Consider the following 57,446-nt stretch of genomic DNA (forward strand, 5'->3'; position numbering starts at 1 on the left):
ACGCGCACACCGCCGGCTTCGCCGACCCCGCCACGCACACCCCCGCGCAGGCCGCGGCGTTCGCCGCGCGCGTGCGGCTGATCGAGGAGCTGGAAGGGGCGGACGCCGTGCTGATCGGCGCCCCGATGTACAACTACGCGATCCCCTCGACCCTCAAGGCCTGGCTGGACAACGTGATCCTCATGGGCCGCACCGCGATGAACGAGGGCTCGAAGGTGGCGGGCACCCCGGTCACCGTCGTCGCCAGCCGCGGCGGCGCCTACGGCCCCGGCACCCCGCGCGAGGGCTACGAGCACGTGCAGAACTACCTGGCGGCGGTCCTCGGCGACGCGCTCGCCCTGGACGTCGACTTCATCGTCCCGGAGCTGACCATGGCCCCGCACAACCCGGCGATGACCGAGCTGGTCCCCCTCTACGAGGCCTCCCGCGACCGCTCCCTCGAGCAGGCCGAGAACAAGGCCAAGCAGATCGCCCAACGCCTGGCCGCCTAGGGCCGGTTCACGGTCCGAGCCACCGCGTCCGCGGAGCGCCACGAAGGTCGTGAGATACCTCACGCATCCGGACCCCGGCACTCCGCGCCGCGCGTGCGGACCGGAACGCGGACCGGAACGACGAAGAAGCCCCTCAGGTCTGGGACCTGAGGGGCTTCCTGTGGTGCGCGAGGGGGGAGTTGAACCCCCACGCCCTTGCGGGCACTGGAACCTGAATCCAGCGCGTCTGCCTATTCCGCCACCCGCGCATTGGGTGTGTCATCTGGCTTCGTTCCCTTGGGCCCGGCGCCTTCCGACATGCAGAACATTAGCACGGGGCAAGGGGTGGGTTCACATCCCTTTCCCCAGGGCAGCAGCCGACCAGGGCCCCTGTCCGCGGGGCCGCGCACGACCGTCCGTCCGGCCGCGTATCAACGTCGACCGGTTCACGTATCAACCTCGTACCGGTCCCGCCCGTCTCCCCACAAGGCGGTCAGGGTCCACAGTCAGGTGCGGGACACTGGTCTGCGACCGCCTCTACGATCCTTGGCAGGAGGAGTTCGAAGACGGGCTCCTGCGGGAACTTCGTACGGCGTCGACATCCGTCGGCCGGGCCGACAGGGGGAACCAGCCGATTTCCCGGCGCGTGGATACGATCAGTAAGCAGTACCAGGCAGGGCAGTACCCGCTCTGCGGGGTGCAGGACGGCAGCAGCTACGAAGGAGGTGCCCCATGGGAGTCCTGAAGAAGTTCGAGCAGCGCCTCGAAGGTCTGGTCAACGGCACCTTCGCCAAGGTGTTCAAGTCCGAGGTCCAGCCCGTGGAGATCGCCGGCGCGCTCCAGCGCGAGTGCGACAACAACGCGACGATCTGGAACCGCGACCGGACGGTCGTCCCCAACGACTTCATCGTGGAACTGAGCACGCCGGACTTCGAGCGGCTCAGCCCCTACTCCGGCCAGCTCGGCGACGAGCTCGCCGGAATGGTCCGCGACTACGCCAAGCAGCAGCGCTACACCTTCATGGGCCCCATCAAGGTCCACCTGGAGAAGGCCGACGACCTCGACACCGGTCTGTACCGGGTCCGCAGCCGTACGCTCGCCTCCTCCAGCAGCCAGCAGGCCCCCGGGCCCGCCGCCCCCACCGGGCGCCCCACCGCGCCGAGCGGCTACGGACACCCGCAGCCCGCCGCGCCCTCGGGTGCCCCGCCCATGCCGGCCGCACCGCCCCCCGGCGGACGTCCCGGCGGCGGCTACGGCTACCCGCAGCCCGACCGCGCCCAGCGCCCCGGCGGCCCCGTCGGCGCCCCGGCTCCGGGCGCGCGGACGCGGCACTGGATCGAGATCAACGGTGCCCGCCACCAGATCTCCGGCGCGACGCTCGTGATGGGCCGCAGCACCGAGGCCGACGTACGGATCGACGACCCCGGCGTCTCGCGTCGGCACTGCGAGATCCGGACCGGTTCGCCCTCGACTGTCCAGGATCTCGGCTCCACCAACGGCATCGTGGTGGACGGGCAGCACACCACCCGCGCTACGCTCCGCGACGGCTCGCGGATCGTCGTGGGCAGCACCACCGTTATCTATAGGCAAGCCGAAGGGTGAAGCGGGGGCAATGTCAGAGCTGACCCTCACGGTCATGCGGCTGGGTTTCCTGGCCGTACTGTGGCTGTTCGTGATCGTGGCCGTGCAGGTCATCCGCAGCGACCTGTTCGGTACGCGCGTCACCCAGCGCGGCTCGCGGCGGGAGGCCAACCGCCCGCAGCAGGCCCAGCGGCAGCAGGCGCCTCCGCAGCAGCGCCAGCAGCCGGCCGCCGGCGGGCGCCAGCGCCGTAACGCCCCCAGCAAGCTGGTCGTCAGCGAGGGCACGCTGACCGGCACCACCGTCGCGCTCCAGGGCCAGACCATCACCCTGGGCCGGGCGCACGACAGCACCATCGTGCTGGACGACGACTACGCCTCCAGCCGGCACGCCAGGATCTACCCGGACCGCGACGGACAGTGGATCGTCGAGGACCTGGGATCCACCAACGGCACGTATCTCGACCGGAACCGGCTGACGACCCCCACACCGATTCCGCTGGGCGCGCCGATCCGCATCGGCAAGACCGTCATCGAGCTGCGGAAGTAGTGCTACATCATGAATAGGCGCGAGCGGAGCGAGCACGCACAGGCCCCCATCCCGGGCCCCGGCGCGCTCCCGACCGGAGGGTGGGCACCGTGCGGATGTACCCGGAGCCGACGGGCGAGGTGCGCATGAGTCTGTCACTGCGCTTCGCCGCCGGATCGCACAAAGGCATGATCCGGGAGGGCAACGAGGACTCCGGATACGCCGGCCCTCGGCTGCTCGCGATCGCCGACGGCATGGGCGGCGCCGCCGCCGGTGAGGTCGCCTCCTCCGAGGCCATCTCCACCATCGTCGCGCTCGACGACGACGTCCCCGGATCGGACGTCCTGACCTCGCTCGGCGTCGCCGTCCAGCGGGCCAACGACCAACTGCGCTCCATGGTCGAGGAGGACCCGCAGCTGGAGGGCATGGGCACCACGCTCACCGCCCTGCTGTGGACCGGTCAGCGCCTGGGCCTGGTGCACGTCGGCGACTCGCGCGCCTATCTGCTGCGCGACGGCGTGCTGACCCAGATCACCCAGGACCACACCTGGGTGCAGCGGCTGGTCGACGAGGGCCGGATCACCGAGGAAGAGGCCACCACCCACCCGCAGCGCTCCCTGCTGATGCGCGCGCTGGGCAGCGGCGAGTACGTCGAACCCGACCTCTCCATCCGTGAGGTCCGGGCCGGCGACCGCTATCTGATCTGCTCCGACGGTCTGTCCGGTGTCGTCTCCCACCAGACGCTGGAGGACACCCTCGCCAGCTACCAGGGCCCCCAGGAGACCGTGCAGGAGCTGATCCAGCTCGCGCTGCGCGGCGGCGGCCCCGACAACATCACGGTGATCGTCGCCGACGTCCTCGACCTGGACACCGGGGACACCCTCGCCGGGCAGCTCTCCGACACCCCGGTCGTGGTCGGCGCGGTCGCCGAGAACCAGCTCCAGCTCCACGACAACGGCATCATGCAGACCCCGGCGGGACGCGCCTCGGGGCTCGGCCGTCAGGTGCCCGGCCAGGGCGGCGGCGAGTTCGGGCCGCCCGGTTCCGGCGACGACGTGACCGGCTTCATCCCCACCGACGGCTTCGGCGACTACACCGACGAGGACTTCGTCAAGCCGCGCCGCGGTCGCAGGTGGCTGAAGAGATCCTTCTACATCGTGCTCACCCTGGGCGTCATCGGCGGCGGCCTCTACGGCGGCTGGCGCTGGACCCAGACCCAGTACTACGTGGGCGCCAACGGCAAGCACGTCGCCCTGTACCGGGGCATCAGCCAGGACCTGGCCTGGGTGTCGCTGTCGAAGATCTCCAAGGACCATCCCGAGATCGAACTCAAGTACCTGCCGCCGTACCAGCAGGAACTCGTCGAGAAGACCATCGCCGAGGGCGATCTGAAGACCGCTCAGACGAAAATCGACGAACTCGCCGTGCAGGCCTCCGCGTGCAAGAAGGAGACCCAGCGGCAGCAGGCCGAGAGCGAGCAGAACTCGAAGACCGGTCAGGGCGAGGCCGGAGGCACCACGGGAACCACCCGCACCTCCCTCACGTCCAAGGCGTCACCGAGTCCGTCCACCTCGACGTCACCGTCCCCGACCGCGTCCGCAACCCCGACCGCGCCCACTCCCACCCCCGGCCCCACGCTCTCCGAGGAAGAGCAGAAGGTCGTCGGGAAGTGCGGTACGTGAGAGGCCCCGTCACACGATGAGCAGTACCACCAACTCGCCGACGCACCACACGTCCACGATCGGCTCGATCGGCACGCCGAGCCGGCGCAACACCGAGCTCGCGCTGCTCGTGTTCGCCGTGGTGATCCCGGTCTTCGCCTACGCCAACGTGGGCCTCGCCATCAACGACGAGGTGCCCTCCGGGCTGCTCGGCTACGGTCTGGGCCTCGGCCTGCTGGCCGGCGTGGGCCATGTCGTCGTACGCAAGTTCGCCCCGTACGCGGACCCGCTGCTGCTGCCGCTGGCCACGCTTCTCAACGGACTCGGACTCGTCGTCATCTGGCGACTGGACCAGTCCGAACTGCTCCAGTCCATCAAGCAGGCGGGTACGGCGGCACCCCGCCAGCTGCTGTACACGGCGATGGGCATCGCGCTCTTCATCGTCGTGCTGATCTTCCTCAAGGACCACCGCGTCCTGCAGCGCTACACCTACATCTCCATGGTCGGCGCGCTCTTCCTGCTGCTGCTGCCGCTGGTTCCCGGGCTCGGGCAGAACATCTACGGCGCGAAGATCTGGATCTCCGTCGCCGGCTTCTCCATCCAGCCCGGTGAGTTCGCCAAGATCGTCCTCGCGATCTTCTTCGCCGGCTACCTGATGGTGAAGCGGGACGCGCTCGCGCTCGCCAGCCGCCGCTTCATCGGCCTGTACCTGCCGCGCGGACGCGACCTCGGCCCGATCGTCGTCGTCTGGATGATCTCGATCCTCATCCTGGTCTTCGAGACCGACCTCGGCACCTCGCTGCTGTTCTTCGGAATGTTCGTCATCATGCTGTACGTCGCCACCGAGCGGACCAGCTGGATCGTCTTCGGTCTGCTGATGTCCGCGGCCGGCGCCGTCGGTGTGGCGAGCTTCGAACCCCACGTCCAGCAGCGTGTGCAGGCCTGGCTCGACCCGATGAAGGAGTACACGCTCTCCCGCGAGGGCGTCGTCGGCCACTCCGAGCAGGCCATGCAGGCCCTGTGGGCGTTCGGCTCCGGCGGCACGCTCGGCACCGGCCTCGGCCAGGGCCACTCCGACCTCATCCGGTTCGCCGCCAACTCCGACTTCATCCTCGCCACCTTCGGCGAGGAGCTCGGCCTCGCCGGCATCATGGCGCTGCTGCTGATCTACGCGCTGATCGTGGAGCGCGGCGTGCGCACCGCCCTCGCCGCCCGCGACCCCTTCGGCAAGCTCCTCGCCATCGGCCTCTCGGGCGCCTTCGCGCTCCAGGTCTTCGTCGTGGCGGGCGGCGTCATGGGACTCATCCCGCTGACCGGTATGACGATGCCGTTCCTGGCGTACGGCGGTTCGTCCGTCATCGCCAACTGGGCGCTGATCGGCATCCTGCTGAGAATCAGCGACACCGCGCGCAGGCCCGCGCCCGCCCCCGCCCCGAACCCCGACGCCGAGATGACCCAGGTGGTCCGCCCGACATGAACAAGCCGCTGCGCCGGATCGCACTCTTCTGCGGGCTCCTCGTCCTCACCCTGCTGCTGCGCGACAACTGGCTCCAGTACCTGAAGGCCGACGAGCTGCGCAGCGACGGCAACAACCGCCGGGTCTCCATCGAGCGGTACGCCACCCCGCGCGGCGACATAATCGTCGACGGCAAGGCCATCACCGGGCACACCACCACCTCCGGCGACTTCAAGTACAAGCGCACCTACAAGGACGGCGCCATGTGGGCGCCCGTCACCGGCTTCGTCTCCCAGGCCTACGGCGCCAACCAGCTCGAGTCCCTGGAAGACGGCATCCTCACCGGTAACGACGACCGGCTCTTCTTCCGCAACACCCTGGACATGATCACGGGCAAGGCGAAGGAGGGCGGCAACGTCGTCACCACCCTCAACTCCGCCGCCCAGAAGGCCGCCTACGAAGGTCTGGCCAAGCGCGGCAAGGGTGCCGTCGTCGCCCTGGAGCCCTCCACGGGCAAGATCCTCGCCCTCGCCTCGTACCCGTCGTACGACCCCGGCACCATCGCCGGCGGCAGCGACTCGGACGCCGAGGCCTGGAAGAAGCTCCAGAAGAAGGAGAACCCGAACGACCCGATGCTGAACCGGGCGCTGCGCGAGGTCTACCCGCCGGGTTCGACGTTCAAGGTCGTCACGGCCGCCGCCGCGCTGGAGAACGGCCTGTACGACAGCGCCGACGAAGCGACGGACACCCCGCTGCCCTGGGTGATGCCGGGCACCACGACCGAGCTGAAGAACGAGGGCAACATCCCCTGCAAGAACGCCACCTTGCGGGTCGCCCTCCAGTACTCCTGCAACACCGTCTTCGGCAAGGCCGGCTACAACGTCGGCAACGACAAGATGCTGGAGGAGGCCAAGAAGTTCGGCTTCGACGAGGAGCAGTTCACTCCCGTCCGCTCCAGCGCCTCCGTCTTCTCCGAGGACATGAACGACTCCCAGGTCGCCCTGTCCTCCATCGGCCAGTACAACACCGCCGCCACCCCGCTCCAGATGGCGATGGTCGCCTCCGCGGTCGCCAACGACGGCAAGCTGATGAAGCCGTACATGGTGGACGAGCTCCAGGCGCCGAACCTCGACGTCATCGCGCAGAACAACCCGGAGGAATACAGCCAGCCGCTGTCGGCGAAGAACGCCCAGATCCTCCAGTCGATGATGGAGACGGTCGTCGAGAAGGGCACCGGCACCACGGCGCAGATCGGCGGCGGGGTCACCGTCGGCGGCAAGACCGGCACCGCCCAGCACGGTGAGAACAACAGCAAGAACCCGTACGCCTGGTTCATCTCGTACGCCAAGCTCGGCGACGGCAGCAAGCCGGTCGCCGTGGCCGTGGTCGTCGAGGACGAGAGCGCCGTCCGCGAGAACATCTCCGGCAGCGGCCTCGCGGCACCGATCGCCAAGAGCGTCATGGAGGCGGTCATCAACTCCAAGAAGTGACCCCCATCACGTCCCCCTCACATCGGTGCACGTTGCGATACCGGTCCTGTATCGGGTGACGCCTTTGGACAGGTCACACAAAGCCAGCCGGGTACGGTAGGCCCGGACGGCAGCCTCCGACCACACATCCGTGCCGGTCGGGACCGAAGGAGAGGGCTGGTAGGAGCTATGGAAGAGCCGCGTCGCCTCGGCGGCCGGTACGAACTGGGCCAGGTGCTCGGCCGCGGTGGCATGGCGGAGGTTTACCTCGCGCACGACACCCGCCTCGGCCGCACCGTCGCTGTGAAGACGCTGCGCGCGGACCTCGCGCGCGACCCGTCCTTCCAGGCCCGGTTCCGCCGGGAGGCCCAGTCGGCCGCCTCGCTCAACCATCCCGCGATCGTCGCGGTCTACGACACGGGCGAGGACTACATCGACGGGGTCTCGATCCCGTACATCGTCATGGAGTACGTCGACGGCTCGACGCTCCGTGAGCTCCTCCACAGCGGGCGCAAGCTCCTCCCGGAGCGGACGCTGGAGATGACCATCGGCATCCTCCAGGCCCTGGAGTACTCCCACCGCAACCAGATCGTCCACCGTGACATCAAGCCGGCCAACGTCATGCTGACGCGCAACGGCCAGGTCAAGGTCATGGACTTCGGCATCGCCCGCGCGATGGGCGACTCCGGCATGACGATGACCCAGACCTCCGCGGTCATCGGCACGGCGCAGTACCTCTCGCCGGAGCAGGCCAAGGGCGAGCAGGTCGACGCGCGCTCGGACCTCTACTCCACGGGCTGTCTGCTGTACGAACTCCTCACGGTACGGCCGCCCTTCGTGGGCGACTCCCCCGTGGCGGTGGCGTACCAGCACGTCCGTGAGGAGGCGCAGCCGCCGTCGGTCTTCGACCCCGAGATCACGCCCGAGATGGACGCGATCGTCCTCAAGGCCCTGGTCAAGGACCCCAACTACCGCTACCAGTCCGCCGACGAGATGCGCATGGACATCGAGGCGTGCCTCGACGGCCAGCCCGTCGCGGCGACGGCGGCGATGGGTTCCGTGGGCTACGGCGGCTACCCGGACGACCAGCCGACGACGGCCCTGCGCTCCGCGGACGGCGGCGCCACGACGATGCTGCCGCCGATGAACCCGGACGACGGCGGCTACGGCTACGACGACCGGCCCGACCGGCGGCGCCAGAAGAAGAACAACACCTCGACGATCCTGCTGGTCGTCGCCGCGGTGCTGGTCCTCATCGGCGCGATCCTGATCGGCAAGTGGGCGTTCAGCGGGAACAACGCCGCGGACGACCAGGTGACGGTCCCCACCTTCATCGGTGAGACGAAGGCCAACGCCGAGAGCATGGCCACCAACAGCGATCTGAAGCTGGCGTTCACCGAGAAGGAGTGCGAGGACCAGGCCAAGGGCAACATCTGCACCCAGGACCCGGACGCGAACACCAAGGTGGACAAGCAGTCCACCATCAACCTGGTGGTCTCCACGGGTGCGCCGAAGGTGACCGTGCCCAGTGTCATCGGCGACCAGTTCGACGACGCCAAGTCCAAGCTGGAGGGCGACGACTACGGCCTCGTCGTCAAGCAGAAGACGAAGGAGTCCGCCGAGGAAGAGGGCTCCGTCCTCGACCAGGACCCGGTCTTCGGCAAGGAAGTCGAGAAGGGTTCGACGATCACCCTCACCGTCGCCAAGGCGGTCCAGAAGTCCACGGTCCCGGATGTCAACGGCAAGTCCTGTGACGAGGCCAAGGCGCTGATGTCGCAGAACGACCTCACCGGCAACTGCGTCACCGACACGGAGACCGACGACGACAACCTCGTCGACAAGGTCATCAGCACCGACCCGCAGATCGGCTCCTCGGTCGACAAGGGCTCCACGGTGACGATCCACATCGGCAAGGCCGCCGAGGAGGAGCAGGCCACGGTCCCGACCGTGACCCAGCAGCGCCTGAAGGACGCCAAGAAGGCCCTCCAGGACGCCGGCCTCACCGTCGGCAACATCACCGGTTCGCAGGACGACAACGCCGTCGTCCTCACCCAGGACCAGCAGGCCGGCTCCCAGGTCCCGAAGGGCACCACGGTCAACCTGACCGCCTTCGACCAGAACAACAACAACGGCGGCAACAACGGCGGCACCACGTTCTTCGGCGGCACGACAGGAACGTCGTCCCGCACGGAGGACTGACCCCGCAGCACGACCACGAGTGAGCCCCGGTCCCCCTGACATCAGGGGGACCGGGGCTCACTCGTACACCCATCCGCAGGGGTACCCGCCAACCGACCCAATGGCACCACGAGGCCTCGTTCTGTCCGTGTGGCGGGGCGCTGATCTGCACATTTTCGAGAGTGACAACATGTCACTCTCGAAAGGAAGTTTCCACAGGCCCGATCGAGCCTCGCTCTTCAACGCGCTGATCGAGTCGGCGGGCGAGCACCGCAGGGAGCTGGTCGAGCTGCGTACCGGGGTCCAGGGCATCGAACAGCGGCTGCGGCAGCATCGGGCGCGGTTGCAGCGGCTCGAATCGCGCAGGCGGGCCGTCGGCTAGCGGAGTTCCGCCGGGAGGGTCCGGGCGCTGTCGACCTTTTCCACCCGGTCCAGTTCGCCCCAGACGACGTACCGGTAGCGGGAGGTGTAGACGGGGGTGCAGGTGGTGAGGGTGATGTACTTGCCGGCCTTCTTCTTGCCGGACTCCTCGGGGACGGCGCCCAGGACCTTGACGTTGTACTTCGAGGTCTCCGCGAGGACGGCGTACGTCTTGTAGATGTACCAGTTGTCCTTGGTCTCGAAGACGATCGGGTCGCCCTTCTTGATCTTGTCGATGTTGTGGAACTTCGCGCCGTGTCCGTCGCGGTGGGCGGCGAGGGAGAAGTTGCCGTTCTTGTCGGACGTGGGGAGCGTGGCCTTGACGGGGTCGGTGTAGTAGCCGGCCACACCGTCGTTGAGGATCTTCGTCGACGTGCCCTTCTCCACCAGGACCTCGCCGGCGCTCATCGCGGGGACGTGCAGGAAGCCGATGCCGCTCTTGGTGTCGAGGGCGCCCGGCCCGGTGTCCTGGGCCCAGTTGTCACGGACCTTGTCACCCTGTTTGCCGGCCTCGCGGTCGGCGACGACGTTCGTCCACCACAGCGAGTAGACGACGAACAGGCCGAGGACGAGACCCGCCGTGATGAGGAGTTCACCGAAGAAGCTGACCGCCGTCGCGACGGGGCCCATACGGCGACGCGGTACGGGGGCGAGGTCGGAGACGTCTCGCCGGCGGTCGGTGGTGGCTGCCACTGTTCATCTGCCCTTACTGGACGAGCGCATCCGGCTTCCCCTTGCTGCGCGGCCGTTCCTCGACCATCTTGCCCCAGACGATCAACCGGTACTTGCTGGTGAACTCCGGCGTGCACGTCGTCAGGGTGATGTACCGGCCCGGAGCGGTGAACCCGGACTGCGGCGGCACCGCCTCCAGCACGCTCGTGTTGCTCGGCGAGGTCACCGGCAGCGAGGACGTCATCTTGTAGACGAAGTACTCGTCCTGCGTCTCGACGACGATCTCATCGCCCTTGCTGAGCTTGTTGATGTACCGGAACGGCTCCCCGTGCGTGTTGCGGTGCCCGGCGAGACCGAAGTTCCCCGTCTTCGCGCTCGGCATCGCCGTCTTGAGCGCGCCCTCGGCGTAGTGCCCGACCATGCCCCGGTCCAGCACCTTCTTGTTGCTGATGCCCTCGGCGATCGGCACGACCACGTCCAGCTTGGGGATGTGCAGCAGCGCGAACCCCTGCCCCGGCGCGAACTCACCCGGCGCGCCCTTGCCGCTCGCCCAGTCGTCCTGGAGGCTGCTCGCCTCCTTGCCGGCCTGCGCGTGCGCCCGGACGTTCGTCCACCACAGCTGGTAGCTCACGAACAGCAGCATCAGCACACCGGTGGTGATGAACACCTCGCCGATCGCCCGGCTCGCCACCACCGCGGGACTGGCCTTGCGCGCCTTGGCCCGCCGGCGCGCCTCCATGCGCGACAGCGGCGCGGACGGCGACGCGTCGTCACTCGGGCCGCCGGTGTCGCCGTCGTCGACGCCCTCGTCGGCCGCCGCACCGCCCGCGTGCCGCCCCGCACGCCCACCACGGCGCTTGGCGGCCTTCCTGCGGGCCGCGCGGCCCCCGGTGGAGGCTCGGGAGGCTCCTGTGACGGATGAGGCGTCAGACGCCGATACGGACGCGCCCTCGTACCCCGGGATGTCGGCTATTCGCAGCGCCACCGTCTCCTCGTCCGGAGGCGGCAGCCACGGCTCCTGCTCCCCGAACGCGCCGGCACCCTCGTACGCCTGCTCCCCGTACGAGGTCCCGGACTCGCGCTCGGGGCGCAGCGCGGTCACGCCGAGGCCCTGCCCACCACCGGGGCGAGCCCCGCGGATCGCGCCACCGCACCCTGGTCCCCGCACTCCACCAGCCAGTTGGCCAGCATCCGGTGACCGTGCTCGGTCAGGACGGACTCCGGGTGGAACTGCACACCCTCGACCGGGAGTTCACGGTGCCTGAGCCCCATGATGATCCCGTCGTGCGTCCGGGCCGTCACCTCCAGCTCGGCCGGCACCGTCCCCGGTTCGGCCGCGAGCGAGTGGTAGCGGGTGGCGGTGAAGGGGGTCGGCAGACCGGCGAACACGCCCCTGCCCTCGTGCTCGACCAGCGAGGTCTTGCCGTGCAGCAGCTCGGGGGCACGGTCCACGACACCGCCGTAGGCCACCTGCATCGACTGCATGCCCAGGCACACCCCGAAGACCGGCACCCCGGTCGCCGCGCAGTGGCGGACCATCTCGATGCAGACGCCCGCCTCCTCCGGCGTGCCCGGACCCGGTGACAGCAGCACACCGTCGAAGCCGTCCTGGGCGTGGGCCGTGGAGACCTCGTCGTTGCGCAGCACCTCGCACTCGGCGCCGAGCTGGTACAGGTACTGCACCAGGTTGAAGACGAAGCTGTCGTAGTTGTCGACGACGAGAATCCGCGCACTCACTGGTTGTCCACCGTCACATCGTTGAAGGGCAGCAGCGGTTCGGCCCACGGGAAGACGTACTGGAACAGGACGTAGACCACGGCGAGGATCAGCACGAGCGAGATCAGCGCCCTCACCCACGCGTTCCCCGGCAGATGCCGCCAGATCCAGCCGTACATGCCGTCCCTTCCCTCGTACCACGGCACCGGACTTGAGGCCGTACCGCACCAGACTAACGGCGCAGCGCCTCTGGTCTGCCTGCCTCCACAGGCTGTGTGGAGTCCAGATGCGCCCACACGATGAGCCGGTGGCTGTGTCCCCATTCGGGATCGCACGTGGTCAGCGTGAGATAACGGCCCGAACGCGTATACCCCGACTTACGTGGCACAGGATCGATCACCTCAACATCCGAGGGAACGGTTTTGTAGGGCCCTTTGTCGATCCGATACGTGAACCAGGTCGTGCCGTCCGTCAGCACCACCGCGTCCCCGCGCCGCAGCTCGGGAAAGTCCTTGAACGGGTCCCCGTACGTGCGCCGGTGCCCCGCCACCGAGAAGTTGCCCTCCTCTCCGAGCTGCGAGGTCCGCGCGTAGTGCCCGAGCCCCTTCTTCAGGGTCGCGACGTCCGTCCCCTCCAGCACGGGCTTGTTCCACGTGAAACCGAGCCGCGGGATGTACATGATCGCGAAGGGCTTCCCCTTCTTGTACGGCGCGTAGGACGGGGACGGGGACACGGACGGCGACGGCTCGGCGACCGGGCCGGCGGACGTGCTCGGCGCCGGGGCGGGGGCCGGAGTGGGGGGCGACTCGGCCCACTGGCGCTGGAGGGTGTCGATCTGGTCGTCCATGACGTGATCGGCCTTCACACCGGTCCAGAACATCACATAGACGACGAAGAGCACGATCAGGGCGCCGACCGTGACGCACAGTTCACTGACGGTCCTGACGACAACGCGCACCGGCAGCTCCTGCGGTTCACTCCACGGGCTTCGCGTACTGCAGATCCACTGTGCCCGAGTAGCCGGGCAGAGTCATCGCCCCTTCGTCGTCGACTTTCCAGCCGAGTCCGTAGACGTTGACGTAGACCATGTAGTTCTGGATCGCCTTGCTGTCGGCGAGCGACTGCTTCAGCGTCTCCGGGTCCCCGATCGCGGTGATCTTGTAGGGCGGGGAGTAGACGCGGCCCTGGAGGATCAGGGTGTTGCCGACGCAGCGCACCGCGCTGGTGGAGATCAGCCGCTGGTCCATGACCTCGATGCCCTTGGCGCCGCCCTGCCACAGCGCGTTCACCACGGCCTGGAGGTCCTGCTGGTGGATGACCAGGTAGTCCGGCTGCGGCTCGGGGTAGCCGGGGAGCTTGGCGGTGGCGTTCGGCGGGGCGTCGTTCAGGGTGACCGAGATCGCCCGGCCGGTCAGTTTCTGGGTGCCCGCGCTCTTCTCCAGCGCCGCCAGCTTGTCGTCCTCGGCCTGGGTACTGCCGTCGTCGCGTTCGGCCAGGGCCTCGACGTCGTCGCGCAGGGCGCCGTTGGTCTCGTCGAGCTGGCCGTTCTTGTGGCTGCGCTCCAGGATCAGGTCGGAGAGCCTGAGCAGCGAGGCGTCCGTCCGGATGTTGGTGCCCTTGGCCGTGTCGAAACTCATGAAGAAGATGAGCCCCGCGAGGGCGAAGACGGCCACCGTGAGCAGGCGCACAGGACGAAAGCGCCGCTTGCGGCCAAGATCGGGCCCGGCAGGGCTGGATTCGGCCTGGGGGGAGTCGGCAGAATTGCTCAACGTACCCTTATCTCCTTCGGCGCCACGGAAGCACTACGCTAACGGACGCCCGGGGGAGCACTCAGTGTCCCCAGTTACGCTGCCCCGAGGCAGACCCCGAGTACCCTGCGCGGCCACGCAGCGCATCGACAGGAGAGACCCTCGTGCCGAAGTCACGTATCCGCAAGAAGGCCGACTACACGCCGCCGCCCGCGAAGCAGGCGACCAGCATCAAGCTGAATAGCCGCGCCTGGGTCGCGCCCGTCATGCTGGCGCTGTTCGTCATCGGCCTGGCCTGGATCGTCGTCTTCTACGTGACCGACGGTTCGCTGCCGATCGACGCCCTCGACAACTGGAACATCGTGGTCGGCTTCGGCTTCATCGCCGCCGGCTTCGGCGTCTCCACGCAGTGGAAGTAGCTCTGCCCCGAGCTGTTCGCTGAGTTATCCACAGATCTCGAAAATATCCACAGGCTGCCTGGGGACAATAGAACGACGATCTGTGGATAACTCACACAGGGTTGACGCCGGTACGACTGCCACACCGGTCACCGGAAGCTTGTTCGCCCCCTGCCTGACCTGCGAAAACACGGGTCAGCGACAGGGGGCACAGTTGTTCGCGCACACTGTGCACAAGATTCGCCACCCACTGTGGACAACTGCTGCTCAGGTGAGCTGCGCCGTCCTCAACAGGGTCATCACGACCACCGCGACCAGCACCAGTGCACAGGTGCCGTACTGCACCAGGGCACGGCGCTCGCGGGGCGCGTGGACCATCGCGACGCCGATGAGCGCGCCGCCGACCAGGCCGCCGACATGCGCGGTCCAGGAGACGTTGCTCCACCCGAACGTCACGATCAGCATGATCACCAGCATGGCGATCACGGGGCGCATGTCGTAGCGCTGGCGCCTGATCAGGACGGCGAGGGCGCCGAAGACGCCGAGGATCGCGCCGGACGCGCCGAGCGAGGGCTGGTTCGGCGCGTCGACCATGTAGGACAGCGCGCTGCCGGCCAGACCGGACAGGACGAAGAGTGCCGTGTAGCGGATCCGCCCGAAGGCTTCCTCCACATAGCGGCCGACGAACCACAGGCTGAGCATGTTGGACAGGATGTGGAAGTAGTCGAGGTGCAGGAACACCGAGGTCAGCAGCCGGTACCACTGCCCCTCGGCGACACCTTCCACCGAGCCGAGGGCGGGTACGTACGCCTGGCCGATGAGGTCGAGCCGGTCGGTGAACGCGTCCCCGATGGCCTGCTGCGCGAGGAACATCGCGAAACAGATCCCGATGATCACCTTGGTGACCAGATGCGGGTCGCCCGCGATGGTGCCGCCGGCGAGGGTCCGGGGCTGGTTCGCCGTCGGGGCGTGGCCCGTGCCGGAGCCGCCGCGGACACAGTCGGGACACTGGAACCCGACCGAGGCGCTGATCATGCACTCGGGGCAGATCGGGCGTTCGCAGCGTGTGCAGCGGATGCCGGTCTCCCGCTCGGGGTGGCGGTAGCAGCCGGGCAGACCCTGTTGCTGCTGCGGGCTGCCTGGTGCCTGTTCCATGAGGTCCCCTCGGTCGTGGTGCGGCCATGAAACCGCCCTGTCCAACCGTACGGATGGACAGGGCGTTTGGTTCCCCGCGGAAGCCCGGAGGGACGGATTCCCCCTGGGCCGGTTCACCCCGGGCCGGTTGAGCCCAGGCGGGTTCGGCCCTGGCGGGTTCGGCCTGGGCCGGTTCAGCCCTGGCGGGTCTCGACGACGACCGACTCGATGACGACGTCGCTCACCGGACGGTGGGTGCGCGGGTTCGTCTGGGTCGTCGCGATGGCGTCGATGACCTTCTGGCTGCCCGCGTCGGTGACCTCGCCGAAGATGCTGTGCTTGCGGTTCAACCACGTCGTGGGACCGACGGTGAGGAAGAACTGCGAGCCGTTGGTGCCCGGACCGGCGTTGGCCATGGCCAGCAGGTAGGGACGGTCGAAGGCGAGGTCGGGGTGGAACTCGTCCTCGAACTGGTAGCCGGGGCCGCCGGTGCCGTTGCCCAGCGGGTCACCGCCCTGGATCATGAAGCCGCTGATCACCCGGTGGAAGACCGTGCCGTCGTAGAGCTTGTTCATGGACTTCTCGCCGGTGGAGGGGTTGACCCACTCCCGCTCGCCCGTGGCGAGTTCCACGAAGTTCCGGACCGTTTTGGGCGCGTGGTTCGGCAGCAGCCGGACTTCGATGTCGCCGTGGTTGGTCTTCAGGGTGGCGTAGAGCTGCTCGGCCACGGTCTGCCTTCCGTTGTCCTGCTGTGACGCCCCGATCCTCGCACGGGCCACGCCGCGCGTCGTCCGACACCTCTTCCCCCGCGGTGGCCCCGGGACGGCGCCGTCGAAAAGCCGTCGGGTGGCCACGGCCGGGAGCGCCGGGAGGCGATCCGTGGCATTGTCGACGACAAGCTCCTGTTGCCCGTATTCATTCGGATGCCCGCCCTCGCATGCTGGCCTCTGCATTGACAGGCATGATCCGTAATTGGGTGGAAAGTCGAAATAACGTACGCCACCGAGGAGGAGGATCCCGTGACCCGCAAAGACAGCGTGCGCGCCGCGACCGACACCGCGAAGGACAGCGTGCGCCACGCCGCGGAGGTGGTGGCGCCCTACGCCGGTACGGCCAGGGACTCGGCAGTGCACTACGCGCACGAGGCACGCGTAAGGCTCGCGCCGAGGGTGTCCCAGGCAGCCGAGCAGGCTCGTGTCCAGTACGACGCTCATCTCGCGCCGCGGCTGGAACAGGCCCGCACCCATGTGCCGCCGAAGGTCGACCAAGCCGCCCATGAGGCCGCCGTCCGCACCCGTAAGGCTGCCCGTCAGGCCGCCGATTATTCGAAGCCGAGGCTGGAGCAGGCGGTGGCCGCGGCAGGACCGATGAAGGACGAGGCGGCCTCCCGCAGCGTGGCCGCGCTGGCCGCGCTGCGCGGTCAGGTCTCGCCGAAGGAGATCGAGAAGCTGGTGCGCAAGCACGAGCGCCGGGCGAGGGTCGGCAAGCTCGCCAAGGGCCTGGCCGTGCTGGGCATCCTGGCGGGAGGCGCGTTCGCCGCGTGGAAGTGGTGGGACAAGCAGGCCAACCCCGACTGGCTGGTCGAGCCGCCCGCCGCGACGGAGGTGCCGGAGTCGAACGGCCGGCTGACCTCCGTGGACGGCAGCGGCGAGTCCGTCCTCGACCCTGAGGTTCAGGTGAAGGAGGCGGAGGAGGAAGCCGCGCGCCGCGACGAGGGCCGGTGACCTCGGACTGACCGGACACGGTCCGGATCGGCCGGGCTGACCGGACCGGCCGGGCTGACCGGACACACGGTTCGGTCCGATCGGAGACGGTTCGGATCGGCCGGAGACGGTTCGGATCGGCCGGACGCACGGTGGGGCGGGAGACCGTTGGGTCTTCCGCCCCACGGTCATGTTTCACGTGAAACGCGGTGCACGGGCCCGGGCCCCACCGGAGGCGGGGAGGCCCGTGGACAGGGAGCTCGCGAGGCCCACCGGCATGGACTCGGGGAAGCCTCCGGCAGGGAGGCGGGTGAGGCCCGTGAGCAGGGCAGCAGTCGACCTCCGGACACCCGCGACGACCCGCCCGCGTCGCCGCCTCGCCCGCCGGGCCCTGCCTCTCCCCCTCGTGGCCCTCGTGACGGTTCTCGTGCTCACGGCGCCGCCGGGACCGGAGGGCGCCCCGCGGACGGACGGCACCCCTCCGAAGCGGCCCGTCGCGTTCGGCGCCTACGTCGGCAACGAGGCCGCGGACCTGCGCCGGCTCACCGCGCTGGGCACCTGGCTCGGCGGGGCAACGCCCCGGGTCGGGCGCGTGTATCTGCCCGGCGACCGGTGGAGCAACATCGAGGGCGCCCCGAACTACCTCTCCGCCTGGGCGAGATGGCGTTCCGCCCGCCGGGACCGGCTCCTCGTGCTCAACGTGCCGATGCTGACGCGCAACGAGGCCCATCTGCCGGACAGGACGGTCCGCGCGGAACTGCGGCGCGGGGCCGCCGGACGCTACGACGCCCACTTCCGGACGCTGGCCCGCCGGCTGGTCCGGCTCGGGGCGCGGGACACGATCCTCGTGCCGGGCTGGGAGATGAACGGCATCACCTACACACACCGGTGCGGACCCGACCCACGGGCGTGGAAGCGCTACTGGCGCCGTCTGGTGCGGGCGATGCGCTCGGTGCGCGGACAGCGGTTCCGGTTCGAGTTCACGCCCAACCGGGGCCGCGACGCCATCCCCTGGACGCGCTGCTACCCGGGCGACCGGGTCGTCGACATCATCGGCATGGACGCCTACGACGCGCCCCGGCGGCTGCCGTTCGCCGGCCAGCTGAACGAGCCGTACGGGCTGCGCGCGCACGTACGGTTCGCCCGGGCGCACCGCAAGCCGTTCTCGTACCCGGAGTGGGGCCTGTACGCGAACGGTGACGACGCTGCCTACGTGCGCGGCATGCTCGGCTGGATCGCCCGGACCCGGCCGCTGTACCACTCGATCACCGACTACTGCCCGCACGGTGTGTGGCGGTGCCGGAAGAACCCGAGGGCGACGGCCGCGTACCGCGCGGGCATGCGCCGAGGCCGCTGAGCCGCCCGTCGGCCGCGGGGCGTGCGTGACGCAGCAGGGGCACCGGGCGGCGTTCGGTCGACCGGAGGAACGCACGGCGTGTAAGGCCGCCGCTGCCTCCCGGCCGGGCTCGATCATCGGATGATCCGAGCATGCGACAGAGGCAGAGCATCCGGATTCCATGGCGGTTCGGCACCGCGACATCGGCGGCCTTGCTGGTCGCCCTCCTGGTCGCGGTGGCGGCGGCCCCCGCGAGCGCCGACCGTATCGACGGCACGGCGCGTACGGCACACACGGTCCACGCCTACGAGAAGGCGCGAGCCCGCGTCGACCGGCTCAAGGACGAGCGGGCACCGGCCGAGCGGGTGCGCTCCGCCGAGGACCGACGGAAAACGCTCCGCGACCGTCTCTGGGACGAGCTACGGCGGTCCCAGCGCGCGCTCTACGATCCGGTGGCCGTCGACCGCTCGGGCCGCGCGGGACGCTGTCCACGGGGCAAGAGCCCGAAGAAGAAGGGTAGTTGGCAGACTCCCGTCGCGAACTACTGGCTGACGGCCGGTTTCGCCGCGGGCGGCGACCGCTGGCGGCACCGGCACACCGGCCAGGACTTCGCCGTGAACTCCGGCACCCCCGTGCGGTCCGTGGGCCCCGGCACCGTCTGGGCCACGACCTGTGGCGACGGCTTCGGCAACCAGGTCCTCGTCCGGCACCGGGACGGGTACTTCACGCAATACGCGCATCTGTCCCGCATCGACGTCCGCAAGGGCCAGCGCGTCACGGCCGGTCGCCGCCTGGGCCTGTCCGGCGCCACCGGCAACGTCACCGGCCCGCACCTCCACTTCGAGGTGCGGATCACCCCGTATCTGGGTTCGGCGGTGCCCCCTCTGCCCTGGCTGGCCCGGCACGGGGTGCGGGTGCGCTAGCGGCGGCCGGAACGCCGGCTCACAAAAAAATGCCCTCCGAATCTGCGTTTCCGCAGTTCGGAGGGCATTCATTCTTGTCACCTGCTGTGGAGCCTAGGGGAGTCGAACCCCTGACATCTGCCATGCAAAGACAGCGCTCTACCAACTGAGCTAAGGCCCCGGGAGGGAACGTCCGACCGAAGGGAACTCACTCCGGCGGGCGCCGCTGACCAGAGTACCCGGTCGTCCCCCCTATCTCGCAAAAAGATTGGGGGTCCCCGTGAACGACCACTCTCCGTAAGATGCTCGGCGTGGTTCGCGATGGCGAACCGGGTTTTTGGGGAAGCGATGGGGAGACGCAATGGACGCCGCACAGCAGGAAGCGACCGCGAGAGCGCGGGAACTGCAGCGGAACTGGTATGGAGAGCCGCTGGGGGCGCTCTTCCGTAAGCTCATAGACGACCTCGGCCTCAACCAGGCTCGTCTCGCGGGGGTGCTCGGCCTGTCCGCGCCGATGCTGTCGCAGCTCATGAGCGGCCAGCGGGCGAAGATCGGCAACCCGGCCGTCGTGCAGCGCGTGCAGCTGCTGCAGGACCTGGCCGGTCAGGTGGCGGACGGCAGCGTGAGCGCGGCCGAGGCCACCGAGCGCATGGACGAGATCAAGAAGTCGCAAGGGGGCTCGGTGCTCAGCAACACCACGACCACGACCACCAGTTCGGGAGCGCCGACGGTCAAGCGGGTCGTCCGCGAGATCCAGTCGCTGCTGCGCTCGGTCGCGGCCGCCGGGGACATCATCGACGCGGCGGACACCCTCGCCCCGACCCACCCGGAACTGGCAGAGTTCCTCCGGGTCTACGGCGCGGGCCGTACCTCCGACGCGGTCGCGCACTACCAGTCACACCAGAGCTGACCCCACGGGCCCGGTCACCGAAGGGGGTTCGGCCGCCGGGCGACGGCCACGGAGCGACACGCGGGGGCGTGACCGCACCACAGGCCGTGCGCAGGACGCACGAGGGTGTCACTCATCGCGAAGGGATCGGGGGATCCCGAACGGGACGACGGGGGAAGTCCACGGGGGACGTGGGTCGACGGGGGACGGAAATCCACGGGGGTGGAGGTCCGCGGGGTGAAAGTCCCCGAGGAAGAGCAACGGGGGAAAGCCACGGGGGATCGGAGGGGTACGGCGGGAGTCGTACCCCTCGCAGAGGGGGAAGCAAGGGGGGAGACCGAAGGGGGAGGAGCGACGCACTGCCATGGGTGAGGTCTTCGCCGGCCGGTACGAACTCGTCGACCCGATCGGACGCGGAGGTGTCGGCGCCGTCTGGCGCGCCTGGGACCACCGCCGCCGTCGCTATGTCGCCGCCAAGGTGCTCCAACAGAGCGACGCGCACTCGTTGTTGCGCTTCGTCCGTGAACAGGCGCTGCGGATCGACCATCCCCATGTGCTCGCGCCCGCCAGCTGGGCCGCCGACGACGACAAGGTCCTCTTCACGATGGACCTGGTCGCGGGCGGTTCGCTGGTCCACCTGATCGGGGACTACGGCCCCCTGCCGCCCGGGTTCGTCTGCACCCTCCTGGACCAACTGCTGTCGGGCCTCGCCGCGGTGCACGCGGAGGACGTGGTCCACCGTGACGTCAAGCCCGCCAACCTGCTGCTGGAGGCCACCGGTACGGGGCGCCCCCGGCTGCGTCTGTCCGACTTCGGCATCGCGATGCGCCTGGGCGAGCCACGGCTGACGGAGACCAACCTCGTCGTCGGCACACCCGGTTACATCTCGCCCGAGCAGATGATGGGCGCCGAACCGGAGTTCTCCGGCGACCTGTTCTCGGCCGGCCTGGTCGCGCTGTACCTCCTGGAAGGCGCCAAGCCCGACACCAAGGCCCTGGTCCAGTACTTCGCCGCCCATGGCACGCCGGGCGCCCCCAAGGGCATCCCCGAGCCGCTCTGGCAGGTCGTGGCCACCTTGCTCCAGCCCGACCCGCAGGCCCGCTTCCGCACGGCCACGGGGGCCCGCAAGGCGCTCGCCGCGGCACGGGAGCTGCTGCCCGACCCCGGGCCCGACGACGAGACCATCGAGATCTTCGACCAACTGGGGCCCTTGCCCACGGGGTTCGCCTTCGAGGGCCCGCTCAGCCTGTCTCCCGGCGTGAACGTGAACACGGGCACGGGGACCGGGACGGGCACGGGGGCGGGTACCGGAACCGGAGCGGGCCCCGGTGGCCGCGGAACCGGCCGTAGCGGCCCTCATGGTGACGCTGGCGCCACCGGCAGCGGCACCGGCGGCGGCACCGGCTCCACGCCGACCGACCCCCGCCGGGGCCCCTCCGAGGCCGCCGCGGCGCCGACGACGCACACGCCCGATCCACGCCGCCCCGGGCCGACGACGGGTCCCCTGTCCGGCGCGGGGAGGCCCGTGCCGCAACACGGCCCGGCTCACGGCTCCGTCCCCTCCATGTCGGACACGGGCAGCTTCCTTCTCCCCCCGCCCCCGCAGGCGGCCACGCCCTCCCCCCGGATGCCCTCGGCTCCCCCGCCGCACCCCCCGCAACAACAGCCGCTGTCCCCGCCACCACCACGGCCGCACCCCGTGCCCCAGTCCCTGCTCCATCCTTCGCCCCCGCTCCAGCCCCCCGACGCTTCTACTCTTTCGTACACCGCTCAGGCCCCTCAGGTTCCGCCTCCGGCCCGGCCGGTTTCCCGCCGTCGCGGTTCCCGGGCACGCCGACGCCCCGGCCCCCCGGCCAAGGTGACGATCCCTCTGCTCCTGCTGGCCCTGTCCTGCTACGCCATCGGGTTCTGGGCGCTGGCCCACGTCATCTGACCCCCGCACGGCTCCCGACGCCCACGCGGTCCCCGGACGTCGCGGCCCGGCGCCCTGCCGTCAGGTCGCCGCCGGAACGCCGCCGGAACGCCGCCGGATCGCCGCCGGATCGCCGCAAAGACCCTGCCAGGACGCTGCCAGGCGGTCGTCAGACCCCAGCCCGGCCCCGTCGCCGAGCCGCCACCGTCCAGGCCGCGAGCCCCGCCAGCAGCACGGTTCCACCGCCGATGCCCGCCACCGCGACGACCTTCATCGCGGTGTCGTCCGCGCCGCCGCCTTGTCCGCCGCCTCCCCCGGCGGCCACCGCCTCGTCATGTCCCGCGACCTCGAACAGCCCTCGCGGCCGGGACGGGCCCACGTACTCCGGCGCGGCCTCCACCGCCCCGTCGACCCGGACCCGCAGCGTCACCCCGAGCGCCCCGTCGCCGTACTCCTCGGCGACCCGGTCGCTGAGATGGACGGCGAGGTAGTACGAGCCCGCGACCCGCATGCCGTTGATCTGCTGGGCGGAGGCGTTGCGGTTGGCGTACTCGACCGGCGGCAGGGAGGCGAGGGCCCGGGACTGCGGGCGTCCGTCGTAGCCGAGACCGAGGTCCTCGACGGGCACGCGGGCGGGGTTGTGGAGGGACAGGGTCAGGGCGCCGGTGACATAACGGCCGCGGGTCGCTCCGCCGCCCAGTTCGGCCGTGACGTGGATCCGCTGACCCCAGTCGACCGGCACCGAGTAGAAGAGGGTGCCGCCCGGCGTGATGCCGGTGCTCCAGACGCCTTGGGCCAGCGCCTCGGCGTCGGAGAATCCGGCCCCTCCGGCGCGCCGCACGGCCTGCCCGGTGAGCGGGTCGGGTGAGGAGGAGTCCTGGTCACGCGGTGCCTCGGTCGGGCCGGGTTCCCTCAGCCCCGGTTCCAGCACCGGCGTCAGCTCCAGGTCCCAGTCGCCGGGTGCCGCGCCCGTGACGGTGGTCCGTCCGACGACCACGTAGTACGGGCCCTCGCCCGCGCAGGCGGTGCGCCGGGAGGTGGACTCGCGCGCCACGGAGGCGACGAAGGGGTGCGGGTCGCGGCTGGGGCCCACGAGGGTGCTGTCGGTGTCGCAGATGCCGCCGTCGGCGTCCTCCAGGCTCACGCGGATGCCGTCCGTCGAGGACAGCGTCGTCCCCGCGCGCGGGAGGGCCGTCACGGCGACGTACGCGTCGGAGGAGGCGTCGTCGAGGGTGAGCCGGTAGGAGCGCTCGCCGTCGGCCGGGAGGATGCTCCGGTAGGTCTCGCCGGGGTCGAGGGGCTCGGCGTCCGTGGTGCTCTCGGCGCCGGTGACCGTCCGGACGTCGGGGGCGTAGCCGTACGGGCTCGGGGTGCCGGCCGCGAGTGCGGGAGGCCCGGGCAGGACCGCGGTCAGCACGGCCGCCACGGCCACCGCGGCTGCCGTGGGCACGACCCGGCGCACGGTAGTCCACGGCCGACCGCGCCGCCACCGCACCGTAAGCCGCCCCATCACGCGCCACCCCTCGTCGTAGCCGGACCGTGGCCCATCCTGCCCCGCGAGGCCGCGGCTCATCCGGGCAACACAAAACCCCGACCGCTGGGCGGCCGGGGTCTGGTCTGAACCGTAAGTCGGAACTCACGAACCCGTGGGCACGGAGTCAGTCGCCTCCGTCCACAGATCCTGCTCGGCGCGATCCGCCTGGATCTGGCGGTACACGAGGAGCCCGCCGATGGCGGCCAGTGCGACCAGGAGAAGCTTCTTCACCGCGTGACCTCGTCTTTCCTTGACGTAGGGGACCTCTGGCGCCCGACTATACACACCGACCGATACCGATCGGTGACCTGCGTCAGCCCCTCAACTTCCGTCCGGCGCAGCGCAGTAGAAGTGGATGACACCGCTCCGATCGGAGGGTGATCACACCCCCACGGACGGTGTTTTCACACCCGCTCCTCCCTTGTCCTCCGCTTTTCGGGCTTCTTGCGCCCATCCGGGTGGTGTTCATCTGAAGATCGACGCGCCAGGGGCGTCGGTCCGTGATTTCGCCGCGTCCATACACATCATGAGGAAAGTACGCAAATCGCCCAACCTGAAAGTGAGGGGACCATGTTCCGGAACCAGGTCACGAAGCTGTGGACCGCACTCGTCACCGCCCTGCTGGCGCTGTGCACGACGCTCGGCCTCATCACCACCACCGCCGCCGCGGCGGTACCGCGGAGCGAGCAGTCCCGCAACACCAGCGCTTCGGCCGAACCTCCGGCACAACCCCTCTGGTCCTGGGCCGTCGTCCGGGCCCTGCCGCCCACGATGAAGCAACGGATCCGCGCCGAGGCCCACGGCAAGACCCCCAGCTGCCGGCACCGGCCGCCCTCGGACACCGAGGCGGAGCCGGACGCGGCCTGCGACGACACGGCGGCCGACGCCGCCCCCGCGGCCGAGCCGGCCGCTCCCCTCCAGCGCTGACCGCGCGCGCCGCGCACCTCGCGATGCACCTCCCGGCGCACACCTCTCCCTGACGTAACGGCGAACTTGCGTACACGCCCTCTTACACGACTCGACAACAGTCGCGAGACCCTCCTACAACGGCGTAGGAGCAAGCGAAGGACCCCCGGCCGGGAACGGTCGGGGGTCTTCGTGCTGTGCGGTCACAAGCCACAGGTGCCGGGGGGAGGGACGGGGGTCTTCCGGTGACGGTCGATGTGGCTCCACCCGTCCTGGCGGTCGGAGTCCCACCACCGACACCAGAAGACCCCCGGTCCACTGGACCGGGGGTCTTTACCTCTGGTGGGGCTAACAGGATTTGAACCTGTGGCCTCATCCTTATCAGGGATGCGCTCTAACCAACTGAGCTATAGCCCCGCCGCGCTCTGCGGTGTGTGTCCCGCGCGCTGACTCCTGAAGATTAGCGCACGACATGGGCAGTCCCAAAATCGGTTGTCGGGACACCGGCACCGCAGGTTTGAAGCGACGATCGCGGTTAAGTCACTCGTCCTCGGCGAGCGTCAGCTCGACACCGCCGACGAAGCCCGCGGAGAGGTTGTAGATGAACGCGCCGAGGGTCGCGAGAGCCGTCGCGAGGACGACGTCGATGACCGCGATGATCGTCGTGAACATCAGGACGTTCGGCAGCGACAGGAAGGACTGCAGGTCGAAGCCGTTGGACTCGTTCGAGCCCGTCGCCTCCGAGATCGTGCCGCCGACCGTCGAGAAGACGCCCATCGCGTCCATGACCATCCACAGCACGGCGGCGGCCACGATCGTGCAGATGCCGAGCGCGATGGAGAGCAGGAAGCTGACCTTCATCACCGACCACGGGTCGGCCTTGGCCACCCGCAGCCGCGCCTTGCGGGTGCGCGGCGTGGTGCGCGCGCCCGTGCGCGGACGGCGCACGGCACCAGCCGGGGCGGGCGCCTGCGCCGGGTAGGCCTGCGGCGGGTGGTACGGCCCGGCGGCCTGCTGCGGCTGGCGCTCACCGGGCAGCGGCGAGGCCGGGGCCTGAGCCGGCGTCTGCACCGGCGTCGGGCCCTGCGGGCCTCGGGTGTCCGTCACGGTTCCCCCCTGGGATCCAGACATGTCGGGCGAGGGAGAGTCCTTCGCGGGCGACTTGATCGCTTTCAACTGGGTCGTGTGCGAATCAGCCGGACGGCCGTCGGTCACACGGCCGTCCGTCGCACGCGCGGCGGAGCCACGGCCGCCGCCGTTCGGGTCCGTACCTGAAGAGGTACCGGACGACCCGGCGCCCGTGGCTCCGCTCACGTGACTCACTCCTCGTGCTACTCGGGCGAGGGCGCCTCACCCTCGTCCGTGCCGGTCGTCGCGGTACCCTCGGCGGTCTCGTCGTCGGCGTCCACGCCGTCGACCTCTTCCGCCTCACGTCCCGCCTCGGCGTTACGGGCGATACCGACGACGGCATCGCGCTTGCCCAGGTTGATCAGTTGGACGCCCATGGTGTCACGGCCCGTCTCCCTGACCTCGTTGACTCGCGTACGAATCACACCGCCGCCGAGGGTGATGGCGAGGATCTCGTCGGTCTCCTCGACCACCAGCGCGCCGACGAGCGAACCGCGGTCCTCGACGATCTTGGCGGCCTTGATACCGAGGCCGCCGCGACCCTGGACGCGGTACTCGTCGACGGCGGTCCGCTTCGCGTACCCACCGTCGGTGGCAGTGAACACGAACGTACCGGGTCGAACAACATTCATCGAGAGCAGCTGGTCCCCCTCGCGGAAACTCATGCCCTTGACACCCGAGGTCGCACGGCCCATGGGCCGCAACGCGTCGTCCGTGGCGGTGAACCTGATCGACTGGGCCTTCTTGCTGATCAGCAGCAGATCGTCCTCGGCCGAGACGAGTTCGGCTCCGATCAGTTCGTCGTCCGAACCGTCCTCCGTCTCCCGGAGGTTGATCGCGATGACACCGCCGGAGCGGGGCGAATCGTAATCCTTCAGAGGCGTCTTCTTCACCAGACCGCCCTTGGTGGCCAGGATCAGATAGGGCGCGACCTCGTAGTTGCGGATCGCGAGGATCTCGGCGATCGCCTCGTCCGGCTGGAAGGCCAGCAGGTTCGCGACGTGCTGCCCGCGCGCGTCCCGGCCGGCGTCCGGGAGCTCGTAGGCCTTCGCCCGGTACACGCGCCCCTTGTTGGTGAAGAACAGCAGCCAGTGGTGCGTGGTGGAGACGAAGAAGTGGTCGACGATGTCGTCTTCCTTCAGCTTCGTGCCGCGCACGCCCTTGCCGCCGCGCTTCTGGGCGCGGTAGTCGTCCGTCTTGGTGCGCTTGACGTAGCCGCCGCGCGAGACGGTGACGACGATGTCCTCCTCGGCGATCAGGTCCTCGATGGACATGTCACCGTCGTAGGGCACCAGCATGGTCTTGCGGTCGTCGCCGAACTTCTCGACGATCGCGGCGAGTTCCTCGCTGACGATGCCGCGCTGGCGGACCGGCGAGGCCAGGATCGCGTTGTACTCGGCGATCTTCGCCTGGAGCTCGTCGTGCTCCTGGATGATCTTCTGGCGCTCCAGGGCGGCGAGCCGGCGGAGCTGCATCTCCAGGATGGCGTTGGCCTGGATCTCGTCGATCTCCAGGAGGCCCATCAGGCCCGCGCGCGCGATGTCGACGGTGTCGCTGCGCCGGATGAGCGCGATGACCTCGTCGATGGCGTCCAGGGCCTTGAGCAGGCCGCGCAGGATGTGCGCCCGCTCCTCGGCCTTGCGCAGCCGGAACTTCGTGCGGCGGACGATGACCTCGATCTGGTGCTTCACCCAGTGGCGGATGAAGGCGTCCAGGGACAGGGTGCGCGGCACGCCGTCGACGAGCGCCAGCATGTTGGCGCCGAAGTTCGTCTGGAGGTCGGTGTGCTTGTAGAGGTTGTTCAGGACGACCTTGGCGACCGCGTCCCGCTTCAGGACGATCACCAGACGCTGGCCGGTACGGCTGGACGTCTCGTCGCGGACGTCGGCGATGCCGCCGATCTTGCCGTCCTTGACGAGGTCGGCGATCTTCTGCGCGAGGTTGTCGGGGTTCGTCTGGTACGGCAGTTCCGTGACCACCAGGCACTGGCGGTTCTGGATCTCCTCGACCTCGACGACCGCGCGCATGGTGATCGAGCCGCGCCCGGTGCGGTACGCCTCCTCGATGCCCTTGCGGCCCACGACGAGGGCGCCGGTCGGGAAGTCCGGGCCCTTGATCCGCTCGATGAGGGCGTCCAGCAGCTCCTCGTGCGAGGCGTCCGGGTTCTCCAGACACCACTGGGCGCCGGCCGCGACCTCGCGCAGGTTGTGCGGCGGGATGTTGGTCGCCATGCCGACCGCGATACCGGCCGAACCGTTGATCAGCAGGTTCGGGAAGCGGGCGGGCAGGACGGTCGGCTCCTGGGAGCGGCCGTCGTAGTTGTCCGTGAAGTCGACGGTCTCCTCGTCGATGTCGCGGACCATCTCCATCGACAGCGGCGCCAACTTGCACTCGGTGTAGCGCATGGCGGCGGCCGGGTCGTTGCCCGGGGAGCCGAAGTTGCCGTTGGAGTCGACGAGCGGCATGCGCATCGACCACGGCTGGGCGAGACGGACCAAGGCGTCGTAGATGGAGCTGTCGCCGTGGGGGTGGTAGTTGCCCATGACGTCGCCGACGACGCGGGCGCACTTGTAGAAGCCCTTCTCGGGCCGGTAGCCGCCGTCGTACATGGCGTACAGGACGCGGCGGTGGACGGGCTTGAGACCGTCACGGACGTCGGGGAGCGCTCGCGCCACGATGACGGACATCGCGTAGTCGAGGTACGAGCGCTGCATCTCCGTCTCGAGCCCGACGGGCTCGATCCGTACCGTGGTCTCGCCCTCTTCAGGCGTCACGGGAGTGTTCTCGTCGGCCATTGCTGGTGAAGATCCTTCCTGGTGCGGTCAGCTGAGACCGACTCAGATGTCGAGGAACCGGACGTCCTTGGCGTTGCGCTGGATGAACTGGCGCCGGGCCTCGACGTCCTCGCCCATCAGGACCGAGAACAGCTCGTCCGCCTGGGCGGCGTCGTCGAGGGTGACCTGGCCGAGGACGCGGTGCTCGATGTCCATGGTGGTCACGCGCAGCTCCTCGGCGTTCATCTCGCCGAGGCCCTTGAAGCGCTGGACCGAGTCGTCCTTGATCCGCTTGCCCTGCTGCTTGCCCAGCTCGATCAGGGCGTCGCGCTCGCGGTCCGAGTACGCGTACTCGAAGTCGTCGCGGCCCCACTTGATCTTGTAGAGCGGAGGGCGCGACAGGAACACGTGCCCGGCCTCGACCAGGGGCCGCATGAAGCGGAACAGGAAGGTCAGCAGCAGGGTGTTGATGTGCTGGCCGTCGACGTCGGCGTCCGCCATCAGGATGATCTTGTGATAGCGGAGCTTCTCGATGTCGAAGTCCTCGTGCACGCCGGTGCCGAAGGCGGAGATCAGTGCCTGGATCTCCTGGTTCTGCAGGATCTTGTCGATCCGCGCCTTCTCGACGTTGAGGATCTTGCCCCGGATCGGGAGGATCGCCTGGTACTGCGGGTTGCGGCCGGACTTGGCCGAGCCGCCGGCGGAGTCACCCTCGACGATGAAGATCTCGCACTTGGTGGGGTCGTTGGACTGGCAGTCGCTCAGCTTGCCCGGCAGCGACGCCGACTCCAGCAGGCCCTTGCGACGGGTGAGGTCGCGCGCCTTGCGGGCGGCCACGCGCGCGGTGGCGGCCTGGATGCCCTTGCGGACGATGTCGGCGGCCTCGACCGGGTTGCGGTCCAGCCAGTCGTTCAGGTGCTCGTAGACGGCCTTCTGGACGAAGGTCTTGGCCTCCGTGTTGCCCAGCTTGGTCTTCGTCTGGCCCTCGAACTGCGGCTCGCTCAGCTTCACCGAGATGATCGCCGTCAGACCCTCGCGGATGTCGTCACCCGTGAGGTTGTCGTCCTTCTCGCGCAGCAGCTTCTTGTCGCGCGCGTACTTGTTGACCAGGTTGGTCAGCGCCGCGCGGAAGCCCTCTTCGTGGGTGCCGCCCTCGTGCGTGTGGATGATGTTGGCGAAGGAGTAGACGCCCTCGCTGTAGCCGCTGTTCCACTGCATCGCGACTTCGAGGGAGAGGCTCTTCTCCTTGTCCTCCGCCTCCAGGTCGATGACCGTGGGGTGCACCGCCTCGCCCTTGCGGGCGTTGAGGTACTTCACGAAGTCGACGATGCCGCCCTCGTAGTGGTACGTGACGTGCTTGACCTCGGCGGTCTCGTCCGCGCCCGCCTCGTCCGCCCCGGACGTGGCCTTCGCCGACTCGCGCTCGTCAGTGAGTTTGATCGTCAAACCCTTGTTGAGGAACGCCATCTCCTGGAAGCGCCGCGACAGCGTCTCGAAGGAGTAGTCCGTGGTCTCGAAGATGTCGCCGTCGGCCCAGAAGGTGACCGACGTACCGGTCTCCTGGGTCGCCTCGTGCTGGGAGAGCGGCGCCGTGGGGGCACCCATCTTGTAGTCCTGCGTCCAGCGGTGGCCGTCGGTCCGCACCTCGACGGAGACCTTCGACGACAGGGCGTTCACGACGGAGACACCCACGCCGTGCAGACCGCCGGAGACCGCGTAGCCGCCGCCGCCGAACTTGCCGCCCGCGTGCAGCACCGTCAGCACGACCTCCAGGGCCGGCTTGCCCTCGGAGGGCACGATGCCGACCGGGATGCCTCGGCCGTTGTCGACGACGCGCACGCCGCCGTCGGCGAGGATCGTCACGTCGATCGTGTCCGCGTGACCGGCCAGGGCCTCGTCGACGGAGTTGTCGACGACCTCGTACACAAGGTGGTGCAGACCGCGCTCGCCGGTGGAGCCGATGTACATGCCGGGGCGCTTGCGGACCGCGTCCAGGCCTTCGAGGACGGTGATGGCGCTGGCGTCGTACGAGGCGGTGACCTCGTGGCTCGACGAAGTCGCCGGGGCGTTCTCGCCGGCGTCGGTGGACGGGATGTTCTCGTTGGGGTTGCCGGAATCGGCCACGAAGCGCCCTTTCTGGCACAGCACAAGCCAGGCTCGTCGGCTGGTTGCCGGAGCGGCTGCGGCATGTTGCGTTGGTAAGCCTTGATCAGCGTTGCTCAGCGTGTCCCGCACGGTCCCCACGAATGGGGCGGGATTAGCTTCCAGTCTACCGGTAGCGCCGACAGTGATGGGGGTTTGCCGGTACCTGAGTCCTCATGTGCCGCCCTCAATCCGCCTCTTCCGGGTCCCCATATACGGAATGGGGCTCCAAGAGGCTCACAGCGGCACTCAGCGCTTCGGGCTGTCAACCCTTGGCTACTTGGGAGTCACGTCGCAGTTCGCAACCGCGTGCGGTCGTACGAGACGACGGCCGCCGGCGCTCCCGAGGAGCCGCCGACGGCCGTTCGTGTGATGTCTGTCACCCAGGGTTTGGAGGGTCACCCGTAGGTGTCACCAGGGCCTGTGCTGCCCGGGGCGCGCAGCGGACCGTAGCGCCGGTTGGGGCCGTTCGGGCCCTGCACCTTGATGATCCGCACCGCCCCGTGGCCCAGGTCCTCGTTGAGCCGGGCGACCAGCGTGGGGGCCAGCAGCCGCAGGTTGGTCGCCCACGCCGTGGAGTCGCAGCGCACCAGGAGCACCCGCTCGTCCTCGTCGTAGCGCTCCGGCACGCAGTGCTTGGCCACGTCCTCGCCGACGATCTCCGGCCAGCGCCCCATGACCCCGCCGACCGCCGCCGGCGCCTCCCAGCCGCGCTCGCCGATCAGCCGGTTGATCGCCGCGCCCAGCGCCATCGGGTCCCGCCCGTCGGCGCGCGCGCCGGAGCGCAGACCGCCGCGCCGGGCCTGCTTCTTCTGCTGCGCCGCGTCCCCGCGCGCGCGGGCCGCCTCCTTGGCCGCGCGCAGGGCCACGCGCGCGAGGTCGACGCCCGAGGGCTCAGGGGTGGTCGCGGGCTCGTCCTTGCCGCTCACGCGCGCTCCACCACCCCGTCGGACACCGAGTAGCGCGCCCCCGCCAGCAGATGCGGCACGTCGTCGTCGACCGCGGCCGTCACCAGCACCTGCTCGCCCGGCGCCACCATCTCCGCCAGCCGCTCACGGCGCCGGGTGTCCAGCTCGGCGAACACGTCGTCGAGGACGAGCACCGGCTCGTTGCCCTCCGCGCGCAGCAGGTCGTACGACGCGAGCCGCAGCGCCAGGGCGTACGACCAGGACTCTCCGTGCGAGGCGTACCCCTTGGCGGGGAGCTGGCCGAGCTTGAGCGTCACGTCGTCCCGGTGCGGGCCCACGAGGGTCACGCCCCGCTCGATCTCCTGCTTGCGGGCCTCCGCGAGCGCCGCCGTCAGCTGCTCGTACAGGTCGTCCCGGGTGTGGGCCTCGCCGGGCGCGGACGGCTTGTACTCCAGGGCGATCGGCCCGCCGCCGGGGGCGAGCTGCTCGTACGCCTTGTCGGCCAGCGGCTGGAGCGCGGCGATCAGGTCGAGCCGCTGGGCGAGCAGCTCGGCGCCCACGCGCGCGAGGTGCTGGTCCCAGACGTCGAGGGTGGAGAGGTCCATCGAGCGGCCGCCGTGCCTGCGGGCGAGGGCGGCCGACTTCAGGAGGGTGTTGCGCTGCTTGAGGACGCGGTCGTAGTCGGAGCGCACGCCCGCCATCCGCGGGGAGCGCGCGGTGACCAGCTCGTCGAGGAACCGGCGCCGCTCGCCGGGGTCGCCCTTCACCAGGGCCAGGTCCTCCGGCGCGAACAGCACCGTGCGTACGATGCCGAGCACGTCACGTGGTCTGACCTGCGACGACCTGTTGATCCTCGCGCGGTTCGCCCGGCCCGGGTTCAGCTCGAGCTCGACCAGCTGCTGCCGCTCGCCCTGGCGGACCTGGGCCCGGATCACCGCCCGCTCGGCGCCCATGCGGACCAGGGGCGCGTCCGAGGAGACGCGGTGGCTGCCGAGGGTGGCGAGATAGCCGACGGCCTCGACCAGGTTCGTCTTGCCCTGTCCGTTGGGGCCCACGAACGCGGTGACGCCCGGGTCGAGCGGAACCTCGACCCGGGCGTACGAGCGGAAGTCGGCCAGCGACAGATGCGTGACGTGCATGGTCGGGCGTGACCTCCCCCGGTGCGCGGGCTGTGCTGCACAGCCCTGTGGATTACTTCTTCTCGACCGCGTGGCCGCCGAACTGGTTGCGCAGCGCGGCGATCATCTTCATCTGCGGGGAGTCGTCCTGGCGGGACGCGAACCGCGCGAACAGCGACGCGGTGATCGCCGGGAGCGGCACCGCGTTGTCGATGGCGGCCTCGACCGTCCAGCGGCCCTCGCCGGAGTCCTGGGCGTAGCCGCGGAGCTTGTCCAGGTGCTCGTCGTCGTCCAAGGCGTTCACGGCCAGGTCGAGGAGCCAGGAGCGGATGACCGTCCCCTCCTGCCAGGAGCGGAAGACCTCGCGGACGTCGGTGACGGAGTCGACCTTCTCCAGGAGCTCCCAGCCCTCGGCGTAGGCCTGCATCATGGCGTACTCGATGCCGTTGTGGACCATCTTCGCGAAGTGGCCGGCACCGACCTTGCCCGCGTGCACCGAGCCGAAGTCGCCCTCAGGCTTCAGCGCGTCGAAGACCGGCTGCACCTTCGCGACGTTCTCCGCGTCGCCGCCGTACATGAGCGCGTAGCCGTTCTCCAGGCCCCAGACGCCGCCGGAGACACCGCAGTCGACGAAGCCGATGCCCTTGGCGGCGAGCTCCTCGGCGTGCTTCTCGTCGTCCGTCCAGCGGGAGTTGCCGCCGTCCACGACGACGTCGCCGGGCTCCAGCAGTTCGGCCAGCTCGTCGACGGTCGACTGGGTCGCGGCGCCGGCCGGGACCATCACCCACACCACGCGCGGGCCCTTGAGCCTGCCCACCAGCTCTTCGAGGCTGTGGACGTCGGCGAGGTCCGGGTTGCGGTCGTATCCGACGACGGTGTGGCCCGCGCGGCGGATCCGCTCGCGCATGTTGCCGCCCATCTTGCCGAGGCCGACGAGACCGAGCTCCATCAGTTGTTCCTTAGGTTGCTGTGGCGTGAGTGGGACCTTCGTACCCATGTCCGAGCCTAAACCCGGACGCTCACGCACACCTGTGGGCATACGCGCTCATACGTACGTCCCCACCTGCGGACTTTCCCCAGACCGGGCTCACCGTTTCCACGGCCTGGGGATAACTCCTGGTGCCCGGACGGGGCTCAGCCGCTGAGGCGCACCGGCATGATCAGGTACTTGTAGGCGTCGTCCGCCTCCGCGTCCAGCGCGGGCTTGCCGCTGAGCAGCGCGGGCTTGGTGGACGTCGTGAAGGAGAGCTGGGCGACCGGGGAGTCGATCGCGCTGAGGCCGTCCAGCAGGAAGGTCGGGTTGAAGGCGATCGAGATGTCGTCGCCCTCCAGGTTGGCGTCGACGCGCTCCACAGCCTGTGCGTCGTCGCTGGAACCGGCCTCCAGGATCAGCACGCCCTGCTCGAAGCTCAGCCGCACCGGGGTGTTGCGCTCGGCGACCAGGGCCACACGCTTGACGGCCTCCACGAAGGGGGCGGTCTCGATGACGGCGACGGAGTTGAACTCCGTCGGGAACAGCGTGCGGTACTTCGGGAGGTCGCCCTCCAGGAGGCGGGTCGTCGTACGGCGGCCGGCGCCCTCGAAGCCGATCAGGCCCTCGCCCGCGCCGGAGCCGGAGAGCGCCAGGGTGACGCTGTCGCCGCTCGTGAGCGCCTTGGCGGTGTCCAGGAGCGTCTTGGCGGGCACCAGGGCCACCGCGGACGCCTCGGGGTTCTCCGGCTTCCACAGGAACTCGCGGACCGCGAAGCGGTAGCGGTCGGTGGAGGCGAGGGTGACGGTGTCGCCCTCGATCTCGATGCGCACACCGGTGAGGACCGGCAGCGTGTCGTCACGGCCGGCCGCGATGGCGACCTGGGAGGCGGCGGAGGCGAAGACCTCACCGGGGACCGTGCCGGTCGCGGTGGGCATCTGCGGCAGGGCCGGGTACTCCTCCACGGGCAGGGTGTGGAGCGTGAAGCGCGAGGAGCCGCAGACCACGGTCGCCCGTACACCGTCTGTGGAGATCTCCACCGGCCGGTTGGGCAGGGCGCGGCAGATGTCGGCGAGCAGCCGGCCGGACACCAGCACGGTGCCCTCTTCCTCGACCTCGGCCTCGACGCCCACCTTGGCGGAGACCTCGTAGTCGAAGCTGGAGAGGCTGAGCTGACCGTCCTCGGCCTTCAGCAGGAGGCCGGCGAGGACAGGCGCCGGCGGACGGGCCGGGAGGCTGCGTGCCGCCCAGGCCACGGCCTCCGCGAGTACGTCGCGTTCCACCCGGATCTTCACTGTTGCCGCCTCCTGCTGTTGCCGGCGCTGCTCGGCCTGCCTGGCTTCGTCGTCTGTCTCGGTGTCGTCAGGCCCTGTGAGGGGAAGGACACCGGGGAACAGTCTGACGCACCCCACTGACAGTAGGTGCCTCTCGGGGTCAAGTCGTGACGAGGGGCAGTCGGGAGCCGGACAGCGAGTTGTGCACAGGACCCCCTTCTAAACGGATTCCCAGCTCTCTCTAGTTGGGAGTAGTAGTAGGGGCTGTGGATACAGTGTATAAACGCGTTTCCGCAGGTCAGGCTAGGAATTTTGTCCACTGGTCCTGTGGGCGGAGGCGGTGGACAACTCGCCTCTTCTGTGGAGAACAGAAAGTTCTGCACACTCCATGCACAGGACGGGGCGACTTGTCCCCAGCGGCGTCCCCAGGTTTACCCACCTTTCCCACAGGCCAACCCGGCACCTTCGTGTGACGCCTTTCACTCGACGCGGTGAGCGGCCGCGTCGCGTTGCCGAACAGTGGACAGCGGTGTGGAGAAACTGTCCCTCACTGGGGACAACCCGCCTCAGCCTGTGGGTTGTCGGTGGACAACTTCATGCACAGGGTGTGGACCAGTTCTCTGTCCACAGTCTGTGGATACTCTTCGTCCACGAATCCACAGGCACCTGACCTGGCCTGACGCTCTCTCACCAGCGGCCCTGTGGACGGCGATCTGGACAACTTCCCAGTCCCCAGGATGTGGACGCAAGAAAGTCTCCCAATCTGTGGAGGGAGGCCGTAACCCGGCGGCTAATCGAACAGCCGAGGACGCGGGTACGACGAGGGACGACCCCGGGAACGACGAAGAGCGCCCCCGGGTACGACGAAGGGCGCCTCCGGGAACTGGTCCCGGAGGCGCCCTCAGCGCTCTGCGACGGCGGGTGAGCGGCTCTCTCAGCCGTTCTTGATGCGGTTCGTCAGCTCGGTCACCTGGTTGTAGATGGAGCGCCGCTCGGCCATCAGATTGCGGATCTTGCGGTCCGCGTGCATGACGGTCGTGTGGTCCCGGCCGCCGAACAGCGCCCCGATCTTCGGCAGCGAGAGGTCCGTGAGCTCCCGGCACAGATACATGGCGATCTGGCGGGCCGTCACGAGCGCCCGCCCGCGCGAGGTGCCGCAGAGGTCCTCGACGGTGAGACCGAAGTAGTCGGCGGTCGCGCTCATGATGGCCGTGGACGTGATCTCCGGGGCCGAGTCGTCGCCCCCCGGGATCAGGTCCTTGAGGACGATCTCGGTGAGGCCGAGGTCCACCGGCTGCCGGTTGAGCGACGCGAAGGCCGTCACCCGGATCAGCGCGCCCTCCAGCTCACGGATGTTCCGCGAGATCCGGGAGGCGATGAACTCCAGCACCTCCGGCGGGGCGTTGAGCTGCTCCTGGACCGCCTTCTTGCGCAGGATCGCGATCCGCGTCTCCAGCTCGGGCGGCTGGACGTCGGTGATCAGGCCCCACTCGAACCGGTTGCGCAGCCGGTCCTCCAGCGTCACCAGCTGCTTGGGCGGCCGGTCGCTGGAGAGCACGATCTGCTTGTTCGCGTTGTGGAGCGTGTTGAAGGTGTGGAAGAACTCCTCCTGCGTCGACTCCTTGTCCGCGAGGAACTGGATGTCGTCGACGAGCAGGATGTCCATCTCGCGGTACCGCTTGCGGAAGCTGTCGCCCTTGCCGTCGCGGATGGAGTTGATGAACTCGTTGGTGAACTCCTCCGAGCTCACGTACCGCACGCGCGTGCCGGGATACAGGCTGCGCGCGTAGTGCCCGATCGCGTGCAGCAGGTGCGTCTTGCCGAGGCCCGACTCCCCGTAGATGAAGAGGGGGTTGTACGCCTTGGCCGGCGCCTCGGCGACGGCGACCGCGGCCGCGTGCGCGAAGCGGTTGGAGGCGCCGATGACGAACGTGTCGAAGAGGTACTTGGGGTTCAGCCGCGCGGTCGGCTCGCCGGGGCCGCTCGCCGGCGCGGGCTTCGCCGCCAGCGGGCCAGGGGCGCCGCTGGGCGCGGACAGCGCCGGACCGCCGCGGTGCCCGGGGCCGTCACCGGAGGACGGCTCGGACAGGTCGCGGCGCGGTCCGGGGCGGTCGTAGTCGCCGCGGGGAGCGTCGTAGTCGGAGCGCGGGCTGTCGTAGTCCGGGCGCCCCTGGTCGTAGTCGGACCGCTGCTGCTCGTAGCCGTCGCGCTGGCCGCCGTCGTACGGCGAGCGGTCCCTCGGCTGCTGGCGGTAGTCCTGGGCCGGCGAGGAGTAGGAGTCCTGACCGTACGGCTCCTGCGCGGGCGGTGTCGCGTACGGGTCGCGCTCGGGGAAACCGAGCCGGGGCTGCTGCCAGCCGTACTCGTCCTGCTGCGGGCGGGGCCAGGCGCCGGGCTCGGGGCGCTGGTACTCGCCCGGATAGGCGGGGCGCGCGGTGGGCAGCTGGTCGCCGGGGCCGCCGGGCATCTGGTCGGGGCGCCCCGGACGGTGCTCGTCGGGACGGCCCTGGCGGTGCTCGTCGGCGCGGTGGCGGCCGTACCCCTCGTACTGACCGCTCGGGAGCTCGGGCTCCTCGTAGCGCTGCGGGGGGCGGGGCTGCTGGGGGGCCGGCGGGGCGGAGGGTTCGCCGACGGAGTCGTCGACGGTGATCGCGATACGGATCGGGCGCCCGCACTCCCGGCTCAGGGTGTCGCTGACGATGGGGGCCAGACGGCCCTCCAGTACGCCCTTGGCGAATTCGTTCGGTACGGCGAGCAGCGCGGTGTCGGCGACCAGCGCGAGGGGCTGGCAGCGACGGATCCAGTGCTCGTCCTTGACCTCCACACCCTGTCCGCGGCCCTCGCCGAGAAGGTGCTCCAGTACTCGTGGCCACACTGCGGCAAGATCGGCAGGTACGTCAGCCACAGGGCACGCTCTCTCACAGGTCCCACGAACGTGTGACATGGGACGGGTCGGGATTCAAAAGGGGCGGAGCCAGAATCAAGGGGACAAGGGAACGAATCTGAGTTCAGCCACGGTAGTCAGGGCGACGGGTGCGGTTCAAGTTGTTGTCCCCAGGCTGTGGATAGTGTCTCCCGGTGACCGCTGGTTTGACCGGATGGCGTAGCCGCGCGTACCGTAACCAGGTCGAGTTGTCGATGGCTGCTGCCGCCTGCCTCCGATGGGCACAGATCGCGTCAGGTGATCGGGAAGCGGTGCACTCGGGCGTAACGAGAGCTACTCGTGGGCGCACGGTGACAGCCAGGACGGCACCCGCCACCACCGATTAATCTCTGGAGCCCCCGAGTGAGCAAGCGCACCTTCCAGCCGAACAACCGTCGTCGCGCCAAGACCCACGGCTTCCGCCTGCGGATGCGTACCCGTGCTGGCCGCGCGATTCTCGCGAACCGTCGTGCCAAGGGTCGCGCCAGCCTGTCCGCCTGATCCCGGTCAGGTCATGCCATCGTGCTGCCCACCGAGAACCGGCTGAGGCGGCGCGAGGACTTCGCGACCGCGGTACGACGAGGGCGCCGGGCAGGCCGCCCGTCCCTCGTCGTCCATCTTCGTAGCGGTGCAACGGACCCGCACGCGCCTGGGGAGAGCGCTCCCCCGACGCGTGCGGGTTTCGTTGTCAGCAAAGCCGTGGGCGGCGCGGTCGTCCGCAACAAGGTGAAGCGCAGGCTTCGCCATCTGATGCGTGACCGGGTCGATCGGCTGCCCCCCGGTAGCCTGGTAGTCGTACGAGCGCTGCCCGGTTCGGGTGACGCCGACCCTGCAACGCTGGCCCAGGACCTGGATGCCGCCATCGAACGGCTACTGGGAGGGGGCGCGCGATGAAGTACCCGCTGCTGGCTCTGATCAAGCTGTACCAGTGGACGATCAGTCCACTGCTGGGGCCGGTCTGCAAGTACTACCCGTCGTGCTCGCACTACGGCTACACCGCGATCGACCGGCACGGCGCGATCAAGGGCACCGCCCTCACCGCGTGGCGCATCCTGCGATGCAATCCCTGGTCGCTGGGCGGTGTGGACTATGTGCCCGAGCGCAAGCGTCCACGGTGGCACGAGATGCTGCGGAACGCGTGGCGCGCACGCAAGGGCGGGACCTCCGCCGCCGAAACGGCCCCCGAAGACCACGGTTCTTCGAGCCCGGCCGCAGAGACACCGTCCCATGCCCAAGGAGCATGATTAGTGGACACGATTGCCAGCCTGTTCAGCTTCATCACGACACCCGTCTCCTGGGTCATCGTCCAGTTCCACAAGGTGTACGGCGCCATCTTCGGCCCTGACACCGGCTGGGCCTGGGGCCTGTCGATCGTGTCCCTCGTGATCCTGATCCGTATCTGCCTGATCCCGCTCTTCGTGAAGCAGATCAAGTCGACGCGGGCCATGCAGACGCTCCAGCCCGAGATGAAGAAGATCCAGGAGCGCTACAAGAACGACAAACAGCGTCAGTCCGAAGAGATGATGAAGCTGTACAAGGAGACGGGCACCAACCCGCTCTCCTCGTGCCTTCCCATCCTGGCGCAGTCCCCGTTCTTCTTCGCCCTGTACCACGTGCTCAACGGCATCGCCACGGGCGACACCATCGGCGTGATCAACAAGAGCCTCCTGGAGAGCGCGCAGAAGGCGCACATCTTCGGGGCTCCGCTGGCGGCGAAGTTCACCGACGGCTCGGCGAAGGTGGAGGCGCTTGGTGCCTCTCTCACCGACGTCCGTGTCGTCACCGCGATCATGATCGTCCTGATGTCGGCGTCGCAGTTCTTCACCCAGCGCCAGCTGATGACGAAGAACGTCGACACCACGGTGAAGACCCCGTTCATGCAGCAGCAGAAGATGCTGATGTACGTCTTCCCCGTCATGTTCGCCGTCTTCGGTATCAACTTCCCCGTCGGTGTCCTCGTCTACTGGCTGACCACCAATGTGTGGACCATGGGCCAGCAGATGTACGTGATCCGCAACAACCCGACCCCGGGTTCCAAGGCCCAGGCCGCCTACCTGGATCGCCTCACCAAGCACGTCACGGAGCACGGCAAGACCCGCCGCCGCAGCGAGCGCACCATCGTCAAGGCGATCGTCGCCAAGGGCCGTGACCGCAACGAGTTCGAGCGCAAGTTCATCAACGCGCTGACCAAGGAAAGCCTCGTGGCCCAGGCCGACGGCACGGTGGTGAAGGGCGAGGCCCAGACCACCGCCCTGGCCGAGGACGGTACGCCCGCCACCGGCGCCCCCAAGCGCCAGCAGCCGAAGCGGCAGAGCAAGTCCCAGCGGCAGTCCGGTGCGGCCTCCGCCGCGAAGCCCGCCGACGAGGTCGAGGCCGAGCCGTCGTCGGCCACGACGTCGCTGAGCAAGTCCGCCGAGCCCGAGGACACCAAGCCCGAGGACGCGAAGCCCGCGGCCAAGAAGCAGCAGCCGGGCAATGGCCGCAGCCGGGCCCAGTCCGGGCAGCGCAAGGGCCAGCAGCGCCCCAAGTCCCCGTCCAAGAAGTAAGAAGGAGCCCATCCCGTGACGGAAGGCACCACCTCCGCCGCCGCCGAGGGTGCAGACACCCTGACCCGCCTGGAGCAGGAGGGCGAGATCGCGGCGGACTACCTCGAGGGTCTGCTGGACATCGCCGATCTCGACGGCGACATCGACATGGACGTCGAGGCCGACCGCGCCGCTGTCTCGATCATCAGCGACGCCGGCGGCCGAGACCTGCAGAAGCTGGTCGGCCGTGACGGCGAGGTGCTGGAGGCGCTGCAGGAGCTGACGCGCCTGGCCGTGCACCGGGAGACCGGTGACCGCAGCCGTCTGATGCTGGACATCGGCGGATACCGCGCCAAGAAGCGTGCCGAGCTGTCCGAGCTGGGTGCCAAGGCCGCCGCCGACGTCAAGAACACCGGCGAGCCCGTGAAGCTCCAGCCGATGACGCCGTTCGAGCGCAAGGTCGTCCACGACGCCGTCAAGGCCGCCGGCCTGCGCAGCGAGTCCGAGGGCGAGGAGCCGCAGCGCTTCGTCGTCGTGCTTCCCGCCTGATCGGTCCAGTACGTTCCTCCGGCCCCGTCTGTAGAGCAGACGGGGCCGAACTTTGTCAGCCTGATAGTTCTGATGGTGCCGCCCGGGGTGCGGCGGCACGGTACGGAAGGACGGTCCCCCGTGACGGAGGCAGCGGAGCTTCCCCCTGCGCCCGAGCAGGCACGCGTGGTGTTCGGCGATCGCTTCGACGACGCGGTCCGATACGCGGAGCTGCTCGCCGAGGCGGGTGTCCAGCGCGGTCTGATCGGGCCGCGCGAGGTGCCCCGGCTGTGGGAGCGGCACATTCTCAACTGTGCGGTGCTCTCCGAGGTCGTTCCCGAGGGCGTGACGGTGTGCGACGTCGGCTCCGGTGCCGGCCTGCCCGGCATTCCCCTCGCGCTCGTCCGGGGCGATCTGAAGATCACGCTCCTGGAGCCGCTGCTGCGGCGCACGACCTTCCTCACCGAGGTCGTCGAGCTGCTGGGCCTGGACCATGTGACGGTCATGCGGGGCCGTGCCGAGGAGGTCATGGGCAAGCTGCCTCCGGTCCATGTCGTGACGGCGCGAGCGGTCGCCCCGCTGGACCGCCTGGCGACCTGGGGCGTGCCCCTGCTGCGCCCGTACGGCGAGATGCTCGCCCTCAAGGGTGATACGGCCGAGGAGGAGCTGAAGGCGTCTTCCACGGCGCTCAGCAAGCTCGGCGCGGTGGAGACATCGATCCTGCATGTGGGTGAGGGAGTGGTCGATCCGCTGTCCACCGTGGTGCGGGTCGAGGTCGGCGAGAGCCCCGGAGGGGTGCGCTTTGCGGCCAAGCGGGCCAAGGCCGCTCGCACCGGGCGGACGCGCCGACGCCGCTGATCCGTCCTGACGACGAGTCGTACTCCACACAAGCTGCCAAACCTACGCATGCCGGAGTGTCGCGACAGTTCGGCCCTGACTGCTGTGCATCGTGTTTCACGTGAAACGTCGCTCACTGCTGCAGGGCATCATCAGCCGTGGCCGCGCTGCGGCCACGGCTCGCGACCGCAAGCCCCTCGGATCTCTCGGAGAGAGCTCTTCTGATGACGCTCCGCCCCCCTTGAGGGGCACGGAGTTGTCCACAGAGGTGGTTTTCTCCACACAACACCAGGCCTCACTGGTTCACGACCCCGAAGACATGGGAGGCTCTGTTCATTGCGAGCCTGAAGTCGAGGAGAGTGAATCCTTGCGGTCCGACGCCAACATCGCGGGACCGATGACCGATCCGGTCCCCGGTCCCCGTACCGAATCGATGGGGGAGGATGTTTCACGTGAAACACCGCCCCCCATGGACGACACTCCGATCGGTCGTGCTGCCCAACTGGCGGTAGAGGCTCTCGGCCGCGCCGGCGAGGGCCTGCCCCGGCCTGAGCAGACCCGGGTCATGGTCGTCGCCAACCAGAAGGGCGGGGTGGGCAAGACGACGACGACCGTCAATCTTGCCGCTTCGCTGGCTCTGCATGGTGGCCGTGTCCTGGTGATCGACCTTGACCCCCAGGGGAACGCCTCCACGGCACTGGGGATCGACCACCACGCCGAAGTTCCGTCCATCTACGACGTGTTGGTGGACAGCAGGCCGCTCTCCGAAGTCGTCCAGCCGGTCCCGGATGTCGAGGGACTGTTCTGCGCGCCCGCCACGATCGATCTCGCCGGTGCGGAGATCGAGCTGGTGTCTCTGGTCGCCCGGGAGAGCCGCCTTGAGCGAGCCATCCGGGCCTATGAACAGCCGCTGGACTACATCCTCATCGACTGCCCGCCCTCGCTCGGCCTTCTGACGGTCAACGCGCTGGTGGCCGGAGCAGAGGTCCTCATCCCGATCCAGTGCGAGTACTACGCGCTGGAGGGCCTGGGCCAGTTGCTGCGCAACGTCGACCTGGTGCGGGGGCACCTCAACCCCGCCCTGCATGTATCGACGATCCTGCTCACCATGTACGACGGCCGGACGCGCCTCGCGTCCCAGGTCGCGGACGAGGTGCGCACTCACTTCGGTGACGAGGTGCTGCGGACGAGCATTCCCCGCTCGGTCCGTATCTCCGAGGCGCCGAGCTACGGACAGACGGTGCTGACCTACGATCCGGGGTCCAGCGGTGCGCTGTCCTACCTTGAGGCGGCACGAGAGATCGCGTTGAGGGGTGTCGGCGTCAACTACGACCCGACGCAGGCCCATATCGGCGCCCAGAGCAACCCGAGCATGGTGGAGGGGATCCAGTGAGCGAGCGACGGAGGGGTTTGGGTCGCGGTCTCGGCGCACTCATCCCTGGACCGGCGGACAAGACGGTGGCTCCGCCCGCGGTGAGCGGTGGCGGCCCCGCCTCCTCCCCGACGGCGGTTCCGGTGCTGACCACCGACCGCGGAGTGGCCGCTGCGAAGGTCGCCACGCTGCCGCCTGTTTCACATGAAACCGAGGAGCCGATCGGAGCCCTGGAGACGCCCGCGCCTCCCCTGGGCGCCTACTTCGCCGAGCTCCCCCTCGACTCCATCACGCCGAACCCGCGTCAGCCGCGTGAGGTCTTCGACGAGGACGCTCTGCAGGAGCTCGTCACCTCCATCCAGGAGGTCGGCCTGCTCCAGCCGGTCGTCGTACGGCAGGCCGGTGCCGGACGCTACGAGCTCATCATGGGCGAGCGGCGCTGGCGGGCCAGCCGGGAGGCCGGCCTGGAGGCGATCCCGGCGATCGTCCGGTCCACGGACGACGACAAGCTTCTCCTGGACGCCCTCCTGGAGAACCTGCACCGGGCACAGCTCAACCCGCTGGAAGAGGCCGCGGCCTACGACCAGTTGCTCAAGGACTTCAACTGCACGCACGACCAGTTGGCGGACCGCATCGGACGCTCCCGTCCGCAGGTCTCCAACACCCTGCGTCTGCTGAAGCTCTCGCCGGCGGTCCAGCGCCGGGTGGCCGCCGGGGTGCTCTCCGCCGGACACGCGCGGGCGCTGCTCTCCGTCGAGGACTCGGAGGAGCAGGACCGGCTGGCTCACCGCATCGTGGCCGAGGGCCTCTCGGTGCGTGCCGTCGAGGAGATCGTGACCCTCATGGGTTCGCGTCCCCAGACGGCTCAGCGCTCCAAGGGACCGCGTGCCGGCACCCGGGTCTCCCCGGCGCTGAGCGACCTGGCGACCCGGCTCTCGGACCGCTTCGAGACGCGGGTGAAGGTCGACCTGGGCCAGAAGAAGGGCAAGATCACGGTCGAGTTCGCGTCCATGGACGACCTGGAACGCATCCTCAGCTCGCTGGCCCCGGGTGAGGGACCGGTCCTGCAGAAGAGCCTTCTGGACGGGGACTCCGAGGACACGGAGGACTGACCCTCCTGGCGGCTCGACAAGGCCGACGGAGCGGGCTGTGACCGGTGTGGACCGGACACAGCCCGCTCTTTGCTTTCAGGCGGTGTCGACGGAATCACATCGTGGATACGATGCGTTCGGGTACGGCGCATCCACCCGGCAGCACCTTTCAGGGGAGGCAGGGGTCATGCGAACGGTGAGCCGCAGCGGACTGGTGAGCGCGGGCCTGGGACTGGGCGCGGTCGGCGGATTCGTCGGCAGCCTGCTCAGGGAGCGCAGCGCTCTGACGGCCGCCCGCGATGCCGCGGGCGAGGGAAGCGAGGAACAGCCTTCATGGGGCGTCGGCTCGTACCGCTCACGCTGGACAACCTTCCGGACCTTCCCCAGCGTTGTCGCTCGTGTGTCTTCTGGGAGCTCGACCCCGTCAGCGGGGAAGCCGCGGTAAAGGCGGGAACCCCCGCTCTGGAGAAGGAAGGCTGGATCTCCGCCGTCCTGCTGGACTGGGGATCCTGCGGCAGGGTCGTGTACGTCGACGACGTGCCCGTCGGCTTCGTGCTCTACGCCCCGCCCGCCTATGTCCCCCGCTCGACGGCGTTCCCCACGAGCCCCGTCTCTCCCGACGCGGTGCAGTTGATGACGGCGTTCATCATGCCGGGCTATCAGGGGCAGGGGCTGGGCCGTGTGATGGTCCAGACGGTCGCGAAGGATCTGCTGCGCAGGGGCTTCAAGGCCATCGAGGCGTTCGGGGACGCCCGTTGGCAGGAGCCGGCCTGTCTGCTGCCCGCCGACCATCTGCTCGCCGTGGGCTTCAAGACGGTCCGCCTTCATCCGCTGCACCCCCGCCTCAGGCTGGAGCTGCGGACGACGCTCTCCTGGAAGGAAGACGTCGAGATGGCGCTGGACCGGCTTCTGGGGGCGGTCCAGAAGGAACCCGCGCTGCGTCCCTTGTAGGGGACGGGAACGACAATGGGCCAGCCCGAGGGGGCTGGCCCATGCGTGTTTCACGTGAAACATTACTCGGCGATGAAGTCCTCGAGGTCGCGCACGATCGCGGCCTTCGGCTTCGCGCCGACGATGGTCTTGGCGACCTCGCCACCCTGGTAGACGTTCAGGGTCGGGATGGACATGACGCCGTACTTGGCGGCCGTACCCGGGTTCTCGTCGATGTTGAGCTTGACGATCTCGATCTTGTCGCCGTACTCGGCGGCGATCGCCTCAAGCGACGGGGCGATCTGGCGGCACGGACCGCACCAGGCGGCCCAGAAGTCCACCAGGACGGGCTTGTCGCTCTTGAGGACGTCCTGCTCGAAGGAGTCGTCGGTCACGTTCTTCAGGGTGCCGGCCACGGCGGGCTCCTTAACTCTTGGTGCGTGGGGTGGGTGGACGGGGAGGTCAGACAGAGGTCTTCTCGGGCTCGGCGTTCTCCTCGTCCGCGAGGGCGGCGAGGAAGCGCTCTGCGTCGAGGGCGGCGGAACAGCCGGTGCCGGCCGCGGTGATCGCCTGGCGGTACGTGTGGTCGACGACGTCGCCGGCCCCGAAGACGCCGGTGAGGTTGGTCCGGGTCGAGGGAGCGGAGACCTTGAGGTAGCCCTCCTCGTCCAGGCCGAGCTGGCCCTTGAACAGCTCGGTGCGCGGGTCGTGGCCGATCGCGATGAACAGGCCGGTGACCGCGAGGTCGGACAGCTCGCCGGTCTTGAGGTTGCGCAGCTTCAGCCCGGCCAGCTTCGGGTCACCCTCGATCTCGGCGACTTCGCTGTCCCACACGAACTTGATCTTCGGGTCGGCGAAGGCACGCTCCTGCATCGCCTTGGAGGCGCGCAGGCTGTCACGGCGGTGGACGATCGTCACGGATTTGGCGAAGCGGGAGAGGAAGGTCGCCTCCTCCATGGCCGTGTCACCGCCGCCGATCACGGCGATGTCCTGGTCCTTGAAGAAGAAGCCGTCACAGGTGGCGCACCACGAGACACCGCGGCCGGAGAGCGTGTCTTCGTTCGGCAGGCCCAGCTTGCGGTGCTGCGAGCCGGTCGTGACAATGACGGCCTTCGCCCGGTGGACGGTGCCCGCCGTGTCGGTGACGGTCTTGATGTCACCGGTCAGGTCGACGCTGACGATGTCGTCCGGGATGAGCTCCGCGCCGAAACGCTCGGCTTGGGCGCGCATGTTGTCCATGAGCTCGGGGCCCATGATGCCGTCCTGGAAGCCCGGGAAGTTCTCCACCTCGGTGGTGTTCATCAGCGCACCACCCGCGGTGACGGCGCCCTCGAACACCAGCGGCTTCAGCGACGCGCGCGCGGTGTAGAGCGCTGCCGTGTAGCCGGCGGGCCCGGAGCCGATGATGATCACGTTACGGACGTCGCTCACGGCTTGGTTCCTCGTCTCTGGACTGCGTCAGTACGACCGGTGGAGCCCTTCTCAGAACTCTCACCCCACCCAACGGATCCTACGGGGCGTGCATTCCCGCTGTGTCCGGGCACACGGAGAGGCGACATCGTACGGTTACCCGCCGAACGGAGCCGCACGGTTCAAAGGGAGAGAAAGGGCCTGAGCAGAGGGGCAGCGTCACCGCGTGGAGCGCGGGTAGGAGTGCGTCGCCAGAACCTTCGCGGTGGCGGACGCGTCCTTCACACAGGCCGAGTCCACGACGTACGCGTCGACCCTGCTGCTGTCCTTCGCATCGGGCAGCACGACGAGATAGGCCGGACCGTCGTCGTAGGTGCCTTCCTTGGCGGCCAGTGCCTCGTCGTCCCGGTCGATGGCCTGCCGGACACAGGTGGGCACCTGGGGGACTGTGCGGTTCTTCAGGCTGTTCTCGGTCTCAGGGACGCCGTTCACACCGAAACTCCGCGGGGGCAGATTGCTGGAGCTGTCCGAGAGGAGGGTGGAGACCTCCGTCTCCAGCTTCTTGCCGGAGAAGGTGTCGGCCTGAGCGCTCGGGACGGACGGCTTGCCGTCGTTGAAGGACGACAGCAGTGCGGTGCCGAGTCCCAGGGCGGCGACGGTGAACACGGTCCCCAGGACGGCGATCCTGCGGCGCGATGTGCGAGAGCGGCCCTTGCGGCCCGGACCGGTCGTGGCGGTGCGGGCGTGACCGGCGGGACGGTCCGTCGATGTTTCACGTGAAACATGCGCACCGGCGTCCACGGTGTCGGGCAGTGTCGCGCCGAGGAGAGCCTCCGCGGCGAGGGCGGCGTCGATACGGCCCGCGACATCGTCCGGCATCCGGGGCGCACCGGGTACGGAACCGAGCAGGCCGCGGATCTCCTCCAGTGAGGCGTGCACGTCCGCGCAGAGCTCGCACGCGTCCAGATGCCGTCGTACGTCCGTGCTGCGGGACGGGTCCAGCAGGCCCTCGGTGAGGTCGGAGATCTCCTCGACGTCCGGGTGCCCGGTCATGTCTGTCGTGGATGTCACGCTCGCCCACCTCCGCCCTTCACCGCGGCTGAATCGCCTGGACCTGTCTCACGGGAATCCGTGTCGGAGGATCCCGCTGCCGGTGGGACGGATGTCCCGGGAACCCGGTTCCGTCCTGCGTCGGCTTCTCTGCCGCCAGCGGTGTTTTCCGGCCGCAGATGGGTGACGAGGGGAAGGAGTCTGGCCCGGCCGCGCGCGCAGCGGCTCTTCACGGTGCCGGTCGGCACGTCGAGCATGCGGGCGGCCTCGGCGACGGGGTACCCCTGCATGTCCACCAGGACGAGGGCGGCCCGCTGGTCCGGCGGAAGCGTGCCGAGGGCTTCCAGGAGCTGGCGGTGCAGATCGTTGCGCTCGGCGGGGGCGGAGGCCGACTCGTGCGGCTCCAGCAACTGCTCCAGGCGCTCGGTGTCGTCGACCGGGGACGTCTTGCGGGAGGCCGCCTTGCGGGCCCGGTCGAGACAGGCGTTGACCGTGATCCGGTGGAGCCAGGTCGTGACGGCCGACTGGCCGCGGAAGGTGTGGGCGGCCCGGTAGGCGGAGACCAGGGCGTCCTGGACGGCGTCAGCGGCTTCCTCGCGGTCTCCCAGGGTGCGGAGGGCTACCGCCCAGAGCCGGTCGCGATGGCGGCGCACCAGCTCACCGAACGCGTCGGGGTCGCCGTCGACATGCCGGGCGAGGAGGTCCTGATCGCTTGCGTCGCCGTATGCGGTGCCATCTGCCATCGGACCCCCTCCCCTGGGATGCGCTGCGGACTCAGCCCTTGAACGTCACGTCGGTGACCGCCTGCTTGTAGCCGGCGCTGCTGTAGCCGTCCGAGGGCGCGTTCGGCACGGCCGTGATCCACAGCAGCACGTACTGCGTCTTGACCGACTTCGACGCCTTCACCGTAAGAGAGTTGCCGCTCGTTGTGGCGGTTCCGATCTCCGTCATCCCGTCGATGCCCGACGCGGGGGACAGGGAGTCGGCCGCGTAGAGCTTCACGGTCGTGTGGTCACCGGCGTAGCGGAGCCCTATCGACGCGAGCGAGACCTCCTGCGACGAGCCCAGGTCGTACACGATGCCCACGCCCGGCTTGTAGGGCGCGAGTTCGGGACCGGCGTTGTAGCGCTTGGTCCGCCAGTACGTGGAGCTGTCGCCGTCGTAGGTCTTCGCGACGTCCTGCGGGGCCTGGGCGTCACCGCTGGCGACGTACTCCTGAGCGCTCGCGATGTCGAGTGTCTTCGTCTCGACGGCCTTGTCGCCGCCCTTGTCGTTGTCGTCCGTCGTCTGCGTCTGGTTCGTGTCGTCGTTCTTGTTGCCCTGGTCCAGGAGCGCGTCGGCCAACTGCCAGCTGCCGAGGCCCAGCGCGGCGATGAGGAGCGCCGAGACGGCCCACTTGAGGGCACGGCCGGTGCGGCTCTGCAGCGGGGGCGGAGGTGACGGCACGGGCTGCGCGGCCCCGGGACGCGGGGCGGTACGGCCGTACGTGCCCTGCTGGTACGTCGTGCGCTGGTACTCGGGCGGGGCGGTGAACGCGGGCTCCGGCGGGCGGATGCGGGGCATCTCGCCGATCGCCTTCACCAGTTCCTCCGGCGTGGTGCACGCGGACTCGTGGCGGGAGGCGGTCGCGCCGTCGTTGGCGAGCGCGCGCATCGACAGCTCGGACAGCCCGCGGTGGACACCGGCGCGCACCTGGTCGGGTGCGATCAGACCGATGTCCTTGGGCAGCCCCGAGAGGCCGTAGGCGTCGTTCTCGTACGGCCAGCGCTGGGTGAGCGCCGCGTACAGGAGCGCGCCGATCGCTTCCGTGTCGGTGCGCTGCGGGGTCTCCGAGGTGACGCCGCGCAGGGCGGCGTTCACGGCGAGGCCGCGGATGCGCCACTGCCCGCTGGAGGTCCGCAGGACCGCGTTGGGGTTCAGCCGCAGATGCGCGAGCCCCTCACGGTGGGCGGCCGCCATCGCGGAGGCGATCTGGCTGACCAACTGGTAGGCGTCGTGCGGCTCCAGCGGACCCACCGCCAGCAGCGCCGTCAGCTCGGTGGCGTCCGGCAGCCACTCGTGGACGACGTAGACGAGGTCGTTCTCCTCGACGGCGTCCAGGACCTGGACGAAGCGGGGGTCGCCCAGCAGGGCGGACGAACGGGCCGCGGCCAGCACGGAACGCGCCCGGGAATGGTCCGCGGGCAGGATGTGCACACCGACGGCACGACGGAGTTTCTCGTCGACCGCACGCCAACTGCTGAAACCGTCCAGACGGGTGACACACTCCTCCAGGCGGTAGCGTCTGGCGAGTTTGTGGCCGCTGTGCAGCTCGGGCGGTGAGGCCTTCTCGGGACGCTCGGTCCCGCCACTCCCCTGTGCCTCGTCGATGTCCGTGTCCCGCTCCCGGTTAGTGGCCACCCCGTCGGCCGTGGACTGGTCCGCAGTTGCGGTCAGCGGCTCGTCGCCGCTGTTGTCTGCCACGTCGACGGCAGCCGTGCTCCGTTCCGCCACCGTCGTTCCTGCCTCCCCATTCATCGCGCGCCGCTCGACTTCCGTGCGCGCTGTCCGACGCCGAGACCAATTGTGCCCACAGTCCGCCGCTATGCACGACACACAGTTGCTGACGATGGTTGTGCGCGTACCCCGGCCTCAGCGTCCCAGACGTCCGCGCACCATGCCCACCAGGGAGTTCAGTTCCTCGATCCGCATCTTGCGGGCGGCGAGGAAGAAGATCCCGAGCAGTACGGCACCACCGACGAGCAGGGCCGCGAAGGAACCGGCCACGCCCTGGCCGAGCGTGACGCCGATCCCGTAGCAGGCGGCGCCGCTCAGCAGCGCGGCCGGCACCGAGGCGATGCAGAGACGCGCGTACGTCCGCATCACCCGGGCACCGTCCAGGTCACCGCCCAGCTTCTTGCGCAGCCGGCTCCACGCGACACCGACGCCGATGACGTAGGCGAGCCCGTACGAGGCGGCCATGCCGACGACCGCCCAGCGGGCCGGGAGGACGAAGAAGCAGACGGCGGACGCGACCGCGTTGACGGCGGCCACGATGACCGTGTTGTAGAAGGGGGTCCGGGTGTCCTCGTAGGCGTAGAACGCGCGCAGGACCACGTACTGCACGGAGTAGGGGATCAGGCCGAGGCCGAAGGCCATCAGCATGTAGCCCATGTTCGTGGCGGCGCCGGTGCCGGAGGAGCCGAAGATCAGGGTGCACATCGGGATGCCGAGCGCGAGGAACCCGAAGGAGATGGGGACGATCGCGACCGCGGTCGTGCGCAGCCCCTGTGAGATGTCGTCGCGCACCGCGCCGCCGTCGTCCTCCGCGGCCGAGCGGGAGATGCGCGGCAGCAGGGCGGCCATGAGGGACACGGTGATGATGGCCTGGGGCAGACCCCAGATCAGCTGCGCGTTGGCGTAGGCGCTGAAGCCGGTGCCCGCGATGTTCGTGTCGGCGACGGCGGCGGTGGCGAGCTGGGTGACCACGAGCGCGCCCGCCTGGTTGGCGAGGACGAACAGGATGGTCCACTTGGCGAGCATCGCGGCCTTGCCGAGGCCGTGGCCCTTCCAGTCGAAGCGCAGCCGCAGCCGGAACCCGGTCTCGCGCAGGTAGGGGATCATCGCCAGTGCCTGCACCACGAGGCCGAGCAGGATGCCCACGCCGAGCAGGCGCTGCCCCTCCGGCGGGATGTTCGTGACGCTCATCCCGGAGTGCTCGGAGGTGCCGTACACCCACAGGAACATGCCGAGCGTCACGATGATGACGACGTTGTTGAGGACCGGGGTCCACATCATCGCGCCGAACTTGCCGCGGGCGTTGAGGATCTGGCCCATCACCACGTGGATGCCCATGAAGAAGATCGAGGGCAGGAAGTAGCGGGTGAAGGTGATCGCGACGTCGTTGGCGGCGGGGTCGCTCGCCACGGGGTTGGAGATCGCCCGGACCAGCACGGGCGCCGCGAGCATCGCGAGCGCGGTGAGCGCGGCCAGCGCCACCATCACGAGCGTCAGCAGACGGTTCGCGTAGGACTCGCCGCCGTCGTCGTCCTCCTTCATCGCGCGCACGAGCTGCGGCACGAAGACGGAGTTCAGGCCGCCGCCGACGGTGAGGATGTAGATCATGGTCGGCAGCTGGTAGGCCACCTGGAAGGCATCGCCCAGGAACGCGGTGCCCAGCGCCGCGACGATCATCGCGGACCGGACGAAGCCGGTGAGCCGGGACACCAACGTGCCCGCCGCCATGACCGCGCTGGACTTCAGCAGTCCCGAGGCCTTGCCGCCCTTCTTCGACGCGGCGGCAGCGGCGGGAGCCGCGGTGTCCGAGGACGAGGGAGCCGCGGGCGGCACCGGCGCGGTGCCCAGGTTCAGGGTCTTGTCGGACACGGGCGGCGGCGCCGACTGCGCCGGAGCCGGGGACGGGCCCGGTACCGACGGGGGCTGCTGCGCCGGGCGGCCCTGGTCGCGGAAGAGGTGGGCGAAGGCGTCCGGCTCGTGCCGCTCCTCCGCGGAGTGCGTCACCAGGTCGTCGACACCGACGTACTGGGTCGTGCGCGGGTCGTCGCCGTAGGGCAGGTACTGGGTCGCGCTGTCCGGTTCCGGGGCCGGGGTCTGCGCCCAGACGTGCGGGTCGGGCGCGTGCTGCGGCTGCTGCGGCCGGCTGTAGAGCGGCTGCTGCGGCTGGTACGTGCCCGGGGGCGGCGGCGGGTGCGCGGCGCGGTCGTAGAGAGCCTCGGCGACCGGGTCCTGGGCGGCGAGGTCACGCGCCCGGTAGGGGTCCTGGTCGTAGGCGTCCTGGAGGTACATGTCCGCGGGCGGCTGCGGCGGCACCTGGCCCGGCTCGGGCAGCGGCCCCTCGGGATCGCCCGGGCCGGCCGCGGCCTGGCCACGGTCACCGTCGTACGGCGCGTTCATGGTTTACCCCACCTCATCGTCCCGGGCCCACCGGCCACGACATCCTCAACGGTCCACTCTCTCACCCGTGCCGGACGGGTCGGCGCTTTCCGCTGCGGTGTCCGGTGTCGGGTCACTCGGCTGCTCCGGGTCGTGTGCCCCGGGCCCGGTGCCGGACTCCTCCGTGTCGTCCCCCGGACGGTCCTCGGGACCCTCCGGGTCCTGCGGACCGTCGCCCGCCTCGCCCGCTCCGTCGTCGCCTCCGTCACCGGCCCGGCGCGCGGCGCGCTTGCGCTGGGTGTACATCCGGAAGCCGGCGAGGACCAGCAGCAGGAAGCCGCCGCCGATGACGAGCATCACGGTGGCCGTGAACTCGGTGACCCGCACGTCGAAGGTCACGGCGTCGCCGTACGGCTGGCCGTCCTCCGTGTAGAGCTGGGCGACGACCGTGGCCTGGCCGTTGGCCTGGGCGGAGGTGGTGAACTTCACCGTCTGGCTGTGGCCGCCGGAGACCGCGACCGGCTGCTCCTCGTAGGTGTCGCCGCCGATCTCCAGGCGCCTCGGGCTCTTCGAGGTCAGCCGCAGCACCAGATGGTCGACGCCCTGGACCAGGTTGTTCTGGACCGTCACCGGGATCGTGGCGCTGCGGCCGGAGAGCTTGGTCTCCGACTTGTCGATCAGGGTGACCTGGTCGGTCAGGCTCGTGAGGTACAGCCACACGCCGTCGCGGTAACTGGTCGCCTCGGCGGCCCGCCCGCGCCAGGACGTGGACATCTCCCGGTTCATGGCGCGTCCGAAGGGGGTCACGACCCGGGACTCGTTGGTGAGGATCACCTGGAAACCGTCGAGCTTGTGCTGGGTGGCCGCGATCTTCTCGAAGGCCGCCTTCGGCAGCTCCTGCTTGCGCAGCGAGGAGGGGTACCTGGAGGCCGACGGCACCTTGGTGGTGGCGTCCGGGTCCGGCTTGGCCGCGGCGGCCTCCGCGAGGGTCTGGGACTCGTTCCAGCCGCTGTCCTGGAGCGCCTTCACCGCTTCCGCCATGGCCTGGGCCTGGTGGACGCTCGGCATGCGCTGCGGGGCGACGACGATGCTGCGCTGTTTGTCGGTCTGCTGGTTCAGCGTGAGGCTGGAGGCGAGGAACTTCTGCACCGCCAGCGTCGAGGCGGACGCGCCCGTCAGATCGCCCTGGAACGCCGTGGAGAGGCGGGCGTCCGCGACCACGGCCGTCGTCCCGCCGCCGATGGGGCGCGCCGAGGAGGGCGTGTACGGCAGTCCGCCGGTCTCCTCCAGGCTGTCATTGCGCGCGATGACCTTGTCGGCGCCGGCCGAGGTGGCGACCTTCACGATCGAGGGGTCGACGGCGCCGTCCACGGGCCAGGCGAAGTCGGTGCTGGGCGTCACGTGGAGCACCGTCTCGACGGTGGTGGCGCCGACGTCGGTGGCTTCCTTCAGGTGGCTCAGAGAGCCGGTCACCGACGTGCCGTTGTGGGCGAGGGACGCCAGGTCCGGGTCGGCGAAGGGAAGGGCGACGACCTCCTTGCCGATCACCGCCTCCTGGAGCTCGGCCAGCCACTGCTTGGCGACCGCCTGGTGGGTGCCCGCGACGGTGGTGCTGCCCGACTCGACGCGGTACGTGTGGGTCATCGCGTCCACGGAGGCCAGCAGGTCCGGGTCGATCACCCAGGTGACGTCGAGCTCCCGGCCCAGCGACAGGAGCTGGTCCAGGCGACCGCCCGCGGAGAGTTCCTTGGCGAGGTCGTCGTTGAGGAAGACCGGCGTCTGCTGCGCGTTCGACCCCGTCTCGGCCGTCACGTGCACGGTGGAGACCAGTGGCCACAGGACCGTGGTCTTCGTCTTGGTGTCGGCCCCTTCGGGCTCCCAGGGCAGGAACGTCCGCTTGATGCCCAGCACCTGCTGCCACTGCTGTGCGGACGTCTCGCCGGTGAGCGAGACGCCGAGCTGGTACACGCCGTCGTCGCCGAGGTCCAGCTCGTCGACCGGCACGGAGATGCTGAAGTCCTGGGCGACGCCGGGAGCGAGTTCGGAGAAGGTCTCCGTGTACTTGCCGCCGACGATCGTGCCGTCGAGGCCGGACTGGAAGTCGGTGCGCTTCGACACGGAGTCGATGTCCGAGCGGGTGCTGAGCCGGGGGCCGACGCGGAGATCGACCTGGGCGTCGGTGACCGCACGCTTGCTCTTGTTGGTCACCGTGCCGGACACGGTCAGGGTGTCGCCCTCCGTGGGCGCGGCCGGGGTGATCGTGTCGAGCGCGACGGACACGGTCCCGGAACCCGAGGCGGCCTCGGCGGGCGCGGCGGCGGTGAACTGGATCAGCCCGGCGAGCAGTGGTGCGCCGGCGAGCAGCGCCCCGGTGCGCCGCAGCCAGCGGCGGGCAGGTGAGGGACTGGTCCCCTGGAAGTCTGCCGCCTCGGCCACGCGCTCGCCCGTCCCTCGTCGTCGTCAGTGGTCGTCGGAATGTGCGTCCACGCATGGTAACGATGCGCGCGGAGGGGAAGTGCCGCGGACTGCTCCACAAGATCGGGTAGACGGCCGGGCTGTCCCGTATGTCTATGTATAAAGCGAAGCCGATCTGTGTGCCGGGCGGTGACGCCTGCCTGTAGGGCTGTGCAGATTCAATGGAGGCGCTCGCCGAGGCCGTGGCCACGTACCCTCTTCTGTTGTGCCGAACGCCAACGAAGACACCCCCAGCGCCCTGAGCCAGGTGCAGCAACGCGCGGTCAGTGAACTGCTGCGGGTCGCGCCTGTCGCCGATGACCTCGCCCGCCGTTTCCAGGAGGCCGGGTTCTCACTCGCCCTGGTCGGCGGTTCGGTCCGGGACGCGCTGCTCGGCCGGCTCGGCAACGACCTGGACTTCACGACAGACGCCCGCCCTCAGGACGTACTGAAGATCGTGCGTCCGTGGGCGGACGCCCTGTGGGAGGTCGGGATCGCCTTCGGCACGGTCGGGGCGCAGAAGGACGGCTACCAGATCGAGGTCACGACCTACCGCTCGGAGGCGTACGACCGGACCTCGCGCAAGCCCGAGGTGTCCTACGGCGACTCCATCGAGGAGGACCTCGTCCGGCGGGACTTCACCGTGAACGCGATGGCCGTCGCGCTGCCGGCGAAGGACTTCATCGATCCGCACGGCGGCCTGGAGGATCTGGCGGCGCGCGTGCTGCGTACGCCGAGCACCCCGGAGGAGTCCTTCTCGGACGACCCGCTGCGGATGATGCGGGCCGCGCGGTTCGCCGCTCAGCTCGACTTCGAGGTGGCGCCCGAGGTGGTGACCGCCATGACGGAGATGTCCGGGCGGATCGATATCGTCTCCGCGGAGCGGGTCCGGGACGAGCTGAACAAGCTGATCCTCTCCGCGCACCCGCGCAAGGGACTGACCCTCCTCGTCGACACCGGCCTGGCCGACCATGTACTGCCCGAGCTCCCGGCCCTTCAGCTGGAGAGCGACGAGCACCACCGGCACAAGGACGTCTACGAGCACACGCTGATCGTGCTGGAGCAGGCGATCGCGCTGGAGGAGGACGGTCCGGACCTGGTGCTGCGGCTGTCGGCCCTGCTGCACGACATCGGCAAGCCGCGCACCCGTCGCTTCGAGAGTGACGGCCGGGTCTCCTTCCACCACCACGAGGTGGTCGGCGCCAAGATGACCAAGAAGCGTATGACGGCGCTGAAGTACTCCAACGAGCTGGTGAAGGACGTCTCCCGGCTCGTCGAACTCCACCTGCGCTTCCACGGCTACGGCATGGGCGAGTGGACCGACTCCGCGGTCCGACGCTATGTCCGTGACGCGGGCCCTCTCCTCGGTCGCCTGCACAAGCTGACCCGCTCCGACTGCACGACCCGCAACAAGCGCAAGGCGGCCACGCTGTCCCGCGCCTACGACGGTCTGGAGGAGCGCATCACCCAGCTCCAGGAGCAGGAGGAGCTGGACGCGATCCGCCCGGACCTGGACGGCAACCAGATCATGCAGATCCTGGATGTCGGTCCCGGGCCGGTCATCGGCCGCGCGTATCAGTTCCTGCTGGAACTGCGGCTGGAGAACGGGCCGATGGGCGAGGACGCCGCGGCCAAGGCGCTCAAGGAGTGGTGGGCGGACCAGAGCTGACAACGAAAGGGCGGGCATGTTTCACGTGAAACATGCCCGCCCTTTTCGCTCTGGGGTGTTCTCGGGTCGATGTTTCACGTGAAACATCGCCCGGTGTTCACCGAGAGTCGTGCTGCCCTACGCGCTTACTTGACTTCCTTCAGGCAGAGAACCACGTCGTGGTTGTCGCCCTGCTGGTAGTACGCGATCTCGGCGTCGGCCACCGTCTCGCACTTGTTGCTGTCGCTGGTGTTGTCGAACTTCTCGACGACCTTGTACTGCGAGTCGCTGGACGAGCAGTCGACCGTCTTGAGGTCCGGCGAGGTCTGCGTGCCCTCGTTGTGCATGCAGCTGCCCTTGGACGTGGTCTCGGCGTCGGTCTGACCGACGTACCACTTGCCGACGGCTATGAGGATCGCGATGACGATGAAGCCGACGATGCGCAGCGCCTTCTTGCTGAAGCGGCGGGTCGGCGGGGTCGGAGGAACCGGCGCGTACGGAGCGCCGCCCTGCGGGGCGCCCTGCGCGAAGGGGTTGCCGCCACCCTGGGGCGGAACGGGCTGGCCCGGGGCGGGCTGGGTCTGCGGGTCCTGGGCGTAAGGATTCTGGCCCTGGGGCGGCGGAGTAGACATGCGGGGGTCCCCCTAGTACATGGGTTTGTGAGGCGCATAAGAAGCGCGTAAGACGGACGTAAGCTACCCGGCCCCACTGACAGCGCTGAAGCCCAGGGGGGCGTTGTGTCATTGATGTGACACTTACCGGTGGGTAAAGCGGGCCATAGTGGCAGCAACCGCCCCGTACACCAAGGCGACTGTCACGACCAGGACCGCCGAGCGGCCGTCCGGCGGAAGCATCAGTGCGGCGACCCCTGCCGCACCGAC

General features: G+C 69.3%; 52 protein-coding genes and 3 tRNA genes (2 of these 55 only partly in view). 25 read left to right on the forward strand and 30 right to left on the reverse strand.

Annotation, left to right across the window (positions count from 1 at the left end):
* A protein-coding gene (locus tag ACIPSE_RS15790; RefSeq protein ID WP_401662662.1) for an FMN-dependent NADH-azoreductase crosses the window boundary here: on the forward strand, window positions 1-491 show its 3' portion. The gene continues 163 nt to the left of window position 1, outside the view; the window shows 491 of its 654 coding nt (coding positions 164-654); its start codon lies off the left edge, out of view; its stop codon occupies window positions 489-491.
* 161 nt (window positions 492-652) lie between these two features.
* Here ACIPSE_RS15790 and ACIPSE_RS15795 read toward each other — a convergent pair.
* Window positions 653-739, reverse strand: a tRNA-Leu gene (locus ACIPSE_RS15795).
* 463 nt (window positions 740-1,202) lie between these two features.
* Here ACIPSE_RS15795 and ACIPSE_RS15800 point away from each other — a divergent pair.
* The 7 genes from ACIPSE_RS15800 to ACIPSE_RS15830 all read left to right on the forward strand — a co-directional run bounded on the left by ACIPSE_RS15800 (window position 1,203) and on the right by ACIPSE_RS15830 (window position 9,723).
* On the forward strand, window positions 1,203-2,072 hold the full coding sequence (locus ACIPSE_RS15800; RefSeq protein WP_401662664.1) for an FhaA domain-containing protein: 870 nt from the start codon (window positions 1,203-1,205) through the stop codon (window positions 2,070-2,072).
* A gap of 10 nt (window positions 2,073-2,082) precedes the next feature.
* Window positions 2,083-2,598, forward strand: coding sequence for an FHA domain-containing protein (locus tag ACIPSE_RS15805; protein ID WP_401662666.1), 516 nt, complete (start codon window positions 2,083-2,085; stop codon window positions 2,596-2,598).
* A 95-nt stretch (window positions 2,599-2,693) separates the two neighbouring features.
* On the forward strand, window positions 2,694-4,259 hold the full coding sequence (locus tag ACIPSE_RS15810; RefSeq protein WP_401663119.1) for a Stp1/IreP family PP2C-type Ser/Thr phosphatase: 1,566 nt from the start codon (window positions 2,694-2,696) through the stop codon (window positions 4,257-4,259).
* Between the two features lie 16 nt (window positions 4,260-4,275).
* Complete coding sequence (locus ACIPSE_RS15815) at window positions 4,276-5,715, forward strand: FtsW/RodA/SpoVE family cell cycle protein (RefSeq protein ID WP_401662668.1); 1,440 nt, start codon at window positions 4,276-4,278, stop codon at window positions 5,713-5,715.
* Window positions 5,712-7,184, forward strand: a complete 1,473-nt coding sequence (locus ACIPSE_RS15820; protein ID WP_401662670.1) for a penicillin-binding transpeptidase domain-containing protein — start codon at window positions 5,712-5,714, stop codon at window positions 7,182-7,184. The genes ACIPSE_RS15815 and ACIPSE_RS15820 overlap by 4 nt, the downstream gene beginning before the upstream one ends.
* Window positions 7,185-7,352: 168 nt before the next feature.
* Window positions 7,353-9,362, forward strand: a complete 2,010-nt coding sequence (pknB, locus tag ACIPSE_RS15825; RefSeq protein WP_401662672.1) for a Stk1 family PASTA domain-containing Ser/Thr kinase — start codon at window positions 7,353-7,355, stop codon at window positions 9,360-9,362.
* A 169-nt stretch (window positions 9,363-9,531) separates the two neighbouring features.
* Window positions 9,532-9,723: a hypothetical protein gene (locus ACIPSE_RS15830; protein ID WP_401662674.1), complete on the forward strand. Its 192-nt coding sequence runs from the start codon at window positions 9,532-9,534 to the stop codon at window positions 9,721-9,723.
* Here the strand turns inward: ACIPSE_RS15830 and ACIPSE_RS15835 are convergent.
* From ACIPSE_RS15835 to ACIPSE_RS15860, 6 genes are read right to left on the reverse strand one after another with little or no spacing between them, the layout of a single operon-like run.
* Window positions 9,720-10,454 carry a class E sortase gene (locus ACIPSE_RS15835; protein ID WP_401662676.1) on the reverse strand — a complete coding sequence of 245 codons (735 nt, stop codon included), beginning with the start codon at window positions 10,452-10,454 and terminating at the stop codon, window positions 9,720-9,722. The two genes, ACIPSE_RS15830 and ACIPSE_RS15835, sit on opposite strands and share 4 nt — an antisense overlap.
* A 13-nt stretch (window positions 10,455-10,467) precedes the next feature.
* Window positions 10,468-11,535: a class E sortase gene (locus tag ACIPSE_RS15840; RefSeq protein WP_401662678.1), complete on the reverse strand. Its 1,068-nt coding sequence runs from the start codon at window positions 11,533-11,535 to the stop codon at window positions 10,468-10,470.
* On the reverse strand, window positions 11,532-12,170 hold the full coding sequence (locus ACIPSE_RS15845) for an aminodeoxychorismate/anthranilate synthase component II (RefSeq protein WP_401662680.1): 639 nt from the start codon (window positions 12,168-12,170) through the stop codon (window positions 11,532-11,534). Before ACIPSE_RS15845 ends, ACIPSE_RS15840 begins: the two co-directional genes overlap by 4 nt.
* Window positions 12,167-12,328, reverse strand: a complete 162-nt coding sequence (locus ACIPSE_RS15850) for a hypothetical protein (RefSeq protein WP_103813562.1) — start codon at window positions 12,326-12,328, stop codon at window positions 12,167-12,169. The genes ACIPSE_RS15845 and ACIPSE_RS15850 overlap by 4 nt, the downstream gene beginning before the upstream one ends.
* A 53-nt stretch (window positions 12,329-12,381) precedes the next feature.
* A complete protein-coding gene (locus tag ACIPSE_RS15855; protein ID WP_401662682.1) occupies window positions 12,382-13,107 on the reverse strand; it encodes a class E sortase in 726 nt (241 codons plus the stop codon).
* 16 nt (window positions 13,108-13,123) lie between these two features.
* On the reverse strand, window positions 13,124-13,918 hold the full coding sequence (locus ACIPSE_RS15860) for a DUF881 domain-containing protein (RefSeq protein ID WP_401662684.1): 795 nt from the start codon (window positions 13,916-13,918) through the stop codon (window positions 13,124-13,126).
* A gap of 143 nt (window positions 13,919-14,061) precedes the next feature.
* Between ACIPSE_RS15860 and crgA the strand changes: the two genes are divergently transcribed.
* Window positions 14,062-14,316, forward strand: a complete 255-nt coding sequence (gene crgA / locus ACIPSE_RS15865; protein WP_059194346.1) for a cell division protein CrgA — start codon at window positions 14,062-14,064, stop codon at window positions 14,314-14,316.
* Window positions 14,317-14,562: 246 nt separating this feature from the next.
* Here the strand turns inward: crgA and ACIPSE_RS15870 are convergent, their stop codons facing one another.
* Both ACIPSE_RS15870 and ACIPSE_RS15875 read right to left on the reverse strand, forming a co-directional pair.
* The gene (locus ACIPSE_RS15870) at window positions 14,563-15,450 is read right to left on the reverse strand and encodes a rhomboid family intramembrane serine protease (protein ID WP_401662686.1); all 888 of its coding nucleotides are present in this window, start codon (window positions 15,448-15,450) and stop codon (window positions 14,563-14,565) included.
* A 173-nt stretch (window positions 15,451-15,623) separates the two neighbouring features.
* Window positions 15,624-16,157, reverse strand: coding sequence for a peptidylprolyl isomerase (locus ACIPSE_RS15875; RefSeq protein WP_401662688.1), 534 nt, complete (start codon window positions 16,155-16,157; stop codon window positions 15,624-15,626).
* Between the two features lie 291 nt (window positions 16,158-16,448).
* On the opposite strand from ACIPSE_RS15875, the gene ACIPSE_RS15880 reads away from it, so the two are divergent.
* From ACIPSE_RS15880 to ACIPSE_RS15890, 3 genes are all read left to right on the forward strand, one after another.
* A complete protein-coding gene (locus ACIPSE_RS15880) occupies window positions 16,449-17,153 on the forward strand; it encodes a DUF5324 family protein (protein ID WP_401662690.1) in 705 nt (234 codons plus the stop codon).
* 406 nt (window positions 17,154-17,559) lie between these two features.
* Window positions 17,560-18,489: a glycoside hydrolase family 26 protein gene (locus ACIPSE_RS15885; RefSeq protein ID WP_401663121.1), complete on the forward strand. Its 930-nt coding sequence runs from the start codon at window positions 17,560-17,562 to the stop codon at window positions 18,487-18,489.
* 131 nt (window positions 18,490-18,620) lie between these two features.
* Entirely contained in the window at window positions 18,621-19,391 is a 771-nt protein-coding gene (locus tag ACIPSE_RS15890) for a M23 family metallopeptidase (RefSeq protein ID WP_401662691.1), read from the forward strand.
* Between the two features lie 87 nt (window positions 19,392-19,478).
* Here ACIPSE_RS15890 and ACIPSE_RS15895 read toward each other — a convergent pair.
* Window positions 19,479-19,551, reverse strand: a tRNA-Ala gene (locus tag ACIPSE_RS15895).
* Between the two features lie 180 nt (window positions 19,552-19,731).
* Between ACIPSE_RS15895 and ACIPSE_RS15900 the strand changes: the two genes are divergently transcribed.
* Both ACIPSE_RS15900 and ACIPSE_RS15905 read left to right on the forward strand, forming a co-directional pair.
* Complete coding sequence (locus ACIPSE_RS15900; RefSeq protein ID WP_401662693.1) at window positions 19,732-20,280, forward strand: helix-turn-helix domain-containing protein; 549 nt, start codon at window positions 19,732-19,734, stop codon at window positions 20,278-20,280.
* A gap of 343 nt (window positions 20,281-20,623) precedes the next feature.
* A complete protein-coding gene (locus ACIPSE_RS15905; protein WP_401662695.1) occupies window positions 20,624-22,192 on the forward strand; it encodes a protein kinase in 1,569 nt (522 codons plus the stop codon).
* Window positions 22,193-22,340: 148 nt separating this feature from the next.
* Here ACIPSE_RS15905 and ACIPSE_RS15910 read toward each other — a convergent pair whose 3' ends face one another.
* Together ACIPSE_RS15910 and ACIPSE_RS15915 are read right to left on the reverse strand one after the other, a co-directional pair.
* The gene (locus ACIPSE_RS15910; RefSeq protein WP_401662697.1) at window positions 22,341-23,621 is read right to left on the reverse strand and encodes a hypothetical protein; all 1,281 of its coding nucleotides are present in this window, start codon (window positions 23,619-23,621) and stop codon (window positions 22,341-22,343) included.
* Between the two features lie 186 nt (window positions 23,622-23,807).
* On the reverse strand, window positions 23,808-23,936 hold the full coding sequence (locus ACIPSE_RS15915; protein ID WP_003999697.1) for a DLW-39 family protein: 129 nt from the start codon (window positions 23,934-23,936) through the stop codon (window positions 23,808-23,810).
* A gap of 339 nt (window positions 23,937-24,275) precedes the next feature.
* On the opposite strand from ACIPSE_RS15915, the gene ACIPSE_RS15920 reads away from it, so the two are divergent.
* A complete protein-coding gene (locus ACIPSE_RS15920) occupies window positions 24,276-24,632 on the forward strand; it encodes a DUF6344 domain-containing protein (protein ID WP_401662699.1) in 357 nt (118 codons plus the stop codon).
* Between the two features lie 319 nt (window positions 24,633-24,951).
* Here the strand turns inward: ACIPSE_RS15920 and ACIPSE_RS15925 are convergent.
* From ACIPSE_RS15925 to dnaA, 9 genes are all read right to left on the reverse strand, one after another.
* A tRNA-Ile gene (locus ACIPSE_RS15925) sits at window positions 24,952-25,028 on the reverse strand.
* Window positions 25,029-25,151: 123 nt separating this feature from the next.
* Window positions 25,152-25,925: a DUF3566 domain-containing protein gene (locus ACIPSE_RS15930; RefSeq protein ID WP_401662701.1), complete on the reverse strand. Its 774-nt coding sequence runs from the start codon at window positions 25,923-25,925 to the stop codon at window positions 25,152-25,154.
* A 17-nt stretch (window positions 25,926-25,942) separates the two neighbouring features.
* Window positions 25,943-28,534 carry a DNA gyrase subunit A gene (gyrA, locus tag ACIPSE_RS15935; RefSeq protein ID WP_401662703.1) on the reverse strand — a complete coding sequence of 864 codons (2,592 nt, stop codon included), beginning with the start codon at window positions 28,532-28,534 and terminating at the stop codon, window positions 25,943-25,945.
* Between the two features lie 42 nt (window positions 28,535-28,576).
* Complete coding sequence (gyrB, locus tag ACIPSE_RS15940) at window positions 28,577-30,661, reverse strand: DNA topoisomerase (ATP-hydrolyzing) subunit B (RefSeq protein ID WP_401662705.1); 2,085 nt, start codon at window positions 30,659-30,661, stop codon at window positions 28,577-28,579.
* 392 nt (window positions 30,662-31,053) lie between these two features.
* Window positions 31,054-31,584 carry a DUF721 domain-containing protein gene (locus ACIPSE_RS15945; RefSeq protein ID WP_401662707.1) on the reverse strand — a complete coding sequence of 177 codons (531 nt, stop codon included), beginning with the start codon at window positions 31,582-31,584 and terminating at the stop codon, window positions 31,054-31,056.
* Window positions 31,581-32,702, reverse strand: coding sequence for a DNA replication/repair protein RecF (gene recF, locus ACIPSE_RS15950; protein WP_401662709.1), 1,122 nt, complete (start codon window positions 32,700-32,702; stop codon window positions 31,581-31,583). The genes ACIPSE_RS15945 and recF overlap by 4 nt, the downstream gene beginning before the upstream one ends.
* Before the next feature lie 52 nt (window positions 32,703-32,754).
* A complete protein-coding gene (gnd, locus tag ACIPSE_RS15955; RefSeq protein ID WP_401662711.1) occupies window positions 32,755-33,630 on the reverse strand; it encodes a phosphogluconate dehydrogenase (NAD(+)-dependent, decarboxylating) in 876 nt (291 codons plus the stop codon).
* Between the two features lie 185 nt (window positions 33,631-33,815).
* Complete coding sequence (gene dnaN / locus ACIPSE_RS15960) at window positions 33,816-34,946, reverse strand: DNA polymerase III subunit beta (protein WP_401662713.1); 1,131 nt, start codon at window positions 34,944-34,946, stop codon at window positions 33,816-33,818.
* Window positions 34,947-35,859: 913 nt separating this feature from the next.
* Entirely contained in the window at window positions 35,860-37,830 is a 1,971-nt protein-coding gene (gene dnaA / locus ACIPSE_RS15965) for a chromosomal replication initiator protein DnaA (RefSeq protein ID WP_401662715.1), read from the reverse strand.
* 381 nt (window positions 37,831-38,211) lie between these two features.
* Here dnaA and rpmH point away from each other — a divergent pair, with 381 nt between their 5' ends.
* The 9 genes from rpmH to ACIPSE_RS16010 all read left to right on the forward strand — a co-directional run bounded on the left by rpmH (window position 38,212) and on the right by ACIPSE_RS16010 (window position 45,152).
* Window positions 38,212-38,349, forward strand: a complete 138-nt coding sequence (rpmH, locus tag ACIPSE_RS15970) for a 50S ribosomal protein L34 (protein ID WP_015659252.1) — start codon at window positions 38,212-38,214, stop codon at window positions 38,347-38,349.
* 21 nt (window positions 38,350-38,370) lie between these two features.
* Entirely contained in the window at window positions 38,371-38,742 is a 372-nt protein-coding gene (gene rnpA, locus ACIPSE_RS15975) for a ribonuclease P protein component (RefSeq protein WP_401662717.1), read from the forward strand.
* Window positions 38,739-39,092, forward strand: coding sequence for a membrane protein insertion efficiency factor YidD (gene yidD / locus ACIPSE_RS15980; RefSeq protein WP_401662719.1), 354 nt, complete (start codon window positions 38,739-38,741; stop codon window positions 39,090-39,092). The genes rnpA and yidD overlap by 4 nt, the downstream gene beginning before the upstream one ends.
* Before the next feature lie 3 nt (window positions 39,093-39,095).
* Complete coding sequence (yidC, locus tag ACIPSE_RS15985; RefSeq protein WP_401662721.1) at window positions 39,096-40,394, forward strand: membrane protein insertase YidC; 1,299 nt, start codon at window positions 39,096-39,098, stop codon at window positions 40,392-40,394.
* Window positions 40,395-40,409: 15 nt separating this feature from the next.
* Window positions 40,410-40,922: a protein jag gene (locus ACIPSE_RS15990; RefSeq protein WP_401662723.1), complete on the forward strand. Its 513-nt coding sequence runs from the start codon at window positions 40,410-40,412 to the stop codon at window positions 40,920-40,922.
* Between the two features lie 120 nt (window positions 40,923-41,042).
* Window positions 41,043-41,759, forward strand: coding sequence for a 16S rRNA (guanine(527)-N(7))-methyltransferase RsmG (gene rsmG, locus ACIPSE_RS15995; RefSeq protein WP_401662725.1), 717 nt, complete (start codon window positions 41,043-41,045; stop codon window positions 41,757-41,759).
* Window positions 41,760-42,057: 298 nt separating this feature from the next.
* A complete protein-coding gene (locus tag ACIPSE_RS16000) occupies window positions 42,058-43,131 on the forward strand; it encodes a ParA family protein (protein ID WP_401663123.1) in 1,074 nt (357 codons plus the stop codon).
* On the forward strand, window positions 43,128-44,222 hold the full coding sequence (locus ACIPSE_RS16005; RefSeq protein WP_401662727.1) for a ParB/RepB/Spo0J family partition protein: 1,095 nt from the start codon (window positions 43,128-43,130) through the stop codon (window positions 44,220-44,222). The genes ACIPSE_RS16000 and ACIPSE_RS16005 overlap by 4 nt, the downstream gene beginning before the upstream one ends.
* A 312-nt stretch (window positions 44,223-44,534) precedes the next feature.
* Window positions 44,535-45,152: a GNAT family N-acetyltransferase gene (locus ACIPSE_RS16010; RefSeq protein ID WP_401662729.1), complete on the forward strand. Its 618-nt coding sequence runs from the start codon at window positions 44,535-44,537 to the stop codon at window positions 45,150-45,152.
* A gap of 62 nt (window positions 45,153-45,214) precedes the next feature.
* Here ACIPSE_RS16010 and trxA read toward each other — a convergent pair whose 3' ends face one another.
* The 7 genes from trxA to ACIPSE_RS16045 all read right to left on the reverse strand — a co-directional run bounded on the left by trxA (window position 45,215) and on the right by ACIPSE_RS16045 (window position 54,899).
* Window positions 45,215-45,547, reverse strand: coding sequence for a thioredoxin (gene trxA / locus ACIPSE_RS16015; protein ID WP_007383275.1), 333 nt, complete (start codon window positions 45,545-45,547; stop codon window positions 45,215-45,217).
* 46 nt (window positions 45,548-45,593) lie between these two features.
* Window positions 45,594-46,562 (reverse strand): thioredoxin-disulfide reductase, encoded by a 969-nt coding sequence (gene trxB, locus ACIPSE_RS16020; protein ID WP_401662731.1) that lies wholly within the window; start codon window positions 46,560-46,562, stop codon window positions 45,594-45,596.
* A 198-nt stretch (window positions 46,563-46,760) separates the two neighbouring features.
* On the reverse strand, window positions 46,761-47,612 hold the full coding sequence (locus ACIPSE_RS16025) for an anti-sigma factor family protein (RefSeq protein ID WP_401662733.1): 852 nt from the start codon (window positions 47,610-47,612) through the stop codon (window positions 46,761-46,763).
* Window positions 47,609-48,334, reverse strand: a complete 726-nt coding sequence (sigM, locus tag ACIPSE_RS16030; RefSeq protein WP_401662735.1) for an RNA polymerase sigma factor SigM — start codon at window positions 48,332-48,334, stop codon at window positions 47,609-47,611. Before sigM ends, ACIPSE_RS16025 begins: the two co-directional genes overlap by 4 nt.
* A 31-nt stretch (window positions 48,335-48,365) precedes the next feature.
* Window positions 48,366-50,084, reverse strand: a complete 1,719-nt coding sequence (locus ACIPSE_RS16035) for a protein kinase family protein (protein ID WP_401662737.1) — start codon at window positions 50,082-50,084, stop codon at window positions 48,366-48,368.
* Between the two features lie 138 nt (window positions 50,085-50,222).
* Window positions 50,223-52,484 carry a murein biosynthesis integral membrane protein MurJ gene (gene murJ / locus ACIPSE_RS16040; RefSeq protein WP_401662739.1) on the reverse strand — a complete coding sequence of 754 codons (2,262 nt, stop codon included), beginning with the start codon at window positions 52,482-52,484 and terminating at the stop codon, window positions 50,223-50,225.
* 45 nt (window positions 52,485-52,529) lie between these two features.
* Window positions 52,530-54,899 carry a DUF6049 family protein gene (locus ACIPSE_RS16045; RefSeq protein ID WP_401662741.1) on the reverse strand — a complete coding sequence of 790 codons (2,370 nt, stop codon included), beginning with the start codon at window positions 54,897-54,899 and terminating at the stop codon, window positions 52,530-52,532.
* 244 nt (window positions 54,900-55,143) lie between these two features.
* Between ACIPSE_RS16045 and ACIPSE_RS16050 the strand changes: the two genes are divergently transcribed.
* Window positions 55,144-56,586 (forward strand): CCA tRNA nucleotidyltransferase, encoded by a 1,443-nt coding sequence (locus tag ACIPSE_RS16050; RefSeq protein WP_401662743.1) that lies wholly within the window; start codon window positions 55,144-55,146, stop codon window positions 56,584-56,586.
* A 125-nt stretch (window positions 56,587-56,711) separates the two neighbouring features.
* Here ACIPSE_RS16050 and ACIPSE_RS16055 read toward each other — a convergent pair whose 3' ends face one another.
* Window positions 56,712-57,197: a hypothetical protein gene (locus ACIPSE_RS16055; protein ID WP_401662745.1), complete on the reverse strand. Its 486-nt coding sequence runs from the start codon at window positions 57,195-57,197 to the stop codon at window positions 56,712-56,714.
* Between the two features lie 123 nt (window positions 57,198-57,320).
* A protein-coding gene (locus ACIPSE_RS16060) for an MFS transporter (RefSeq protein ID WP_401662747.1) crosses the window boundary here: on the reverse strand, window positions 57,321-57,446 show its end. It continues 1,140 nt past the right edge of the window; 126 of the gene's 1,266 nt are visible here — the last part of the coding sequence; the start codon falls outside the window, past its right edge — the gene reads right to left on this strand; it ends in the stop codon at window positions 57,321-57,323.

Source organism: Streptomyces sp. NPDC090106, from assembly GCF_044747265.1.
Lineage (GTDB): Bacteria > Actinomycetota > Actinomycetes > Streptomycetales > Streptomycetaceae > Streptomyces.

Bases quoted from the DNA above. Each gene is read 5' to 3' on its own strand.
- ACIPSE_RS15800 (WP_401662664.1), top strand. From the start codon at position 1,203: ATGGGAGTCCTGAAGAAGTTCGAGCAGCGCCTCGAAGGTCTGGTCAAC.
- ACIPSE_RS15805 (WP_401662666.1), top strand. From the start codon at position 2,083: ATGTCAGAGCTGACCCTCACGGTCATGCGGCTGGGTTTCCTGGCCGTA.
- ACIPSE_RS15810 (WP_401663119.1), top strand. From the start codon at position 2,694: ATGTACCCGGAGCCGACGGGCGAGGTGCGCATGAGTCTGTCACTGCGC.
- ACIPSE_RS15815 (WP_401662668.1), top strand. From the start codon at position 4,276: ATGAGCAGTACCACCAACTCGCCGACGCACCACACGTCCACGATCGGC.
- ACIPSE_RS15820 (WP_401662670.1), top strand. From the start codon at position 5,712: ATGAACAAGCCGCTGCGCCGGATCGCACTCTTCTGCGGGCTCCTCGTC.
- pknB (WP_401662672.1), top strand. From the start codon at position 7,353: ATGGAAGAGCCGCGTCGCCTCGGCGGCCGGTACGAACTGGGCCAGGTG.
- ACIPSE_RS15830 (WP_401662674.1), top strand. From the start codon at position 9,532: ATGTCACTCTCGAAAGGAAGTTTCCACAGGCCCGATCGAGCCTCGCTC.
- ACIPSE_RS15850 (WP_103813562.1), bottom strand. From the start codon at position 12,328: ATGTACGGCTGGATCTGGCGGCATCTGCCGGGGAACGCGTGGGTGAGG.
- ACIPSE_RS15870 (WP_401662686.1), bottom strand. From the start codon at position 15,450: ATGGAACAGGCACCAGGCAGCCCGCAGCAGCAACAGGGTCTGCCCGGC.
- ACIPSE_RS15890 (WP_401662691.1), top strand. From the start codon at position 18,621: ATGCGACAGAGGCAGAGCATCCGGATTCCATGGCGGTTCGGCACCGCG.
- ACIPSE_RS15900 (WP_401662693.1), top strand. From the start codon at position 19,732: ATGGACGCCGCACAGCAGGAAGCGACCGCGAGAGCGCGGGAACTGCAG.
- ACIPSE_RS15905 (WP_401662695.1), top strand. From the start codon at position 20,624: ATGGGTGAGGTCTTCGCCGGCCGGTACGAACTCGTCGACCCGATCGGA.
- ACIPSE_RS15920 (WP_401662699.1), top strand. From the start codon at position 24,276: ATGTTCCGGAACCAGGTCACGAAGCTGTGGACCGCACTCGTCACCGCC.
- gyrA (WP_401662703.1), bottom strand. From the start codon at position 28,534: ATGGCCGACGAGAACACTCCCGTGACGCCTGAAGAGGGCGAGACCACG.
- recF (WP_401662709.1), bottom strand. From the start codon at position 32,702: ATGCACGTCACGCATCTGTCGCTGGCCGACTTCCGCTCGTACGCCCGG.
- gnd (WP_401662711.1), bottom strand. From the start codon at position 33,630: ATGGAGCTCGGTCTCGTCGGCCTCGGCAAGATGGGCGGCAACATGCGC.
- yidD (WP_401662719.1), top strand. From the start codon at position 38,739: ATGAAGTACCCGCTGCTGGCTCTGATCAAGCTGTACCAGTGGACGATC.
- ACIPSE_RS16000 (WP_401663123.1), top strand. From the start codon at position 42,058: ATGGGAGGCTCTGTTCATTGCGAGCCTGAAGTCGAGGAGAGTGAATCC.
- ACIPSE_RS16010 (WP_401662729.1), top strand. From the start codon at position 44,535: ATGGGGCGTCGGCTCGTACCGCTCACGCTGGACAACCTTCCGGACCTT.
- sigM (WP_401662735.1), bottom strand. From the start codon at position 48,334: ATGGCAGATGGCACCGCATACGGCGACGCAAGCGATCAGGACCTCCTC.
- murJ (WP_401662739.1), bottom strand. From the start codon at position 52,484: ATGAACGCGCCGTACGACGGTGACCGTGGCCAGGCCGCGGCCGGCCCG.
- ACIPSE_RS16055 (WP_401662745.1), bottom strand. From the start codon at position 57,197: ATGTCTACTCCGCCGCCCCAGGGCCAGAATCCTTACGCCCAGGACCCG.